General features: G+C 73.4%; 49 protein-coding genes, 1 tRNA gene and 1 pseudogene (2 of these 51 cut by a window edge). 29 read left to right on the top strand and 22 right to left on the bottom strand.

Features of this window, described 5'->3' with window-relative positions:
* The 5 genes and pseudogenes from GA0070609_RS19960 to GA0070609_RS19980 all read left to right on the top strand — a co-directional run.
* Positions 1-746: the 3' portion of a low temperature requirement protein A gene (locus GA0070609_RS19960; protein ID WP_088995189.1), read on the top strand. Its footprint begins 463 nt before the window's first position; the window shows 746 of its 1,209 coding nt (coding positions 464-1,209); the start codon falls outside the window, past its left edge; it ends in the stop codon at positions 744-746.
* 370 nt (positions 747-1,116) lie between these two features.
* On the top strand, positions 1,117-1,329 hold the full coding sequence (locus tag GA0070609_RS19965) for a hypothetical protein (RefSeq protein ID WP_157748259.1): 213 nt from the start codon (positions 1,117-1,119) through the stop codon (positions 1,327-1,329).
* A 134-nt stretch (positions 1,330-1,463) separates the two neighbouring features.
* Positions 1,464-2,789: a replication initiator gene (locus GA0070609_RS19970; protein ID WP_231928352.1), complete on the top strand. Its 1,326-nt coding sequence runs from the start codon at positions 1,464-1,466 to the stop codon at positions 2,787-2,789.
* Complete coding sequence (locus GA0070609_RS19975) at positions 2,786-2,983, top strand: excisionase family DNA-binding protein (protein ID WP_088995191.1); 198 nt, start codon at positions 2,786-2,788, stop codon at positions 2,981-2,983. The genes GA0070609_RS19970 and GA0070609_RS19975 overlap by 4 nt, the downstream gene beginning before the upstream one ends.
* Positions 2,983-4,203: pseudogene (locus GA0070609_RS19980) on the top strand (tyrosine-type recombinase/integrase). Before GA0070609_RS19975 ends, GA0070609_RS19980 begins: the two are co-directional and overlap by 1 nt.
* 75 nt (positions 4,204-4,278) lie before the next feature.
* Here GA0070609_RS19980 and GA0070609_RS19985 read toward each other — a convergent pair.
* Together GA0070609_RS19985 and GA0070609_RS19990 are read right to left on the bottom strand one after the other, a co-directional pair.
* A tRNA-Val gene (locus GA0070609_RS19985) sits at positions 4,279-4,350 on the bottom strand.
* Between the two features lie 50 nt (positions 4,351-4,400).
* Entirely contained in the window at positions 4,401-4,985 is a 585-nt protein-coding gene (locus GA0070609_RS19990) for a TIGR02611 family protein (RefSeq protein ID WP_408630606.1), read from the bottom strand.
* A gap of 274 nt (positions 4,986-5,259) precedes the next feature.
* On the opposite strand from GA0070609_RS19990, the gene GA0070609_RS19995 reads away from it, so the two are divergent.
* Positions 5,260-5,691: an SsgA family sporulation/cell division regulator gene (locus tag GA0070609_RS19995; protein WP_007457244.1), complete on the top strand. Its 432-nt coding sequence runs from the start codon at positions 5,260-5,262 to the stop codon at positions 5,689-5,691.
* Between the two features lie 103 nt (positions 5,692-5,794).
* Here the strand turns inward: GA0070609_RS19995 and GA0070609_RS20000 are convergent, their stop codons facing one another.
* Entirely contained in the window at positions 5,795-6,571 is a 777-nt protein-coding gene (locus tag GA0070609_RS20000; protein WP_088995192.1) for a RhlG family 3-oxoacyl-ACP reductase, read from the bottom strand.
* 323 nt (positions 6,572-6,894) lie between these two features.
* Here GA0070609_RS20000 and GA0070609_RS20005 point away from each other — a divergent pair, with 323 nt between their 5' ends.
* The 3 genes from GA0070609_RS20005 to GA0070609_RS20015 all read left to right on the top strand — a co-directional run bounded on the left by GA0070609_RS20005 (position 6,895) and on the right by GA0070609_RS20015 (position 9,086).
* Entirely contained in the window at positions 6,895-7,794 is a 900-nt protein-coding gene (locus GA0070609_RS20005; RefSeq protein ID WP_088995193.1) for a helix-turn-helix domain-containing protein, read from the top strand.
* A gap of 89 nt (positions 7,795-7,883) precedes the next feature.
* Positions 7,884-8,402 (top strand): GNAT family N-acetyltransferase, encoded by a 519-nt coding sequence (locus tag GA0070609_RS20010; protein ID WP_088995194.1) that lies wholly within the window; start codon positions 7,884-7,886, stop codon positions 8,400-8,402.
* A gap of 504 nt (positions 8,403-8,906) precedes the next feature.
* Complete coding sequence (locus tag GA0070609_RS20015) at positions 8,907-9,086, top strand: DUF4236 domain-containing protein (protein WP_088995195.1); 180 nt, start codon at positions 8,907-8,909, stop codon at positions 9,084-9,086.
* Positions 9,087-9,186: 100 nt separating this feature from the next.
* Here the strand turns inward: GA0070609_RS20015 and GA0070609_RS20020 are convergent, their stop codons facing one another.
* Both GA0070609_RS20020 and GA0070609_RS20025 read right to left on the bottom strand, forming a co-directional pair.
* Positions 9,187-10,083, bottom strand: coding sequence for a hypothetical protein (locus GA0070609_RS20020; RefSeq protein ID WP_088995196.1), 897 nt, complete (start codon positions 10,081-10,083; stop codon positions 9,187-9,189).
* 105 nt (positions 10,084-10,188) lie between these two features.
* On the bottom strand, positions 10,189-10,710 hold the full coding sequence (locus GA0070609_RS20025) for a VOC family protein (protein ID WP_088995197.1): 522 nt from the start codon (positions 10,708-10,710) through the stop codon (positions 10,189-10,191).
* A gap of 49 nt (positions 10,711-10,759) precedes the next feature.
* Between GA0070609_RS20025 and GA0070609_RS20030 the strand changes: the two genes are divergently transcribed.
* Both GA0070609_RS20030 and GA0070609_RS20035 read left to right on the top strand, forming a co-directional pair.
* Entirely contained in the window at positions 10,760-11,221 is a 462-nt protein-coding gene (locus GA0070609_RS20030; RefSeq protein WP_088997853.1) for a MarR family winged helix-turn-helix transcriptional regulator, read from the top strand.
* A 57-nt stretch (positions 11,222-11,278) separates the two neighbouring features.
* Positions 11,279-12,979: a tetratricopeptide repeat protein gene (locus GA0070609_RS20035; RefSeq protein WP_088995198.1), complete on the top strand. Its 1,701-nt coding sequence runs from the start codon at positions 11,279-11,281 to the stop codon at positions 12,977-12,979.
* 132 nt (positions 12,980-13,111) lie between these two features.
* On the opposite strand, the gene GA0070609_RS20040 is transcribed toward GA0070609_RS20035, so the two are convergent.
* Complete coding sequence (locus GA0070609_RS20040; protein ID WP_088997854.1) at positions 13,112-14,494, bottom strand: ATP-binding protein; 1,383 nt, start codon at positions 14,492-14,494, stop codon at positions 13,112-13,114.
* Between the two features lie 56 nt (positions 14,495-14,550).
* On the bottom strand, positions 14,551-15,207 hold the full coding sequence (locus GA0070609_RS20045) for a response regulator transcription factor (protein ID WP_088995199.1): 657 nt from the start codon (positions 15,205-15,207) through the stop codon (positions 14,551-14,553).
* A 96-nt stretch (positions 15,208-15,303) separates the two neighbouring features.
* Here GA0070609_RS20045 and GA0070609_RS20050 point away from each other — a divergent pair, with 96 nt between their 5' ends.
* Both GA0070609_RS20050 and GA0070609_RS20055 read left to right on the top strand, forming a co-directional pair.
* On the top strand, positions 15,304-16,395 hold the full coding sequence (locus GA0070609_RS20050; RefSeq protein ID WP_088995200.1) for a LolA family protein: 1,092 nt from the start codon (positions 15,304-15,306) through the stop codon (positions 16,393-16,395).
* Between the two features lie 268 nt (positions 16,396-16,663).
* Positions 16,664-18,886: a HelD family protein gene (locus GA0070609_RS20055; RefSeq protein WP_172899535.1), complete on the top strand. Its 2,223-nt coding sequence runs from the start codon at positions 16,664-16,666 to the stop codon at positions 18,884-18,886.
* 77 nt (positions 18,887-18,963) lie between these two features.
* Here GA0070609_RS20055 and GA0070609_RS20060 read toward each other — a convergent pair whose 3' ends face one another.
* Positions 18,964-19,371 carry a hypothetical protein gene (locus tag GA0070609_RS20060; RefSeq protein WP_088995202.1) on the bottom strand — a complete coding sequence of 136 codons (408 nt, stop codon included), beginning with the start codon at positions 19,369-19,371 and terminating at the stop codon, positions 18,964-18,966.
* Positions 19,372-19,545: 174 nt separating this feature from the next.
* On the opposite strand from GA0070609_RS20060, the gene GA0070609_RS33670 reads away from it, so the two are divergent.
* Both GA0070609_RS33670 and GA0070609_RS20070 read left to right on the top strand, forming a co-directional pair.
* Positions 19,546-21,588: a glycerophosphodiester phosphodiesterase family protein gene (locus GA0070609_RS33670; RefSeq protein WP_088995203.1), complete on the top strand. Its 2,043-nt coding sequence runs from the start codon at positions 19,546-19,548 to the stop codon at positions 21,586-21,588.
* Between the two features lie 281 nt (positions 21,589-21,869).
* Positions 21,870-22,157, top strand: coding sequence for a hypothetical protein (locus tag GA0070609_RS20070; RefSeq protein ID WP_172899536.1), 288 nt, complete (start codon positions 21,870-21,872; stop codon positions 22,155-22,157).
* Positions 22,158-22,264: 107 nt separating this feature from the next.
* Here GA0070609_RS20070 and GA0070609_RS20075 read toward each other — a convergent pair whose 3' ends face one another.
* The 3 genes from GA0070609_RS20075 to GA0070609_RS20085 all read right to left on the bottom strand — a co-directional run bounded on the left by GA0070609_RS20075 (position 22,265) and on the right by GA0070609_RS20085 (position 26,133).
* The gene (locus GA0070609_RS20075) at positions 22,265-23,215 is read right to left on the bottom strand and encodes a sporulation protein (protein WP_088995205.1); all 951 of its coding nucleotides are present in this window, start codon (positions 23,213-23,215) and stop codon (positions 22,265-22,267) included.
* 100 nt (positions 23,216-23,315) lie between these two features.
* Positions 23,316-24,092 (bottom strand): DeoR/GlpR family DNA-binding transcription regulator, encoded by a 777-nt coding sequence (locus tag GA0070609_RS20080; RefSeq protein ID WP_088997855.1) that lies wholly within the window; start codon positions 24,090-24,092, stop codon positions 23,316-23,318.
* Between the two features lie 37 nt (positions 24,093-24,129).
* Positions 24,130-26,133, bottom strand: coding sequence for a beta-galactosidase (locus GA0070609_RS20085; RefSeq protein WP_088995206.1), 2,004 nt, complete (start codon positions 26,131-26,133; stop codon positions 24,130-24,132).
* A gap of 280 nt (positions 26,134-26,413) precedes the next feature.
* Between GA0070609_RS20085 and GA0070609_RS20090 the strand changes: the two genes are divergently transcribed.
* The 6 genes from GA0070609_RS20090 to GA0070609_RS20115 all read left to right on the top strand — a co-directional run bounded on the left by GA0070609_RS20090 (position 26,414) and on the right by GA0070609_RS20115 (position 33,563).
* Positions 26,414-27,742 carry an ABC transporter substrate-binding protein gene (locus GA0070609_RS20090; protein WP_088995207.1) on the top strand — a complete coding sequence of 443 codons (1,329 nt, stop codon included), beginning with the start codon at positions 26,414-26,416 and terminating at the stop codon, positions 27,740-27,742.
* Positions 27,743-27,764: 22 nt separating this feature from the next.
* Positions 27,765-28,721 (top strand): carbohydrate ABC transporter permease, encoded by a 957-nt coding sequence (locus tag GA0070609_RS20095; protein WP_088995208.1) that lies wholly within the window; start codon positions 27,765-27,767, stop codon positions 28,719-28,721.
* On the top strand, positions 28,718-29,632 hold the full coding sequence (locus GA0070609_RS20100) for a carbohydrate ABC transporter permease (RefSeq protein WP_088995209.1): 915 nt from the start codon (positions 28,718-28,720) through the stop codon (positions 29,630-29,632). Before GA0070609_RS20095 ends, GA0070609_RS20100 begins: the two co-directional genes overlap by 4 nt.
* A complete protein-coding gene (locus GA0070609_RS20105; RefSeq protein ID WP_088995210.1) occupies positions 29,629-31,764 on the top strand; it encodes an alpha-galactosidase in 2,136 nt (711 codons plus the stop codon). Before GA0070609_RS20100 ends, GA0070609_RS20105 begins: the two co-directional genes overlap by 4 nt.
* A gap of 134 nt (positions 31,765-31,898) precedes the next feature.
* Positions 31,899-32,291: a YciI family protein gene (locus tag GA0070609_RS20110; protein WP_231928898.1), complete on the top strand. Its 393-nt coding sequence runs from the start codon at positions 31,899-31,901 to the stop codon at positions 32,289-32,291.
* Positions 32,292-32,294: 3 nt separating this feature from the next.
* Positions 32,295-33,563, top strand: a complete 1,269-nt coding sequence (locus GA0070609_RS20115) for an RNA polymerase sigma factor (protein ID WP_088995212.1) — start codon at positions 32,295-32,297, stop codon at positions 33,561-33,563.
* A gap of 75 nt (positions 33,564-33,638) precedes the next feature.
* Here GA0070609_RS20115 and GA0070609_RS20120 read toward each other — a convergent pair whose 3' ends face one another.
* Positions 33,639-35,111: a cellulase family glycosylhydrolase gene (locus GA0070609_RS20120; protein WP_088995213.1), complete on the bottom strand. Its 1,473-nt coding sequence runs from the start codon at positions 35,109-35,111 to the stop codon at positions 33,639-33,641.
* A 246-nt stretch (positions 35,112-35,357) separates the two neighbouring features.
* On the opposite strand from GA0070609_RS20120, the gene GA0070609_RS20125 reads away from it, so the two are divergent.
* The gene (locus GA0070609_RS20125; protein WP_088995214.1) at positions 35,358-36,320 is read left to right on the top strand and encodes a TIGR03557 family F420-dependent LLM class oxidoreductase; all 963 of its coding nucleotides are present in this window, start codon (positions 35,358-35,360) and stop codon (positions 36,318-36,320) included.
* Between the two features lie 145 nt (positions 36,321-36,465).
* A complete protein-coding gene (locus GA0070609_RS20130; protein ID WP_231928354.1) occupies positions 36,466-37,344 on the top strand; it encodes an alpha/beta fold hydrolase in 879 nt (292 codons plus the stop codon).
* Between the two features lie 240 nt (positions 37,345-37,584).
* Here the strand turns inward: GA0070609_RS20130 and GA0070609_RS20135 are convergent, their stop codons facing one another.
* The 8 genes from GA0070609_RS20135 to GA0070609_RS20170 all read right to left on the bottom strand — a co-directional run bounded on the left by GA0070609_RS20135 (position 37,585) and on the right by GA0070609_RS20170 (position 44,162).
* Positions 37,585-38,499, bottom strand: a complete 915-nt coding sequence (locus GA0070609_RS20135; protein WP_157748260.1) for a hypothetical protein — start codon at positions 38,497-38,499, stop codon at positions 37,585-37,587.
* A 91-nt stretch (positions 38,500-38,590) separates the two neighbouring features.
* The gene (locus tag GA0070609_RS20140; RefSeq protein ID WP_088995216.1) at positions 38,591-38,782 is read right to left on the bottom strand and encodes a SigE family RNA polymerase sigma factor; all 192 of its coding nucleotides are present in this window, start codon (positions 38,780-38,782) and stop codon (positions 38,591-38,593) included.
* A 96-nt stretch (positions 38,783-38,878) separates the two neighbouring features.
* Positions 38,879-39,673 (bottom strand): endonuclease/exonuclease/phosphatase family protein, encoded by a 795-nt coding sequence (locus GA0070609_RS20145; protein ID WP_088995217.1) that lies wholly within the window; start codon positions 39,671-39,673, stop codon positions 38,879-38,881.
* A 7-nt stretch (positions 39,674-39,680) separates the two neighbouring features.
* Positions 39,681-41,171 (bottom strand): phosphatase PAP2 family protein, encoded by a 1,491-nt coding sequence (locus GA0070609_RS20150; RefSeq protein ID WP_088995218.1) that lies wholly within the window; start codon positions 41,169-41,171, stop codon positions 39,681-39,683.
* Between the two features lie 77 nt (positions 41,172-41,248).
* A complete protein-coding gene (locus GA0070609_RS20155; protein ID WP_088995219.1) occupies positions 41,249-42,250 on the bottom strand; it encodes a YihY/virulence factor BrkB family protein in 1,002 nt (333 codons plus the stop codon).
* Positions 42,243-43,247: a diacylglycerol/lipid kinase family protein gene (locus GA0070609_RS20160; RefSeq protein WP_088997857.1), complete on the bottom strand. Its 1,005-nt coding sequence runs from the start codon at positions 43,245-43,247 to the stop codon at positions 42,243-42,245. The genes GA0070609_RS20155 and GA0070609_RS20160 overlap by 8 nt, the downstream gene beginning before the upstream one ends.
* Before the next feature lie 103 nt (positions 43,248-43,350).
* Positions 43,351-43,926 carry a Clp protease N-terminal domain-containing protein gene (locus tag GA0070609_RS20165; RefSeq protein ID WP_088995220.1) on the bottom strand — a complete coding sequence of 192 codons (576 nt, stop codon included), beginning with the start codon at positions 43,924-43,926 and terminating at the stop codon, positions 43,351-43,353.
* Positions 43,926-44,162 carry an HTH domain-containing protein gene (locus GA0070609_RS20170; protein ID WP_088995221.1) on the bottom strand — a complete coding sequence of 79 codons (237 nt, stop codon included), beginning with the start codon at positions 44,160-44,162 and terminating at the stop codon, positions 43,926-43,928. Before GA0070609_RS20170 ends, GA0070609_RS20165 begins: the two co-directional genes overlap by 1 nt.
* A 113-nt stretch (positions 44,163-44,275) precedes the next feature.
* Between GA0070609_RS20170 and GA0070609_RS20175 the strand changes: the two genes are divergently transcribed.
* Positions 44,276-45,064 (top strand): PP2C family protein-serine/threonine phosphatase, encoded by a 789-nt coding sequence (locus GA0070609_RS20175; RefSeq protein WP_197700173.1) that lies wholly within the window; start codon positions 44,276-44,278, stop codon positions 45,062-45,064.
* 169 nt (positions 45,065-45,233) lie between these two features.
* Here the strand turns inward: GA0070609_RS20175 and GA0070609_RS20180 are convergent, their stop codons facing one another.
* Positions 45,234-45,830 (bottom strand): hypothetical protein, encoded by a 597-nt coding sequence (locus tag GA0070609_RS20180; RefSeq protein ID WP_088995222.1) that lies wholly within the window; start codon positions 45,828-45,830, stop codon positions 45,234-45,236.
* 1,498 nt (positions 45,831-47,328) lie between these two features.
* Between GA0070609_RS20180 and GA0070609_RS20185 the strand changes: the two genes are divergently transcribed.
* The 3 genes from GA0070609_RS20185 (at position 47,329) to GA0070609_RS20195 (ending at position 51,613) form a co-directional block, all read left to right on the top strand.
* Entirely contained in the window at positions 47,329-48,159 is an 831-nt protein-coding gene (locus GA0070609_RS20185) for a universal stress protein (RefSeq protein ID WP_088995223.1), read from the top strand.
* A 126-nt stretch (positions 48,160-48,285) separates the two neighbouring features.
* Positions 48,286-50,688 carry a phosphoketolase family protein gene (locus GA0070609_RS20190; RefSeq protein WP_088995224.1) on the top strand — a complete coding sequence of 801 codons (2,403 nt, stop codon included), beginning with the start codon at positions 48,286-48,288 and terminating at the stop codon, positions 50,686-50,688.
* A gap of 58 nt (positions 50,689-50,746) precedes the next feature.
* Complete coding sequence (locus tag GA0070609_RS20195) at positions 50,747-51,613, top strand: universal stress protein (RefSeq protein ID WP_088997859.1); 867 nt, start codon at positions 50,747-50,749, stop codon at positions 51,611-51,613.
* Between the two features lie 62 nt (positions 51,614-51,675).
* Here the strand turns inward: GA0070609_RS20195 and GA0070609_RS20200 are convergent, their stop codons facing one another.
* Complete coding sequence (locus tag GA0070609_RS20200) at positions 51,676-54,015, bottom strand: heavy metal translocating P-type ATPase (RefSeq protein ID WP_088995225.1); 2,340 nt, start codon at positions 54,013-54,015, stop codon at positions 51,676-51,678.
* Between the two features lie 297 nt (positions 54,016-54,312).
* On the opposite strand from GA0070609_RS20200, the gene GA0070609_RS20205 reads away from it, so the two are divergent.
* Both GA0070609_RS20205 and GA0070609_RS20210 read left to right on the top strand, forming a co-directional pair.
* Positions 54,313-55,323 carry an Acg family FMN-binding oxidoreductase gene (locus GA0070609_RS20205; protein WP_088995226.1) on the top strand — a complete coding sequence of 337 codons (1,011 nt, stop codon included), beginning with the start codon at positions 54,313-54,315 and terminating at the stop codon, positions 55,321-55,323.
* Positions 55,324-55,364: 41 nt separating this feature from the next.
* Positions 55,365-56,863, top strand: partial view of a sensor histidine kinase gene (locus GA0070609_RS20210; RefSeq protein WP_088995227.1) — the 5' portion only. Its footprint extends 238 nt past the window's final position; the window shows 1,499 of its 1,737 coding nt (coding positions 1-1,499); the start codon lies at positions 55,365-55,367; its stop codon lies off the right edge, out of view.

The following is a 56,863-nucleotide window of genomic DNA, read 5'->3' on the forward strand; positions in this document are numbered from 1 at the left end:
CCGGCGCCTTCACCCAGAGCGGAGCGCGACTAGCCTGGTGGAGCCTTGCCGTCGCCCTGGACTACCTCGCGGGCGTCCTCGACTACCCCACGCCGCGACTCGGCCGGGCAAGGTTCCGAGCTGATCCGATCCAAGAAGACCATCTCACCGAGCGCTACCGGCAGCTCCTCATCATCGCGTTGGGCGAGACGATCCTGATCTCCGGTATCCAGATCAGCCCGCACGGTCTCGAGCGGGATCGAGTCGCGGCGCTGCTGGTGTCGTTCGCCATCACGGTTTTGCTGTGGCAGATCTACTTCTACCGGGCGGGTGAGTTGCTGGCCATCGCAATCGCATCGGCACCGTCTCCGGCATACGTCGGCAGACTCGCCTCATACGCGCACCTCGCCATGATCACCGGCGTCGGCCTCACCGCCGTCGGCGACGAACTGATCATCTCGCACCCGCTCGGCCACACCGAGCGACCCTGGGTCCTGGTCATCCTCGGCGGTCCTGCGGTGTTCCTGATCGGGCGGGCCCTGCTCGACTACGTAACCTTCAGCCACGTCTCCTGGTCCCGACCGATCGGACTCCTAACCCTTGCCGCAGTGGCCCCGGTGACGATCCTGCTCCCCCCGATCCTGGTCGCCGTCACGGCCACCGCCGTACTCACCGGAGTCGCCATCTCCAACGTGATCTCATGGCGACTGTTCCCCCGAGTACCCAAGCCAGCAGCACCCGGCCAAATGTCCTCCTACCGACCATGAACTGCACGGACTGAAACCGCCCGGACATCTCGCTTACAAGCTCTGTGCGCCGCGTCCGCACGCGTCCGGGAACGGCCGCACGCTCGGAGCCTCGTCCATGCCAGCGCTCGTCAGCGTGCCGCCGTCCGGCGGCGTTGCTGTCAGCGTTGCTGTCGACAGCCGTTCCGCCCGCGACTCAGGCCGACCCCGCTGGGGAGGGAGCGGACACAAGTTGTTGGTTGCTGCCAACCGGCGCCGGCGCGCATCGATGAGCAGGTGCCGGCCGTCGAGCGGCGCTGCTCGTGTCACGGCCCTTACCCAACGGGCCGGTCGATGCGACCCCGTGTGAGCACCGGGCGCTCCGTCGATGTCCTCGCTACGATCCGAACTCTTGACCAAACGGATCGGAGAGTCTGTGTCCCCCTCACGCCGGCGCCGGCAGCAGGCCGTCTATGTGCCCATGTGGTATGCCAACTTCATCGGCCTGGCTGGGCTCGCGTTCGTCATCTACCTGTGCGCTAACCAGGGGGTTGGGTCCGCCCTGTTTTGTCTCTTCGTTGTTGTCTTCGTGTTCGTGGGCCTGCTCATCCACGTCAAGCACTGATCTTCAAGCACCGCCGGCAGGGCTCAGGCCTCCGCCACACGGTTTAGGAAGGGAGTAGCGCTCAGCGTGCGGACCCCCTCACACCAGGGCATTCGGGCGATCGCTCCGCAGCGGTGGGCTAGATCATTCCGCGCATGTTCCGGATCTTGCAGATCAGGCCGTCCCCGACCTGGCTCTACCAAGGTGACGCCTACCAGGTAGTGCGCTGCGGCCTGACTGGCGGCAAGGGCGTCCCTGCCTCGGTCGGCCGCCACCCGGTCGTCTTCGCCACCTTCACCGCCCCGTCCTTCGGCGCGGTCCACCACCGGCACGTCCCGCGCCACACCTGCCGCAGCCGGCAGCGCTGCGACTGCCGCCCCGCGCCCTGCCGCGCCCGCAGCAACGCTGGCATCTGCCCGCACGGGCGGCCCGCGGCGTGCTTTGCCCGCCACGACACCGACGATCCGCGGCTCGGGCAGCCGTTGTGCCTCGACTGCTACGACCACGCCCACCAGGTCGTCTGGAACTACTTCTCCGGCGAGCTGTGGCGGCGCACCAAACAGGCCGCCGACCGCCGCCTCGCCGCCGTCTGCCGCAAGCGCGGCATCCCCTTCGTCCAGGTCGTCACCGCCTCGGGCAACGTCCGCTGGGTGCTGCCCGTGCGGGTGTCGCACGGCAAGGTCGCCGAGATGCAGCGCCGGGCCGCCGTGCACTTCCACGTCCTGCTGCGCCTCGACGGCGTCGACCCGGACAACCCGGACGATCTCGTGCCGCCACCGGCCGGCATCACCCTCGACGACCTGGAAGACGCGATCCACGCCGCCGCCCGCCAGATCACCGTCACCACACCGCCGCACGCTGATCAGCCGCAGGGCTGGCTGGTCGCCTGGGGCGAGCAGGTCGACGTGCGCCGCATCAACAGCGCTGGCGGTGAGCTGACCGACGGCAAGGTCGCCGCCTACCTGGCCAAGTACGCCACCAAGGCGACCGAAGCCACCGGCTACTGCTCCACCCGACTCACCGCCGCCACCATCGACGACTTCGCCGACCCAGAGGGCGATCACATCGCCCGCCTCATCGACGCCTGCTGGCGACTCGGCCGCCCCACCCTCGACGTCACGACCAGCGGCGCCGCAACCGCCGACGACCGTCAAGACAGGCTTGACGCAAAATCCAACGCCTACGCCGGACTCCGCCGCTGGGCGCACATGCTCGGCTTCGGCGGCCACTTCCTCACCAAACCCCGCCGCTACTCCGTCACCTTCGGCAAGCTCCGCGACACCCGCGCCACCCACCGCCGTACCGAGGACGACCAGGCCGACACGATTACCGTCGGCACCCTCACCTACATCGGGGCCGGCTGGCCAACCGACGGCGACGCCCTGCTCGCCAACACCGCCGCCCGGCAGCGACGCGAGAGCAGACGCATCGGCCGGGAAGAACTCGCCCACGAAGCGTGGCTCACCGGAGCCGCCGCATGAGCCACGACCTCCGCCCTCGCTGGTACTCCCCCGCCGAGGTCGCCGTCCTGCTCGGCTTCGGCATCTCCAAGGTCAAGATGAAGATCGCCACCGGCGAACTGCGCTCCATCAAGGACGGCAAGTACCGCCGCATCCTCCCCGAATGGGTCGACGACTACATCCGCGAACAGGTCGAACGCCAGGAGGCCGCCTGATGCCCGGACGCGCACGAGCCAACGGCGAAGGCTCGATCTTCCCGTACCGTAACGGCTTCGCCGCCTACGTCTGGGTCACCAAACCCGACGGCCGACGCACCCGCAAGTACGTCTACGGAAAGACCCGTGAGGCCGTCCACGACAAGTGGATCAAGCTGCACCAGCAGGCGAAGCAGGGACCGGTAGCGACGAGCGTCCCGACGGTCGGCAGCTTCCTCACCTACTGGCTGGCCGAGATCATCCAGCCGAACCGGGCACCCCTGACCTACGCCACCTACGAGACGTTCGTCCGCCGCTACATCGCCCCCGGCCTCGGGGCGAAGCGGCTCGACCGACTCCAGTCGCGCGATGTGCAGACCTGGATCAACCAGGTAACCCGCACCTGCCAGTGCTGCTCCCAGGGCAAGACGCCGCCCGACCGAAGGACAAGCGGCGCTGCTGCGCGGTCGGTCGCTGCTGCCAGGCCGTCCCGTCCACCCGGACGGTCAGCGACATCCGGGCCGCCCTGCGGGCCGCCCTCACCCACGCCCAGGCCGAAGACCTCATCGCCAAGAACCCCGCCGTGCCGGTCACCCTGGCCACCGTCCGCCGGCGGCGGGGGCAAGTCCTGGTCGAGCGATGAAGCCCGCAAGTTCCTCGAATCCGCCCGCCACGACGAGGACCCGCTCTACGCCGCCTACGCCCTCGTCCTCGTCACCGGCCTACGCAAGGGCGAGGCCCTGGGACTCACCTGGGAGGACGTCGACCTCGACGCCGGAGAGCTGACCATCGCCCGCCAACTGCAACGCGTACGCGGACAGCTCCTGCACCGCGACACCAAAACCCAGGCGTCCGACGCCACCCTCCCCCTGCCCGACATCTGCCTGACCGTCCTCAAGCTACGAAGCGAACAGCGCGACGAGGCACGAGCAGCCGCCGGCAAGGCATGGCACGAGAACGGCCTCGTATTCACCACCCGCTATGGCACACCCATCGAGCCGCGCAACTTCCAACGCTCCTGGCAGACCCGATGCGACAAGGCGGGAGTCAAGCCGATCACCGTCCACGACGCCCGCCGCACCTGCGCCACCCTCCTGGCCGACCTCGACGTCCACCCGAGAGTCGCCATGCAGGTGCTCCGGCACGCCCGGTTCTCCGTAACGATGGAGATCTACACCCAGGTCTCGTCCAAGGCGACGAGAGAAGCACTCAAGCGGCTCGGCGATTCCCTCGACAGATGACCGTTGCTGTACTTCGCTGCTGTACGGGCAGCAAAAAGGCCATCCCCGATGAATGGGAATGGCCTTTGACCTGCGTGGGCGATACTGGGATCGAACCAGTGACCTCTTCGGTGTGAACGAAGCGCTCTCCCGCTGAGCTAATCGCCCTCAGCGCGGATGACTGTACCTGATCGGCTGCCGTCCCCGCGAATCCGGGGTCAGTGCGTCGCGAGGTAGTGCAGCGTCCGGGCGACCACGTCGATGCCGAGGCTGTACTTGAGCGACAGCCAGACCACCGTGCCGACGAAGACCAGGCCGACGGAGCCGAGCACGAACCGTACGCCGAGTGACTGCCGCTTCACCCACTGCGTCCAGCCGTGGACGTGCCGGCGGGTGAAGCCGAGCAGCCGGCGGGCCCAGTGGAACTCCACGGCCCAGATGCCCAGCCCGGCGATCACCAACAGCCAGCCCGGCCCGGGCAGCGGGATGAGGGCGACGCCGATGGTCACCACGAGGGCGCCGGCGATGGCGATGAAGATCTTGAGGGCGACCCGTCCGGTGGGGTTGGCGCGGATCAGGTCCAGGGTCATGCTGACCCGCTCCCGCCAGCGCGGCCGGGGCCGCCGGTCGGCCACGGCGGTGCCGCCGGTGCGCTCGGACGCCCCGCGCCCGGCCTCCGGCCGACCGTGCCGGTCGTGCTGTTCCATCGGCACCCCGTACCCCCGCTGTTCGGCTGCTCGGACCGCGACGTTCGGCGGCCGCGACGCGGCCATCGGATCCACTGAGGATCGTTTCGTGACCATTTCCACCCCCAGTGTCGCGCGGAACCGTCACCCCTTCCGACGACTGGACGTTACCGGAGTAAGTCGACGACTGAACCACCCGATGCCGGGCGGGATCACGCACTGGGCAGAACCGGAAATCCTACATGAATTTTCACATTCTGACGGCTCTTCCGACCCCCTTCCCACCACTGGGTGAAGTCAGCGTATGGCGGAGCGTAGCCAGGAGTAGCACCTGAGTATGGGAAAAAGCGGGACACGCGCGTTCCGCAGCGGTGCCGGGGGGAGAACGTCCATGAGTGTCATCCGACCGACGACCGTAGAGGTCGAGACGTCGCTAAGGCTCGTCGCGCCTGACGCCACCGCCTTGCCGGTGCGTGCCAGCCTGCGCTACGACCCTGCTGACCCGTATGCGGTCCATGTCCTGTTCCACGCCGAATCGGCCGGCGGCGAGGCGGTGAGCTGGTCCTTCGCCCGCGAACTGCTGGTCACCGGCCTCGACGAGCCAGCCGGCATCGGCGACGTGCGGGTCTGGCCCTGGGCCACCCCGCGCGGCGACTTCGTCGCGCTGGCGCTGTCGTCGCCCGACGGCAACGCCCTGTTCGAGGTGCCGCGCAGCGTCCTGGTGCGCTTCCTGCGGCGGACCTACGTCGTCGTCCCGCGCGGCCGCGAGGCCGAGCACCTGGACGTCGACACTGCGGTGAACCGGCTGCTCGCCGGTCGCTGAAAAACCGGAACAACCGGCCAGACGGGGCCGCGCGGATCTGCCGAGTCCGCGCGGCTCCGGCCCACCCGGCCGTACGCGGGCAGCCTCCCGCCGCGGGCCGGGCTCAGCCGTGGGTGGTGATGCCCCCGTCCACCGGGATCACCGCGCCGGTCAGGTAGGCCCCCGCCCGCGACGACAGGTAGATCGCGGTGCCCGCCATGTCCTCCGGCCGGCCGATGCGGCCCAGCGGCACCTGCGACTCGATGGCGGTCCGGGACTCCGGGTCGTCCAGCGCGAACGCCATCATCTTGCTCTCGAACGGCCCCGGTGCGATCGCGTTCACGGTGATCTGCTCGCCGGCCAGCTGGTGGGCCAGGCTGCGGGTGAGCATGTGCACGGCAGCCTTGGTGGCGGAGTACGCGTACACCTCCATCCAGGGCACCCGGATGCCGTCGATCGAGCCGATGTTGATCACCCGGGCCGGGTCGTCGGCGCTGGCGGAGGCCCGCAGCGCGGGCAGCAGCGCGGTGGTGAGCCGGAAGACGGCCTTCACGTTGACCGCCCAGAGCTTGTCGAACGCGCTCTCCGGGTACGCCTCCAGCGGCGCGCCCCAGGTCGCGCCGGCGTTGTTGACCAGCACGTCGAGCCGGTCGACCCGCTCCCGGACGGCCGCCGCGAGCCCCTCGGCGCCGGCGTCGTGGCTCAGGTCGGCGGGGATCGCCTCGCAGCGCCCCTCGGCCGACAACTCCTTGGCGACCCGCTCGCACACGTCGGCCTTGCGGGACGAGATGATCACGCGCGCGCCGGCCCGGACGAAGCCCTGGGCGATCATCAGACCGATCCCCCGCGAGCCACCGGTGACCAGGACCGTCTTGCCGTCGACCGAGAACAGATCCGTCATGCCCACCCCATCGCCCGTCACCGCTACCGATCGGTAACCTAACCCTCCCCCTCACCCCGGACAACCCCCGCCCTGTGCCATGATCCGCGCTTTCTCGGAAAGAGTGCCCGTCCGCGCGCGAATGGCCGCTCTTTCCGAGCACGGCGTCGTCGTGTCTGTCGTCGATCTCGGGTGCCGGGGTGAGGTCCGGTATGCGTGCGTCGCAAGCTGACGGTGGCGGGGGTGCGGCGCCCGGGCCGGGAGGGCGGGCAGCCGGCCGAGCAGGGCCGGACGCCACGCCGTCGAGGTGCGGCAACCGGCGACGCGGGCTACCGTCGCAGGCGATGGTCCCTTCCGGTCAGCTCTCCCCGGCGTCGTACCCCACCGGTGCGCCCTGCCCCGCCGAGATCGACACCCTCACCCTGGGTGACCTCGCACCGGGTCCCGGTTGGCGGCGGCCGGTGCTGTTGGAGCGGGAACTGCTCGTCCTGACCACAGGCGGACACGGCACCGCCGAGGTGGACTTCCGGGCACTGCCCTGCCGGCCCGGCACGCTGCTGCGGGTGCATGCCGGGCAGGTGCTGCGCTGCACCGGCGCGCACCTCGACGCCACCGTGGTGCGCTGGCGGGCCGATGCGCTGCGCGGGCTGGACGTCGACCCGGACGCGATTCCGACCTGGCTGCAACTGGCCGGCGAGGACGAGGACGCGGTGATCACCGAGGTCAGCCAGCTCTCGGTGGACTGCCAGCGGCACCACGGGGTGCCGGCCGCCCGCGCCCTGCTCCGCCACCAACTCGCCGTGCTGCTGATCCGGCTGGCGCTGCTGCCGACCGACCGGCCGGCGCCGCGCGCCGAGACCGCCACCTTCCACCGGCTCTGTCGGGAGATCGAGCGCGGCTACCAGCACACCCGCCGGGTTGAGGACTACGCCGACCGGTTGGGCTGCTCGGTCCGGACGCTCACCCGGGCCTGCCTGGCGGTCACCGGGCGCAGTGCCAAGCAGGTGGTCGACGAGCGGGTCGCCCTGCAGGCCAGCCGGCTGCTGGCGGCCACCGACGAGCCGATCGCCCGGATCGGCCGCCGGCTCGGCTTCTCCGAGCCGACCAACTTCGGCCGGTTCTTCACCCGCGAGGTCGGGGTGAGCCCGGGCTCGTTCCGGGCCGCCCGCGAGCAGCCCGTACCGGGGCCGGTCATCCGGCCCCGCCGGCCGGCCGACCCGCTTACCGGCGCCGGCCCCGCCTGACGGCGGGCGGGAGATATCGGTGGTCGCCGCACCGACCCGGCGCGTACGTTGACCGCCGCCCCGCTCGACCTCCCAGGGAGACCCCGCTGATGCCCACCCCGACCCTGCACACCGACCGGCTGCTGCTGGAGCCCTACCAGCCGGACGACGCCGAGGACTTCGTCACCCTGTTCACCGACCCGGAGGTCGGGCGGTTCATGGGCGACGGACCACTCACCGCCGAGGAGGCCGGCGCGCTGTTCGGCCGGGTCTTCAGCAAGGTGTACGCGGCGGACCTGTTCGACGTCTGGGCGGTGCGCCGCGACGGCCGGTACGTCGGGCACGCCGAGATCAAGCGGACCGACCAGGTGGCCGGGCACGAGATCATCTACGCGCTGGCCAAGCCGGCGTGGGGCGGCGGCCTCGGCACCGAGCTGGCCCGGGCCCTGGTCCGGTACGGCTTCGACACCCTCGACCTGCCCCGGGTGTACGCGACGGTCGCCGACGCCAACCACGCCTCGCTGGCGCTGCTGAGCAAGCTGGGCTTCGCGCACGAGCGGGACATCCTCGAGGACGACGCCAGCGTCACCCGGGTCCTCGTCGTCGACCGGCCCGGCCCGGCGAGCTGAGCCGCGCGGCACCCGCGAACCGGACCTGATCGTCGGTTCGACCTGTCGCTGGCCGCAGCGTCATCCACTCGTCGCGCCTACACCGCGCGTGACGACCGCGATCGCCGCGGCCGTGCAACCCATCCCGCCACAGCCCCGCCGGCACCACAACGGATCCGCCGCCGCGGCACCGCGGGCCGTTTCCATGTCCGCCCGGCCCGCAACCAGCGCCCAACCCCTCTCCGCCTGGCTTGGTGAGGCGGCGTCCGCCGCGCCGAAAGCGTGCGCCTACCGCGCGTTCGGGTGCATTTGTTGTCGCTGGGACGACAACAAGTGCACCCGGTCCGGTCGCGGCGGGCGTGGTGATGACCGTGTCGGCCGGGCCGCCGTGCTGGCGGGGGTTGCCGAGCAGCTTCGCCATCGACGTCACCGTCCAGGGCGGACGGCACCGGGTTTCGTGAATCGCGCTCCCGGGAAGAGTTCGGTTTGGACACGGCAGGGAATGGTGACGAAGGGAGCCCCGCGATGGGTCTGATGTTCCGCAAGCGCAAGAAGTACGGGCCGATCATCCTGAATTTCACCGAGAACGGGTTCTCGTCCTGGAGCATCAAGATCGGTCGCTGGTCCTGGAACTCCCGGGCCAAGGCGCACCGGGTCGACCTGCCCGGTCCGCTCTCCTGGAAGCAGGACAAGTCCCGGACCTGACCGTCCGAACGTCGCGCGGGGTGCCGGTGACTCACCGGCACCCCGCTCGGCGTCCAGGCCCGTTACCCAGGACGTCCGCAGACCGGCAGCGGGACGGCGGTCAGGTCGGCGGTTCGACGGCGGTGATGACGACGTCGCCGCCGAGCCGACCGTGTTCCGGCTCGCGGCTGACCGCCCCGGAGTGCAGCAGCCCGGTCAGCGCCCGGACGGCGTCCGCCGAGCGGTAGACGGTCGAGGTGAGCGCGTGCCGGCGTAGCTCGGTGACCGTACGGGGGCCGGCGCGGTGCAGCTCGGCCAGCAGTTCCCGGCGCAGCGGCCCGGGCTCGGGGTCCAGGGCGATGTCCAGCAGCCGCCCGGCCGGGTCGGCCGGGTCGCGGTACCGGACGCCGGCGTACTCGTCGACTGCCCAGAGCGCCTCCTTGAACGCCTCCAGGCTCTTGTCCGACCCGGTGGCGAAGGCGAGCCGCCGCGCCGGTGAGCCGTCGGTGGGCACCAGGTCGACCTCGGTCACCAGCGGGAAGCCGACGACGCCCAGCGCGTCCCGGGTCGGCGCGTCGGCACCGGTCAACAACAGCAGCTCGGCCGGGCGTCCGGTGGCGGCGGCGGCCAGCACGGCCGGGTCCGGCGCGGTCGGGTCGTCCACGAACGACAGGGCGGGTGCGCCGGCCGCTCCGGCCGCCTTGAGCGCGACCGGCAGCCGGGCCGGCCGGCCGGGCACCACGTGCACGGCCACCTCGGCCGGCAGGTCCGCCTCGACGGGGCCGAGCCGGGCCGGCAGGTCCTCGCTCCCCTCGGCCAGCACCAGCACGGTCAGCCGGCGACCGCGCAGCCGGTCGGCGTACTCGGCGACCACCCGCAGCGCGGCCTCGGCCCCGCTCGCGTCGTCCCCCGTGTACGCGCAGGCGACGGTGGCCCGGCGGGCGCGGTGCAGCGCCCCGGGCAACCAGTGCTCCAGGTGTCGGACGAGCAGCTCGCGCAGCACGGCGTCGGTCGGCATGCTGCCGTTCTACCGCACCGCGGCGCCCGGCGGGCGGCCCGGCCCGTCCGGGCGCCGGACGGACACCCGCCGCAGGCTCCGCGGGACCCACCCCGACCCGCAGGTTCAGGCGGGGATGGAGATGCCCACTCCGCCGCGGGTCTGGCCGCCGTAGCGCTGCCGCTCGGCGTCCAGGTCGAGCCGGCCGATCCGCTTCCGGGCGGCCAGCGCGGCGTCGTCGAGCCGGTCGGCCGGCACCAGCCAGACGATCTCGAACTCCAGGCCGTCCGGGTCCTGGCCGTAGAGGCTCTTGGTGGTGCCGTGGTCGGAGCTGCCGACCAGGGCGCCCGCGGCGGCGAGCCGCTGCGCGGTGGCGGCCAGCTCGTCCAGCGTGTCCACCTCCCAGGCCAGGTGGTAGAGGCCGACGGTGGCGCGGCCCGCGGTGGAGCGGCCGGCGCCGGCGCCGATCTCGAACAGGCCGAGGTCGTGGTCGTTGGTGGAGTCGGGCGCCTGCAGGAAGGTGGCGCCCCGGAAGCCGTCCGGAGTCATCGCCACCGGGCGGAAGCCCAGCACGTCCCGGTAGAAGGCGACGCTGCGGGCGAGGTCACTGACGTAGAGGACGGCGTGGTTGAGGCGGTGGATTCCCATGCCTCGACGCTAGCTCGATTTAGTTGAACCTTCAACTATTAGCGCTATGATGGGCGTCATGACCCGCTGGCTGGACCCGGACGAGCAGCGCACCTGGCGGGCGTTCCTGACCGCCTCCCGGGCGCTGATGGAGACGCTCGATCGCGAGCTGCAACGCGACGCCGGGATGCCGCACGCGTACTACGAGATCCTGGTCCGGCTCTCCGAGGCGCCGGAGCGGCGGCTGCGGATGAGCCTGCTGGCCGAGGCGAGCGGCGCGTCGCGCAGCCGGCTCTCGCACGCGGTGTCCCGGATGGAGGCGGCCGGGTGGGTGCGCCGCGAGGAGTGCCCCACCGACCGGCGCGGGCAGGTCGCGCTCCTCACCGAGGCGGGGTTCGCCACCCTCGCCGCCGCCGCGCCCGGGCACGTCGAGGGGGTACGCCGGCACCTGTTCGACGCGTTGAGCCCGGCTCAGGTCGACCAGCTGCGCCGGATCAGCGAGACGCTGGCCGACCACCTGACCGGTTCCTGACCGAACCGCTCCGGCGCGGGACTTGTACTTACCGTCGTCGGTTGAGCACGATGGGGCGTGCCCTCCGGCTTCGGTGAACTGACTGACCAGGCGCACCACCTGGTGTCCGCCGGCGACCTCGCCGGCGCCCAGCGGCTGCTCGCCGACGCGCTGACCGAGGCCGACCCGCGACCGGCCAACGCCACGCCCGAGCTGGCCGAGGCGGCCAGCCTGCAGGCCCGCGTGCTGGTCGCCCTCGGCGAACCGCACTCGGCCCGGGGCTGGGCCGCCTTCGCGTACGCGGCCACCACCCGGCTGCACGGCCGCTCCGACCAGCGCACCGTGGCCGCCGCGGCCACTCTGGCGGCGGTGCTGCACCGGGTCGGCAGCTGGTCCCGCGCGGCCCGGCTCTACCAGGAGGTCATCATCGAGCTGACCGCCCTGGACGGCCCGGAGTCGCTGCGGGTGCTCGCCGCGCACGCCGACCTGGCCACCGTGGAGTACGCCCGCGGCCAGTGCCAGGTGGCCCGGGACCGGCTCCAGGACGCCTGGGAGCTGCACCGCGAGGTGTACGGCGACGGGCACCCCAGCGGCATCAAGATGCTCGCCCGGCTCGGCGCGATGCAGCGCGACTGCGGGCAGTTCGCCGAGGCGCACGACAACCTGGCGTTGGCCCGCGAGCTCTGCCGCCAGCACCTGCCCGCCGACGACCCGCTGGCCGCGCAGGTTGCCACGCTGGCCCGGGCGGCGGCGAACCCGGATCACGTCTGCGCCGAGACCGCGCCGGTGACCCGGGACGGCCCGGTCGTGCCGGCCGCGCGCACCCCGCCGCCCGGCGACGGGCCGGCCGAGCCGCCGCAGGACTGGCCCCCGCCCGGCGAGGACCCGGCGCAGGGCTGGCCCCCGTCGGGTGAGCACCCGGCGCCGGACTGGCACCCCCCGGAGGGCTGGCACCCGTCGACCGGCCAGCACCCGCCCGAGGGTTACCACCCCTCGGGCGGCTACCACCCCGCCGGCTGGCAGCCGGGCGAGGAATCCGCGCCGGCGGAGGCCGCCGACCCACCGGTGCCGACGCCCCGGCAGCCGGTGGACGGCTCGACCGCCACCGCGGAGCAGGGCTGGTGGCCCCCGGAGCATGGCTCCGACGACGGGTCGGACAGCGCGGTGCCCCCGTCGGTGGTGACCCTGGCCGACGGCCCGGTCGACGAGGCGGACGGGGTGCGCCGGGTGCCCCGGTACGACGAACCGCCGCACCAGCCGTCGCCGCTGCTGCCCGTGCCGGTGCACCGGCCGCCGGGCCGGCGTACCAACCGGCTGCTGCTGCTCGTCGTCGCGGGCGTCGCCGTGGTGCTGCTCGGCACCGCGGCGGTCATCGCCGGGGTGTCCCGGGTGGACGGCGGCGCCGACCCGACCGCCCCGGCCGCCAGCGGCGGGCCGGTCACCTCCACCGCGCCGAGCACCCCCGCGCCGGCCACGTCCTCGCCGACCGGCGTCGCGGCGGCCTCACCCGGCACTCCGCCCGGCGCGGTGGCCCTGCGGGACAACCGGGACAACGTCGCGCTGAGCTGGACCTACCCGGCCGGCGGCGAGGGTCCGGTAGTGATCTCCGGTGGCCGGGCGGGCCAGGCCCAGACCGCCTTCGCCGACCTGCCCGCCGGCACCACCAGCTTCGTCGTCTACGGCCTGAACCGCAGCACCGACTACTGCTTCACGGTCGCCGTGGTCTGGTCCGCCGACACCGTCGCCCGCGCCGAGCAGGTCTGCACCCGCCGCCGCTGACCACCCGGCCCGCCCCGACGGCGGCGAGCGGAGCCGTCGAGCCGGCGCGGGCTGGCTCAACCGGCTCGTCGGTCCGGGTCGACGTCGCCCGCGCAGCCCGCGGGCGGCGTCGACAGTGCCGCCGGGGCCGGCTCAGGCCGGCTCGTCGGGCAGGGCGGGCAGCCGCAGCCGCACGCACAGGCCCGGCCCGGGCTCGGCGTCGGCCAGCTCGACCGAACCGGCGGCCCGGCGAACCAGTTCGCGGACGATGGCCAGCCCCAGGCCGGTGCCGCCGGCGTCCCGGGCCCGCGCGTCGTCGAGCCGGGTGAACCGGTCGAAGACCCGTGCCCGGTCCGCGACCGGGATGCCCGGCCCGTCGTCGGTCACCGTCACCAGGTGGTACGCGCCGGGCCCGGCACCCGCCCGCCGCGACGCCGGGGCGGGCCCGTCGCCGCCCGGCGCGGGTACGGCGGCCAGCACCACCTCGCCGCGGGCGTGCCGGACGGCGTTGTCCACCAGGTTGGCCAGGATCCGGTGCAGCTCGTCCGGATCACCGACCGTCCAGACCGGCGACTCCGGGATGAGCACCCGCACCGGCGGCGACGGGTACCGGGCGGCCACCGCGGCCAGCAGCCCGCCCAGCTCTACCGGACCGGTGGCCCGGGCCGGCGGGGCCTCGTCCAGCCGGGCCAGCAGCAGCAGGTCGTCGACCAGCCGGCTGAGCCGCTCGGTGTCGGCGAGCAGGTTCGCCGACACCGCCGTCCAGTCGGTCCGCTCGGCCAGCCGCTGCGCCACCTCCACTTCGGTGCGGATGTTGGTCAACGGGCTGCGCAGCTCGTGTGCGGCGTCCGCGACGAAGGCGCGCTGCCGGTTCCGGGCCGACTCCAGCCGGCCGAGCATGCCGTTGAGGGTGACCGCCAGCCGGTGGATCTCGTCCCGGGACGCGGGCACCGGCAGCCGGCCACCGCCGTCGCGTCCGGTGATCTCCTCGGCCCCGCGGCGCAGTGCCTCCACCGGCCGCAGGGTCGCCCCGACCACCCGCCAGGCCACCACCGCGAGCAGCCCCACCAGCAGCGGGAACGCGACCAGCAGGATGGTGCGTACCGCATGCGTGCTGTGCCGCACGTCGGCCATCGAGCGGGCGACCAGCACGGTACGGGGTTCGGCCCCGGTGCCGGCCGGCACGGCCACCACCCGAACCGGCCCGGGCAACCCGACCCGCTCCCCCGGCACCGTCAGGCGCTGCCGGGCGTCCCGGTCGATCTGCTCCGGCCGCAGCATCGGCACCAGCCGGTCGGCGTCGATCGAGGCGGCCCGGACCCGACCCTCGTGGTCGACCACCTGCACCCTCATCTGGCCGGCGGCCACCGGCAGCGGGTCGGGCAGCGCGTCCTCCGCGGCGAGCAGCGCGACCGCGTCGGCGGTGCGGAACGCCTCGTTGTCGACAGTGCGTTGCAACACGAAGTGCAGCACGCCGAGCAGAACCAGCCCGCCGACCGCCAACCCGACGGAGAGGCCGAGCACACCGATCACCATGAGCCGGCCGCGCAGCCCGAACGCCGCCCGCAGCCGGCTCCACGGTCCGGCCCCGGTCACGTCGCCAGCCGGTAGCCGGCCCCGCGGACGGTCTCCAACCGCTCCCGGCCGATCTTGCGCCGCAGGTAGCCGACGTAGACCTCGACGACGTTCGGCGCGGTCTCCATCCCGGCGTCCCAGACGTGGTCGAGCAGTTCGGTCTTGGAGACCACCTCGCCGGGACGGCGCATCAGGTAGTTCAGCAGGGCGAACTCCCGGGCGGTGAGTTCCACCTCGGCGTCGGCCCGGGTCACCCGCCGCCGGGCCGGGTCGAGGGTGAGGTCACCCACCGCGAGCACCGTCGGGCGTTCCGGGGCGCCGCGGCGCAGCAGCGCCCGCAGCCGGGCCAGCAGCACCACGTACGAGAACGGCTTGGTGAGGTAGTCGTCGGCGCCGCAGTCCAGCCCGTCGGCCTGGTCGTACTCGCCGTCCTTGGCGGAGAGCATGAGCACCGGCAGCCAGTGCTCCTCGGCGCGCAGCCGACGGACCACCTCGTAGCCGGAGAGGCCGGGCAGCATGACGTCGAGGATCATGGCGTCGTAGCCGCCGTGCCGGGCCGCGTCCAGCCCGGCCGGGCCGGTCGCCGCCACGTCCACCGCGAACCCCTCGGCCTGCAACCCTCGTTGCAGGGCGGCCGCCAGCCGCGACTCGTCCTCCACCACCAGCAACCGCACGGCTCAAGCGTGCCACCCCCGGACGAGGGGCCAAAGCGCCGTCCTCAGCGCCCTCTCAGCCTCGATTGGGCAGGATGTGTCCAGGAGGTGCCATCCATGTCCGTCCTGAAGAGCCGTCCCGTCCTGCGCTGGCTGGTCCCGGTGACCGCCGCCGCCACCGTCATCGGCGGCGGTGCCGCGCTCGGCACGTTCGCCGCCCAGGCCGAGCCGAGCCTGCCGCCGCGCACGGCCGCCGAACTCCTGGTCGATCTGCAGACCTCCCGGCTGGAGGGGCTCTCCGGCACGGTCGTGCAGCGCGCCGACCTGGGCCTGCCGCCGCTGGCCGGGCTGGCCGGCGGGGAGCTGGGCAGCCTGCTGACCGGCACGCACACGCTGCGGGTCTGGCACTCCGGCCCGGACCGGCAGCGGATCGCGCTGCTGGACACCCTCGGCGAGAAGGACATCATCCGCAACGGCCGGGACGTCTGGACCTGGGACAGCCGGACCAACACCGCCACCCACCGCACGCTGCCGATCGAGGGCGGCGAGCCGGCCGCGCCGGAACTGCCGGCCACCCCGCAGCAGGCGGCCGACCAGGCCCTCGCCGCGATCGACCCGAGCACCGAGGTGAGCGTCGGCCGCTCCGCCACGGTGGCCGGGCGGGACGCGTACGAGCTGGTGCTCGCCCCGCGCGACGCCGCCTCGCTGGTGCACCAGGTGCGGATCGCCATCGACGCCCGCGAGCACGTGCCGCTGCGCTTCGAGGTCTTCGCCGACGGCAGCGACCAGCCGGCCTTCGAGATGGCGTTCACCCAGGTGGACTACGCCCGGCCGGCCGCCGACCAGTTCGCGTTCAACCCGCCGCCCGGGGTGAAGATCACCGAGGAGTCGGTGGAGCGGCCGGCGGGCGCGCACCGGGCCGAACGCCCGGCCGGCGAGCGGCCGCAGGCGCGTACGGTCGGCGAGGGCTGGACCACGGTGGTGGTCGCGCGGCTCGGCGGCGCGGCCAGCGGCGGCGCCGGCAAGCCGGCCGAGGCCCCGCCGGCCGAGGTCGCCGGGGTGCTGGACGCGCTGCCGAAGGTCAGCGGCGACTGGGGCAGCGGGCGGCTGTTGACCGGGAAGCTGTTCAGCGCGCTGCTCACCGACGACGGCCGGCTGCTCGCCGGCGCGGTCACCCCGGAGCGGCTCTACGAGGTGGCGAAGGGCTGAACGCGGCGACGGTCGGGAGGTACGCGCAGGCGGCCTTCCGACCGGCGTGTTCGGGGGGTGCGGCCGGCGGGTGACGCCGGCCCGCAACGCTTGGTGCGGCGGATCGGCGCGCGGTATCTTTCTCAGTTCAGGCAACAAAAAAGAACGGCCGAATAGCCGTTCCGGGAAAGATACTAACCAATTGGGAGACGGCTTGTCAAGGCACTCCGGCGATTCCGGTGAATTGCAGCCCGACGACGAGATCGGTCGCGAGCAGGAGTACGTCTCGATGCTCTACCGCCGGCTGGACGGGCTGCGTGAGCAGGCGTCCCGGCGACTGACCGAGGAACTGCGCAACACCGGCGGCACGTTGCAGGCCCGTTCCCAGCGCGACAGCGCGGTGCGGATGTACGCCGAACAGGTCGAGCAGTTCTCCGCCGTGGAGAACGGCCTCTGCTTCGGCCGGCTCGACACCGACGACGGCGGGCGACACTACATCGGCCGGATCGGCATCTTCGACACCAGCGGCGACTACGACCCGCTGCTGATCGACTGGCGGGCGCCGGCCGCCCGCGCCTTCTACCTCGCCACCGCCGCCAACCCGCAGGGCGTACGCCGGCGCCGGCACCTGCGCACCCGGGAGCGCAAGGTGACCGCGCTCAACGACGAGGTGCTCGACCTGGCCACCGCCTCCCCCACCGCGCACGAGGAGCTGACCGGGGAGGCGTCGCTGCTCGCCGCGCTGAACGCCGGGCGGACCGGGCGGATGCGCGACATCGTGGAGACCATCCAGGCCGAGCAGGACGCGGTCATCCGGGCCGACCTGCCGGGCGTGCTGGTGGTGCAGGGCGGGCCGGGCACCGGCAAGACGGCTGTCGCGCTGCACCGGGCCGCGTACCTGCTCTACACCCACCGCCGGGAACTCGCCACCCGCGGCGTGCTGCTGGTCGGCCCGAACGCGACCTTCCTGCGCTACATCTCCCAGGTGCTGCCGGCGCTGGCCGAGACCGGTGTGCTGCTGCGCACCCAGGGCGACCTCTTTCCCGGGGTGAGCGCCCGGCGCACCGAAAGCGCCGAGGCGGCCGCGCTCAAGGGGCGGCTGGTGATGACCGAGGTGCTCGCCGCCGCGGTGCGCGACCGGCAGTGGGTGCCCGCCGAGCCGCTGGAGGTCGAGCTGCCGCAGCGGGAGATCCTCCGGCTCGACCCGGCGACCGTCAGCGCCGCCCGGGACCGGGCCCGCCGCTCCGGCCGCCCGCACAACCTGGCCCGCGCGCTGTTCGACATCGAGATCGTGCACGCGCTCTCCGCGCAGGTCGCCGACCGGATCGGCGCCGACCCGCTGGGCGGGGAGAACCTGCTCGACGAGGCCGACATCGCGGAGATCCGCCGCGAGCTGCGCGAGGAGCCCGAGGTGCGGGCCGTGCTGGACGAGCTCTGGCCGGTGCTCACCCCGCAGCGCCTGCTCGCCGACCTGTACGCCTCGGCCGAGCGGATCGCCGCCGCCGCGCCGATGCTCACCGCCGCCGAGCGGGCCCTGCTGCACCGGGAGCCGGGCGGCTGGACGCCGGCCGACGTGCCGCTGCTGGACGAGGCGGCCGAGCTGCTCGGCGAGGACGAGCGGGCCGCGACGGCCCGCCGGGAGCGGATCCGGGCGCTGCAACGCGAGTACGCCGAGGGCGTGCTGGAGATCGCCCGGGGTTCCCGGTCGATCGACGTGGAGGACGAGGCCGAGGGCGGTGAGATCCTCGGCGTGACCGACCTGCTGGACGCCGACCGGCTGCTGGAGCGGCAGGAGGAGGTCGACCGGCTGACCACCGCCCAGCGGGCCGCGGCCGACCGGAACTGGGCGTTCGGCCACGTGATCGTGGACGAGGCGCAGGAGTTGTCACCGATGGCCTGGCGGCTGCTGATGCGCCGCTGCCCGAGCCGGTCGATGACGATCGTCGGGGACGTGGCGCAGACCGGCGCGTTGGCTGGCACGCCGTCCTGGGCCGACGCGCTGGAGCCGTACGTGGCGCAGCGCTGGCGGCTGGAGGAGCTGACGGTCAGCTACCGCACCCCGGCCGAGATCATGGCGGTCGCCGCCGAGGTGCTGGCCGAGATCGACCCGGCGCTGCGCCCACCCCGCTCGGTACGCCAGAGTGGCTTTCCGCCGCGGGAGGTCGCGGTACCGGTGGCGCGGCTGGCGGCGGAGCTGGTCGACGCGGTGACCCGGGAGGCGGCCGGGTTGACCGACGGCCGGCTCGGGGTGATCGTGCCGGCCGGTCGGGTGGTTGAGCTCGGCGCCGCGGTCACCGCCGCGCTGCCCGAGGCGGCCGTCGGCGAGCACCCGGAGCTGGAGAGCCGGGTGGTGGTGCTGACCGTCGCCCAGGCCAAGGGCCTCGAGTTCGACTCGGTCGTGGTGGTCGACCCCGACCAGATCTTCGCCGAGTCCCCCCGCGGCCGCAGCGACCTCTACGTCGCCCTCACCCGCGCCACCCAACGCCTGACCACCCTCCACCCCACCCCCTGACCCGGATGTGTTGATCATGAGGTTGGCGGCGATGTGGATCTCTTCCACTGCCGCCAACCTCATGATCAACGGGGTCGTTACTCGGTGGTGGAGTTGCCGGGGCCGGTGGCGATGGTGGACTGGTCGCTCGTGGAGCCGCCGGTGGGGGTGCTGAGGCCGCCGGTGGTGGCGTCGCCGGTGGTGGTCGGGGCGACCTTGCCCGGGTGGCGCTCCGGCTGGCGGGCCAGCCGCCGCACGCTCGCCGGGCCGGCGGTGCCGCCGGTCGTGGTGACCGCCCCCTGACCCCGGGTCGGACCGCCGTCGCGCAGCACGGTGGGGTCGACCGCCACGTGCGCCGGGTCGTCCGGGTCCTCCTCCTGCCGCACCCGCTCCACGTCCGTGCGGGGCACGGTCACCTCGTCCAGGGCGCCCTCGCCGTACACACCGCCGGCGATCCGGTTCTCCGCCTGTCGGGCGGCGTCCTGTCGCATGTCGTCCTCACGCACGATCCATCACCTCGCAGAAAGGGTCGGTCTCTGTGCGTGCCCGACGACCGGGCGGCCAAACCCCCACCGCCGGTTCACCGGGGTGTCGTCCACCGCTCGCCTGCCGGCCGCCCCGGCTGCCCATGCTGATCCGCGGACCGGCGGGACATCCCCGCCGGAGGGAGAGAGGACAGCGTGCGCACAGCACGCCGTACCGCCGTCGCGGCCCTGGCGGCGGCGACCGTGGCGACCGGTCTCGCGGTGCCCGCGGAGGCGAAACCGCGACCGGACCGGACATTCGACGTGCAGGCCCACCGCGGCGGCCTGGGGTTGCGGGTGGAGAACACCCTGGCGTCCTTCGGCAACGCGCTCCAGCTCGGGGTGAGCACCCTGGAACTGGACGTGCAGATCACCGAGGACGGGCAGGCCGTGGTCACCCACGACCGGAAGGTCAGCGGCGCCAAGTGCGTGGACACCGCCCCGGTGACGCCGGGTGACCCGGAGTTCCCGTACGTCGGGAAGTACGTCAACACGCTCACCCTGGCCCAGGTGCGGACCCTGGACTGCGGGTCACGGACGCTCGCGGACAAGCCCGGCCAGCTCGCCGTCCCGGGTGCCCGGATGCCGCTGCTGCGCGAGGTCTTCGCGCTGGTCAAGCGGTACCGGGCGGACGACGTGACGCTCAACGTGGAGACCAAGGTGGAGGCCGGCGCACCGACCGAGACCGCCCCGCGGGAGCAGTTCGTGCAGGTCACCGCGGCCGAGATCCGGCACGCGGGGCTGCTGAAGCAGGTGACCGTGCAGAGCTTCGACTGGGGCGCGCTGATGCGGATGCGTCAGGTCGAACCGCGGCTGCCGCTGGTCGCGCTGACCAACTACGACTTCCTGCAGACCGGCCAGCCGGGCGCCTCGCCGTGGCTGGGCGGGCTCGACATCGACGACTTCGGCGGCGACCCGATCCGGGCCGTACGCAGCTTCGGCGCCGACGCCTTCTCGCCGGTGCACGGTTTCCCACAGAACGGCACCGTCACCGACCCGGGCTACCGCCCGTACGTCACCCGGGAGCTGGTGGCGCGGGCCCACCGCCACGGCCTCAAGGTGATCCCGTGGACGGTGAACGACGTGCCGACGATGGCGAAGCTGATCGACGACGGCGTGGACGGCATCATCACCGACTACCCGGACCGGCTGCGCGGCCTGCTCGCGCAGCGCGGCCACCGACTGCCGGCGGCGTACGCCTCGCCGTTCGACGTGCAGGCGCACCGGGGCGGCCGGGCCACCCGCCCGGAGAACACCCTGCCCGCCTTCGCGCACGCGCTGGAGAACCGGGCCATCTCCACTCTGGAGCTGGACACCGGGGTGACCGAGGACGGCACGCTGGTGGTGCTGCACGACCGGACGGTCAACGGCTCGCACTGCGTCGACACCGTCCCGGCCCGCCCCGGCGACCCGGAGTTCCCGTACGTGGGCAGGCCGGTGCACGAGCTGACCCTGGCGCAGCTCAAGACGATCGACTGCGGCTCACGGACACTGCCGGAGCTGCCCGCGCAGGTGCCCGTCCCGGGCGCCCGGATTCCCACCCTGGACGAGGTCTTCGCGCTGGTGCGGCGAAGCGGCCGGGACGACGTCCGGCTGAACATCGAAACCAAGATCAGCCCCCTGGTGGCCGACACCGAGCCGTACCGCAGCTTCACCCGCAAGCTGGTCACCGCGATCGAACGGGCCCGGTTCACCGACCGCGCGACCATCCAGTCCTTCGACTGGCGCACCATCCGATACGCGAACAAGCTGAACAAGCGGATCGGCACCGTCGCGCTGGTCTGGCAGTACGGCCCGGCCGAGTGCGCCAGCCTCGCCGACGAGTGCTCGCTGCAGGCGGTCTACGGCGACCGGTCGGTACGCAGCCCGTGGACCGGTGGGCTGGACTGGTGGCAGCACCGGGACCTGGGCCGGCTGACCCGGGCCGCGGGCGCCGGCACGGTGTCGGCGAACTGGCAGGTGCACGACCCGGCGCAGGGCACGGTGGCGGACGCCGACTGGTACCTGCGGGAGAACCCGGCATACTTCCACGGACCGGACGTGACGACCCTGCGGGAGCGGTACGGCCTGAAGGTGGTGCCATACACCGTCAACGACGCCCGGGTGATGCAGCGGGTGATCGACCTCGGTATGGACGGCATCATCACCGACGACCCGGACCTGCTGGTCGACGTGGCCATCCGCAACGGCCTGCGCTGAGGTGCCCCGCCGGTGGCACCGGGCTCCCGGTGTCACCGGCGGATCCCGGATTTCCGCCGGTGGCCCGGTGTTACTGCCTCGGGGGGTCGGGTAGTCGGGAGGTGCCCCCGCCATGAACGCGAACCGTGCCGTGGCCGAAACGCGGTAGCGGGGCGAGGGAGTGCAGGTACCGACTCATCGCATCCGAGGAGGACAAGATGAGCACGCAGGCTGCATCCACCAGGCCGATAAACCGGCCCGCGCAGGACGTGCAGAACCGCGCGATGCAGGAAACCCGGCCGATGCCGGTGATGGGTGACGGTCACCGGGAGCAGATGCCGTCTCCGGGTACGGAGACCAAGCACTCGTTCCTGACCACCGAGTTCTGGATCTACGCCGCCGCGACCGCGGTCCTGGTGATCGCCGCGTTCTGGCGGGGTCCGGAGACCAACGGGTTGAACCTCAACAACCCGAACCAGGTCTGGTGGTACCTGTCCATCCTGACCGGTGCGTACCTGATCAGCCGGGGTCTGGCGAAGGCCGGCTCGGCACGCCGTTCCGGCGAGGAGCGCAAGACCCGCGGGCGTTGACCCGCACCGCGTGACGGCCGGTGGCCCCCGGGACCCCGATCCCGGAGGCCACCGGCCTCTTCGTACCCGCCGTCCGATGTGCTCGCGTCACCGCAGGCGGGAGCGGGTCACTCCTCGAACCCGCCGAAGTCCGCACCGAAGTCGCCCTCGAAGGCGTCCTCGATCATCTCGCCGGCGATCATGCCGCCGGCCACGCCGAGCGCCGCGCCGGCGACCATGCCGCCCATGCCGTGGCCCCGACCGCGGGCGTGCGGCACGCCGAAGCCCTGGGCGCGCAGGCTGCCGTAGCGGGAGGTGGTCTCCCGCAGCCAGCCGTCCACCACCTGCGCCCAGTCGACCCGGTCGGCGTCCGTGTGCGGGACCCGGTAGCGGCCGAAGGCGTCGTGCCCGGCGCTGAGGAAGCCGCCGCGCTTGTCGCACTCCAGGATCACGTCCACGCCGTCGCGACTGGTGACGAAGGTCAGCTCCACCTCGGTGACGGTCTGCGCGTACTGCGGCGCGGCGAAGAACTCGATCTCCTGGTAGAAGGGGAGCGTCTGCTGCACCCCGTGGATCCGGCCGCGCTCCAGGTCGGCGTGCTTGAACCGGAACCCGAGCCGCTGGAACGCCTCCAGGATCCGCTCGTGCACCGGCAGCGGGTGGACGTTGACCTGGTCGAGGTCGCTCTTGTCGACCGCCCGGGCCACCGCCAGCTCGGTGCGCAGCCCCATGGTCATGCCGCGCAGCCGCTGGCCGTAGACGTCGGTGATCGGGGTCTCCCACGGCACCGGCAGCTGGAACGGGATGGCGAGCTGCTGCTTCGGGGCCAGCTGGAGCGGCCCGCTGACCACCATCCGGTGGAACTCCATGATGCCGGCGTACTCGGTGTCGCCGCCCTCGATCTCGACCCGGGTGACCAGCCCGAGCACGACCTGCTCGATGTTCGCCTGCGCGTCCCCGCCGAGCAGGTTGACCTGGCCCTCCAGGGTCAGGCCCGGGCGGGTGTTCGGGTTCGTCAGGACGGTGTCCACGCTGGGACCGCCCACGCCGAGCGCGCTCAACATCTTCTTGAAGACCATGCGAACTCCCGTGCCACCGGTCCCGCTCCACCCTGGAACGGGACGCTCACCCGGCACCCTAACCGCCGCCGCTGTGAGCTGCCTGGGAGGCGCGACGGGCTCACTCCACGTCGACCACGATCAGCTCACCGACCTGCTCACCGATCGCGGCCCGCGCCTCGGGCGGCAGCCCGCCGTCGGTGATCAGCACGTCCGCGTCCTCCAGCGGGGCGATGGTGGCGATGCCGATGGTCTCCCACTTGGTGTGGTCGGCCAGCACCACCAGCCGCCGGGAGGCGTTGATCAGGCAACGGTTGATCCCCGCCTCCAGCAGGTTGGGGGTGGTGAAGCCGGTACGCGGGCTCATCCCGTGCACGCCGAGGAAGAGCAGGTCGACGTTGAGGGCGCCGATCGCCGCCTCGGCCACCGGCCCGGTCAGCGCGTCCGACGGGGTGCGGATGCCGCCGGTCAGCACCACCGTCTGGTCGGCCCGGGGGTTCTGGTAGAGCGCGTCGGCGACCGGGATCGAGTTGGTCACCACGGTCAGCCCGCGTACGTCGGCGAGCAGGGTGGCCAGCGCGGCCGTGGTGGTGCCGGCGGAGAGCGCGATCGCCATGCCGGGCTCGACCAGCGCGGCGGCCCGCTCGGCGATGGCCCGCTTCTCGGCCTGCTGGCGGATCGACTTGGCGGCGAAGCCGGGCTCCTCGGCCGAACCGGGGCCGGCCAGCGTCGCCCCGCCGTGCACCTTGTCGACCAGACCCCGCTCGGCGAGCACCTCCAGGTCGCGCCGGATGGTCATGTCCGAGACTCCGAACCGGCTCACCAGGTGACTGACCCGTACCCCGCCGCGCTGGCGGATCAGCTCCAGGATGGCGGTCTGCCGCTGCTGGGCCAGCATCTGGGTAACCTCCTTCGCGGCCGTCACTGTCCGGGTCTCACGCCGGCCCGGCGGCCCGGTCCTCGCGGACCACGGCCACCTCCCCAGCCGGTACGACCAGCTCACCGGCGCACCGCCCACCGGTCAACAGCTCGGTGCCGGTGGCGTCGAGCCGAGCGGGCGCGTCGGTGTGGTTGACCACGAAGAGCCAACTGCGGTCGCCGTCGCGGCGGCGCACCACCTCAACGCCGGGCGGCGCCGCCGCCGCCGGGCGTACGCCGGCCTCGGCCAGCAGCCGGGCCACCAGGCGGTCGGTGGCCGGCTGGTCCAGCCGGGTGCCGAGGTACCAGGCGGCGCCGGCGGCGACCGGGTGCCGGGTCAGCGCCGGCACCCCCGGCAGTGGCCCGTCGGCGTACGCGGCGAGCACCTGCGCTCCCTCGGCGTGCAGCCACTCGGTCCACACGTCGGCGGTCGAGCCGTCGTCGAGGCTGACCCGCTCCCCCTCCCGCAGCGGGAAGAACTCCTCGGTGCGGACCCCGAGCAGGTCCCGGAACGCGCCGGGGTAGCCGCCGAGCCGGATGTGGTCGTGCTCGTCGACGATGCCGCTGAAGTAGGTGACCAGGGCGGTGCCGCCGGCGGCGACGAAGGCGCGCAGCGCCGCGGCGTGCGCGTCGCTGACCAGGTAGAGCGTGGGCACCAGCACCAGCCGGTAGCCGGACAGGTCGGCCGACGGGTGGACGATGTCGGCCGTGACGCCGGCCCGCCAGAGCGAGTCGTAGAGCGCCCGGAGCCGGTCGCCGTAGGTGACGTCGACGCTGGGGTGGGAGTCCAGTTCGGCACCCCACCACGCCTCGTAGTCGAACAGGATGGCCACCTCGGCGTCCACCCGGCTGCCGCGTACCTCGGCCAGGTTGGCCAGGTCGGCGCCGAGCCGGCACACCTCGCGGAACACCTTGGTCTCCGGCCCGGCGTGCGGCACCAGCGCGGAGTGGAACTTCTCCGCGCCGGCCCGGGACGCCCGCCACTGGAAGAACAGCACGCCGTCGGCGCCGCGGGCGACGTGCGCCAGGCTGTTGCGGCGCAGCTGCCCCGGCGTCTTGGCGACGTTGCGCGGCTGCCAGTTGACCGCGCTGGTGGAGTGCTCCATGAGCAGCCACGGCGCGCCGCCGGCGACCCCGCGGGTGTGGTCGGCCGCCAGCGCCAGCCCGACGTGCGCGTCCGGGTCGGCGGCGGTGAGGTAGTGGTCGTTGGCGACCAGGTCCACGTCGGACGACCAGGAGTGGTAGTCGAGGTACTTGATGCCGGTGCCGATCATGAAGTTGGTGGTGACCGGTTGCCGCACCAGCCGGCCCAGCACCTCGCGTTCGGCCCGCAGTTGGGCGCGCTGCTCGTCCGAGGAGAAGCGCAGGAAGTCCAGCTGCTGGGTGGGGTTGGCGAAGGTGGGCGCGAGCCGTGGCGGGTTCACCTCCGCCCAGTCGCCGTAACGCTGGCTCCAGAAGGTGGTGCCCCAGGCGTCGTTGAGCCGGTCCAGGTCACCGTGGCGCTCGCGCAGCCAACGACGGAACGCCTCCGCGCTGACCTCGCAGTAGCAGTGCACGTTGTGGCAGCCCAGCTCGTTGGAGACGTGCCACATCACCACCGCCGAGTGCTCGGCGTAGCGGGTGGCGACCGCCTCGACCAGCGCGAGCGAGCGCTCGCGGAACACCGGCGAGCTGGGGCAGTACGCCTGCCGGCCACCCGGCCAGAGCACCGCGCCGTCGGCCCGCCGGGGCAGCGTCTCGGGGTGCCGGTGGGCCAGCCAGGGCGGCGGGCTGGCGGTCGCGGTGGCCAGGTCCACCTGGATGCCGCCGCGGTGCAACACGTCCAGCGCCCGGTCCAGCCAGCCGAACTCGAACCGGCCCGGCTCCGGTTCGAGCAGCGCCCAGGAGAAGATGCCGACCGAGACGAGGTTGACCCCGGCGCGGCGCATCAGCTCGACGTCCTCGGCCCAGGTCTGCTCGGGCCACTGCTCGGGGTTGTAGTCGGCACCGAAGTAGATGTGATCGCCCTGCCATCGCCGCATGGCAGCAGAGCGTGCCCCGACGACGTTGGCAAGTCAACAGTTTCCAACATCGACCAGGTTTCCAACGTTTACCTCGTAACGGCCTTGTCACGACTGGGTTATCGGTGCCTGACCTACCCCTTGACAGCGACGGATCGGCGAGTAGCTTGAGGCGCCACTGGCAGTTCGTGTTCGCCAATGTGGATTCACGGTGGATCCGGATGTGGGATCACGACCGGCCGGCCCCGCCACCACTGACGGCCCTCGGGCGCAGCGCACCTTCTCATCCGCAGGAGGCACCATGTCCCGTCCCCGATCCCACGCCGAGTACCTGGCCCGTCTCGTACCGCCCTCCGTCGCCGGCCTGAACCGGCGGTCCCTGCTGGCCGGCGCGGCCGGCGCCGGCGCGCTGCTCGGCACCGGCCTGCTCGCCGGCTGCGGTGGTTCCGACTCCGGTGGGTCGGGCGGCAAGACGGTCACCCTGGGCTCCAACCAGTCCGACCCGAAGCCGAAGGACGTCATCGCCAAGGTCATGGACGGGTTCCAGACCTCCTCCGGCCTTCAGGTCTCGATCAACACCGTCGACCACAACACGTTCCAGGAGAACATCAACAACTACCTCCAGGGCAAGCCGGACGACGTGTTCACCTGGTTCGCCGGCTACCGGATGCGCTTCTTCGCCGCCCGCGGGCTGGCCGGCGACCTCAGCGACGTGTGGGGCAAGCTCTCCGGCTACTCCGACGCGTTCAAGAAGGCGTCGACCGGCGACGACGGCAAGCAGTACTTCGTACCGGCGTCGTACTACCCGTGGGCGATGTTCTACCGCAAGTCGGTCTGGCAGCAGTACGGCTACCAGGTGCCCAAGACGCTCGACGACCTGACCAACCTCGCCGGGCAGATGAAGAAGGACGGCCTGATCCCGATCGCCTTCGCCGACAAGGACGGCTGGCCGGCGATGGGCACCTTCGACATCCTCAACCTGCGGATCAACGGCTACCAGTTCCACGTGGACCTGATGGCCGGCAAGGAGGCGTGGACCTCGGACAAGGTGAAGAAGGTCTTCGACACCTGGGCGGGCCTGCTGCCGCTGCACCAGCCGGACAGCCTCGGACGCACCTGGCAGGAGGCGGCCCAGTCGTTGCAGCAGAAGAAGTCCGGCATGTACCTCCTCGGGCTCTTCGTGGGCCAGCAGTTCAACAACGACGAGCAGGACGACCTGGACTTCTTCACCTTCCCCGAGATCGACCCGGCGATCGGCGCCAAGGCCCTGGACGCGCCGATCGACGGCTACATGATGGCCCGCCGCCCGAAGGCGGAGGACAACGCCAAGAAGCTGCTGGAGTACCTCGGCTCGAAGGCGGCCGCGGACATCACCGTGAAGAACGACCCGAGCACCCTGGTCGCCAACGGCCAGGCCGACACCAGCGGCTACACCGCACTGCAGAAGAAGGCCGCCGAGCTGGTCGGCTCGGCCACCGAGATCGCCCAGTTCCTGGACCGGGACACCCGCCCGGACTTCGCCTCGACGGTGATCATCCCGGCCTTCCAGCAGTTCATCAAGGACCCGAAGGACATCAGCGGCCTGCTGACCAGCATCGAGAACCAGAAGAAGTCGATCTTCACCGACTGACGGCGAGAGGGGGAGGACAACCGTGTCCGACCTGCCCCTGATCCAAGCGGATCGCGCCGTGCCGTCGCCGGCCGCGGCCACCCCCACGGGTGGCCGTGGCCGCCGGCTACGGCTCCTGTCCCGCACCGACCGCGTGGTGATCGCGCTGATGGTGCTCGTACCGCTGCTGCTCGTCGTCGGCCTGGTCTGGCTGCCGGCGCTGGCCACGGTGGCGCTCTCCGGCACCGACTGGGACGGCATCGGCCCGTTGAGCGAGATCGAGTGGGTCGGCGGCCGCAACTACGCCGACGTCGTCCAGATCTACCCGCCGTTCGTGCCGGCCGTGCAGAACAACCTGCTCTGGCTGGCCGCGCTGTTCGTGGTGGCTACCCCGCTCGGGATGTTCCTGGCCGTGCTGCTCGACAAGGAGCTGCGCGGCAGCCGGTTCTACCAGACCGCGCTCTACCTGCCGGTGGTGCTCTCGCTGGCGCTGATCGGCTTCGTCTGGCAGTTGCTCTACTCCCGCGACCAGGGCCTGATCAACGGGGTGTTCGGCACCGACGTCGACTGGTACGGCGACCCGGACGTCAACATCTGGGCCGTGCTGGTCGCCTCCGCCTGGCGGCACGTCGGCTACATCATGCTGCTCTACCTGGCCGGGCTGAAGGGCGTCGACCCGTCGCTGCGCGAGGCCGCGGCGGTGGACGGCGCCTCCGAGGCCAGCACCTTCTTCCGGGTGGTGTTCCCGGTGCTCCGCCCGATCAACATCATCGTGCTGGTGGTGACGGTGATCGAGTCGCTGCGCGCGTTCGACCTGGTCTGGGTGGTCAACAAGGGCCGCAACGGGTTGGAACTGCTCTCCGCGCTGGTCACCCAGAACGTGGTCGGCGAGGCCAGCCGGATCGGCTTCGGCTCGGCGCTGGCCACCATCATGCTCGTCGTCTCGCTGGTCTTCATCACCATCTACCTGGCCACCGTGATGCGGGAGGGGCGCCGATGAGCACCGCGACGACGCCCCGCGCGGCCGACCTGGCCGCCGCCCCGCGCCGGCAGCGTCGGCCGTTGCGCCCGCAACGGGTGGTGCTGCACGCCTTCCTCATCGCGGTGGCGCTCGGCTGGCTCTTCCCGATCCTCTGGGCCGTGCTGACCTCGCTGCGCTCCTACGAGTACACCGCCGCGAACGGGTACGTCTCGTTCGGCGGCTGGACCCTCGACAACTACGTCACCGCCTGGCGGACCGCCGAGTTCGGCCAGCACTTCCTCAACTCCGTCTACATCACGGTGCCGGCGGTGCTGCTGACCCTCTTCCTCGCCTCCTGCGTGGCGTTCGTCATCGCCCGGTTCAGCTGGAAGGTCAACATCGTCCTGCTCGGCCTGTTCACCGCGGCGAACCTGCTGCCCCAGCAGGCCCTGCTGATCCCGCTGTTCCGGCTCTTCACCCAGGTACCGCTGCCGGCGTTCATGAGCGACTCGGAACTGCTGTACGACAGCTACTGGGGGCTGATCCTGGTCAACGTCGCCTTCCAGTGCGGCTTCTGCGTCTTCGTGCTCAGCAACTACATGAAGGCGCTGCCGCGCGACCTGTACGAGGCGGCGATGGTCGACGGGGCCAGCGTCTGGCGGCAGTACTGGCAGGTCACCATGCCGCTGTGCCGGCCCGCCCTGGCGGCGCTGGCCACCCTGGAGGTGACCTGGATCTACAACGAGTTCTTCTGGGCCACCGTGCTGATGCGCACCGGGGACAAGTTCCCGGTGACCAGCTCGCTGAACAACCTGCGCGGCGAGTTCTTCACCGACAACAACCTGGTCTCGGCCGGCTCGGTGCTGGTCGCGATCCCCACCCTGGTCATCTTCTTCCTGTTGCAGAAGCAGTTCGTCCGGGGGCTGACGCTGGGAGCTTCCAAGGGATGACGATCGTCCACCTGCACCGCGGCGGGACGCACCTGGTGCTCGACGCGCGCGGCCCCGGCCTGCCGCGCGTCGTGCACTGGGGCGGCGACCTCGGCCCGCTCGACGCCGACGGGCTGCGGCAACTCGCCGAGGCGAGCATCGCGCCCGTGGTGCCGAGCAGCTTCGACACGCCCACCGTGCTGTCCCTGCTGCCCGAGGCGAGCGCCGGTTGGAGCGGCCGCCCCGCGCTGGCCGGGCACCGGGAGCGAGCCGCCTGGTCCACCGCGTTCCGGCTGGACGACCTCGACGTCGCCGACAGCGGCACGGGATCCGCCCGGGTCACCGTCCGGGCGGTCGACGCGGACGCGGCGCTGTCGCTGACCGTCGAGATCGAGCTGGACCCGACCGGGCTGCTGCTGCTGCGCCACCGGCTGCGCAACACCGGCGCCACCGCGTATGAACTGCGCGAGCTGACCCCGGTGCTGCCGGTGCCGCCGGTCGCCACCGAACTGCTCGACCTGACCGGCCGGTGGTGCCGGGAACGCGCGCCGCAGCGGCACCCGTGGCCGATGGGCGCCTGGGTCCGGGAGGGCCGACACGGCCGCACCGGGCACGACGCCACCCTGCTGCTGGTCGCCGGCACGGCCGGGTTCGGGTTCGGCCACGGCGAGGTGTGGGCGGTGCACACCGCGTGGAGCGGCGACCACGTCACCTTCGCCGAGCGGCGGCCCACCGGCGAGTCCACGCTCGGCGGCGGCGAGCTGCTCGCCCCCGGCGAGGTGCTGCTCGCCCCCGGGGCGGAGTACGCCACCCCACTGCTCTACGCGGCCTGGTCCGACGCCGGCCTGGACGGGCTGAGCGACGTGCTGCACACCCACCTGCGCGCCCGGCCGGGACACCCGCGCGGCCCCCGCCCGGTCACCCTGAACGTCTGGGAGGCGGTCTACTTCGACCACGCCCTGGACCGGCTGCGCGCGCTGGCCGACCACGCCGCCGAGATCGGCGTGGAACGGTTCGTGCTCGACGACGGCTGGTTCCGCGGCCGGCGCGACGACACCGCCGGGCTCGGCGACTGGTACGTCGACGACGGCGTCTGGCCGGCCGGGCTGCACCCGCTGATCGAGCACGTCACCGCCCGCGGTCTGCGGTTCGGGCTCTGGGTCGAGCCGGAGATGGTCAACCCCGACTCCGACCTGTTCCGCGCCCACCCCGACTGGGTGCTCGCGGTGCCCGGCCGGCTGCCCCCGCCGTGGCGCAACCAGCAGGTGCTCGACCTGGCCAACCCGGCGGCGTACACATACCTGCTGGACCGGCTGGACGCGCTGCTCACCGAGCATCCCGGCATCGGCTACCTCAAGTGGGACCACAACCGGGACCTCACCGACGCCGGCCACCACGGCCGGCCCGGCGTGCACGAGCAGACCCTGGCGGTGTACCGGCTCCTCGACGAGCTGCGCCGCCGCCACCCGGCGGTGGAGATCGAGAGCTGCGCCTCCGGCGGCGCCCGGGTCGACCTGGAGATCCTCGCCCGCACCGACCGGGTCTGGGCCAGCGACTGCAACGACGCCCTGGAGCGGCTGGCCATCCAGCGCTGGACCGGGCTGCTGCTCCCACCCGAGCTGGTCGGCAGCCACATCGGACCGGAGCGCTCGCACACCACCCACCGGGTGCACGACCTCGGCTTCCGGGCCGCCACCGCACTCTTCGGCCACTACGGCATCGAGTGGGACATCGGCTCCATCGAGCCCGCCGAGCGGGTCGAACTGGCCGCCTGGGTGGCGCTGCACAAGCGGCTCCGCCCGCTGCTGCACGCCGGGCGGGTGGTCCGGGTGGACCACCCCGACCCGGCCGTCTGGGCGCACGGCGTGGTCGCCCACGACCGCTCCCGGGCGGTGTACGCGGTCACCCGGCTGGCCACCTCGGTCGCCCAGGTGCCCGGCCCGGTCCGGCTGCCGGGCCTCGACCGGCGGCGCCGCTACACCGTCCGGCCGGCGGGGGACGGACCCGGACCGGCGACCCTGGACCGGGTGCCGCCGCCGTGGCTGGCCACGGGCACGACGCTGACCGGCGCGGCGCTGGGCACTGCCGGGTTGCAACTGCCCGCGCTGCACCCGGAGCAGGCGCTGCTGCTGGAGGTCACCGCGCTGGACTGAGGCTCTCCCGGCCCGGCCGGAGATCCGCCGGAAATTTCTCCGCCGGGGATGTCGAGAACGGGTGCGCCTGCTTCTACCTCAGGGTGAGAGCACCGATGATGGTGCGCAGACGTGAGGAGCCAGACGTGAAGTACATGTTGCTGATGCAGTTCAGCTCGGCGGGCACCGACTTCCCCTCGATCGAGACGTGGACGCCCGAGGAGATCCAGGCGCACATCGGCTTCATGGGGGACGTCAACGCGAAGCTGGTCGCCGACGGGGAGTGGGTCCAGGGCGAGGGGCTCGCCGGGCCGGCGCAGGCGAAGATCGTCCGGGCCGGCGCGGACGGGGCGCCGGTGGTCACCGAGGGCCCGTTCGCCGAGACCAAGGAGTTCCTCGCCGGCTGGTGGATCGTCGACACCGACAGCCCGGAGCGGGCCGTCGAGATCGCCGCGCACATCTCCACCGCGCCCGGCCCGGGTGGCCGTCCGCTGAACATGCCGATCGAGGTCCACCCGGTGATGTCCGCGCCACCGCAGGAGATGTGACGCCTGTCCGCACCTGACCGACCCGTCGAGGACCTGCTGCGCGAGCTGGCGCCGCAGGTCCTCGGCGTGCTCGCGCGCCGGTTCGGTGACTTCGCCACCGCCGAGGACGCGGTGCAGGAGGCGCTGCTGGCGGCGGCGACCCAGTGGCCCGGCGACGGGCTGCCGGACAACCCGCGCGGCTGGCTCATCCAGGTCGCGTACCGCCGGATGGTCGAACTGGTCCGCGGCGAGGCGGCCCGGCGGCGCCGGGAGGATCTGGTCGCCCGGCGCGAACCGGACGACCGGCAGGTCGTGCCGGCGGCCGACGAGCAGCTGACGGCCGACCGCGACGACACCCTGGTGCTGCTCTTCCTCTGCTGCCACCCGGCGCTCTCGCCGGCCTCGCAGATCGCGCTGACCCTGCGCGCGGTGGGCGGGCTCAGCACCGCCGAGATCGCCCGCGCCTTCCTCGTGCCCGAGGCCACCATGGCCCAGCGGATCAGCCGGGCCAAGCAGCGCATCCGCAGCTCCGGCCTGCCGTTCCGGATGCCCGACGAACGGGACCGCGAGCGGCGGCTGGCCGCGGTGCTGCACGTGCTCTACCTGATCTTCACCGAGGGGCACACCGCCAGCCTCGGCCCGGAGCTGCGCCGGGTGGACCTGGCCGAGGAGGCCATCCGGCTGACCCGGGCGATGCACGCGCTGCTGCCCGACGACAGCGAGGTCACCGGCCTGCTGGCGCTGATGCTGCTCACCGACGCCCGCAGCGCGGCCCGGACCGGGCCGACCGGCGAGCTGATCTCGCTGGCCGAGCAGGACCGGAGCCGCTGGGACGCGGCGCTGATCGCCGAGGGCGTCGCGCTGGTCACCCGGGCGCTGCCGCGCGGGCCGGTCGGGCCGTACCAGCTCCAGGCGGCCATCGCGGCACTGCACGACGAGGCGCCCACCGCCGGGCAGACCGATTGGCCGCAGATCCTCGCTTTGTACCAGGTGCTGGAACGGCACTCCGCCAGCCCGGTGGTGGCGCTGAACCGGGCCGTGGCCACCGCCATGGTGCACGGCCCGGCCGCCGGACTGGACGCCCTCGCCGCCCTGGCCGACGACCCGCGGCTGGCCGGGCACCACCGGCTACACGCGGCCCGCGCCCACCTGTACGAGATGGCCGGCGACCGCGATCGCGCGGTACACCACTACCGGCTTGCCGCCGGGCTGACCACCAGCCTGCCCGAGCAGCGCTACCTCACCGTACGGGCCGCCCGGCTCGCCACCGCCGAGGGCGTCGCCCTGTCCTGACCTGCGCTTCGCCGAGTGCCGGACCGGCGGGGTGGCCGGGCCCGCGCGAAGGCCCGGCCACGTGCTGTTCGCCGGTCAGCTGGCGGCGCAGCTCACCGCCGGCACGGCGTTGGCACCGTTCCAGCTGGCGATGAAGCCGAAGCTGGTGCTCGCGCCGGCGCCGAGCCGGCCGTTCCAGTCCACGTGGCGCGCGGTGACCGCCGACCCGCTGCTGGTCAGCCTGGTGTTCCAGGACTGGTTGACCGCCTGGCCGTTGGCGAGCGTCCAGGTCGCCGTCCAGCCGGTGATGGCGGCCGACCCGGCGGTCACCTTCACCTCGCCCTGGAAGCCGCCCGGCCACTGGTTGACCACCGTGTAGCTGGCCGTACACCCGCCCGGCGGCGGGGTGGTGGGCGGCGGGGTGGTGGGCGGCGGGGTGGTGGGCGGCGGGGTGGTGGGCGGCGGGGTGGTGGGCGGCGGGGTGGTGGGCGGCGGGGTGGTGGGCGGCGGGGTGGTCGGGGGCGGGGTGGTCGGGGGCGGGGTGGTCGGGGGCGGCGTGGTCGGCGGGGGCGTGGTCGGCGGGGTGCCGAAGACGGTCGCCTCCCGGGCGGTCTGCCGGATGCCGTTGGCGCCGTTGAAGATGCGCTGGCCCCAGCCGGTCAGGCTGGCCGGGTTGAAGTTGGTGGCCATGTCGAGGTACTCGACGCCGCCGCCGTTGCCGCTCCACGACCAGCCGAGCCAGCCGATCCCGTTCGCCTGGGTGTAGGAGAAGATCGATTCCTCGTCCGGGTCGCCGTCGGAGTGGTTGTGGCCGAACTCGCCGACCACGATGGGCAGCCCGGCGCTGCGGAACCGGCCGAGGTAGTCGCTGATCTCGGCGGCGGTGTCGAAGACGCCGTACATGTGGACGGAGAAGACGGTGTTGCGGTCCGGGTCGGCGGCGAACACCGACGTGGCGTTGTCGCGCATGGTGAACGCCCAGTCCTGGCCCCAGTTCGGGGCGTCCACCATGATCGTGTGGTCGAAGCCGGCGGCGCGCAGCCGTTTGATCGCGTTGCTGGTGTCGGTGGTCCAGGCCGCGTACCCCTGGTTGCCGTACGGCTCGTTGCCGATGTTGACGATGAGGTACTCCTCCTCGCCGGTGAGCACGTCGGCGAGGCTGATCCAGTAGTCGACGGCCTGGTCCAGGCTGGCCGCGCCGCTCTGCTCGCCGTAGCCGGTGGTGTCGTGCACCTCCAGCACGCAGATCAGCCGGTTGGCCTTGCACAGCGAGATCACGTTGGCGACGTCGGCGTTGGTGTTGCGGGTCCAGCGCTGGCCGCTGGCCAGCACCACCCGGACGCTGTTCGCGCCGAGGGCCTTGACGTCGGCGAACGAGCTGGTCTGCTGCGGGTACCAGGTGTGCGCGTGGTTGACGCCGCGCATGACGAACTCGGCGCCGTTGGCGTCGTAGAGCTTGCCGTTGGCGACGGTGAAGCCGGCGGCGGCCTGCGCCGGTTGGCCGAACGCCAACACGGCGGCCAGGAGGGCGAGCAGGGCCGCGCCGGCGGCGGTGAGTCGTGTCTTCATGGCCTTCCTCAACGGGAGGACCCCCACTGCCCGGTGGGGAGGGAACTGACAGGGAGAGGCGACCGCAGCCCGACGGCCGCCGCCCGGATCCCGGCGCAGGGATCAGCGTAGGCCGATGGGTTCGGGAACGCAATGAACCGGTTAAGGTCCGGCTCTCGGACGCCACCGACGAACCGGACGGGAGGGTTGACCGACGCCCGCCCGGGTATCCGGGGATGATCCGCCCGGGTCGGAAGGAGAGGCGTCATGGTCAGCGTCGGCTACACCCTGATGTGCGAGCAGGCCGGTCCCAAGCAGTTGGTCGACCACGCGGTACGGGCCGAGGCGGCCGGCTTCGACCAGCTCGTCGTCTCCGACCACTACTACCCCTGGCTGGACTCCCAGGGGCACTCCCCGTACGCCTGGTCGGTGCTCGGCGCGGTCGCGCACGCCACCAACCGGGCGGCGCTGATGTCCTTCGTCACCTGCCCGATCCGCCGCTACCACCCGGCGGTGGTGGCGCAGAAGGCGAGCACCGTCGGAGTGCTCTCGGACGGCCGGTTCACCCTCGGCCTGGGCGCCGGGGAGAACCTCAACGAGCACGTGGTGGGCGGCTGGCCGCACGTGCAGCAGCGGCACGAGATGTTCGAGGAGGCGCTGCAGATCATCCGGCCGCTGCTGAACGGGGAGACACTGACCTTCTCCGGCAACCACTACGACGTGCCGGACGCGTACGTCTGGGACCGCCCCGACACCCCGGTGCCGATGGCGATCGCCGCCTCCGGCCGGCAGTCGGCCACCCTCGCCGCCGAGTACGGCAACGGCGTCATCGCCACCGAACCGGACCCGCACATCATCGAGTTGTTCGAGGACGCCGGCGGCGCCGGCCAGCCCCGGTACGGGCAGGTGGCCATCTGCTACGGCCCCGACGAGGCCGAGTGCCGCAAGATCGTGCACGACCAGTTCCGCTGGTTCGGGCTCGGCTGGAAGGTCAACGCCGAGCTGCCCGGCCCGGAGGGGTTCGCCGCGGCCACCCAGTTCGTCCGCGAGGAGGATGTCGCCGAGGGCATCTCCTGCGGGCCGGACGTGGACCGGCACGTCGAGGCGTTCAAGAAGTTCGTCGACGCCGGCTTCACCCACGTGGCGATCGTGCAGGTGGGCGCCGACAGCCAGCCGATGTTCCTGGACTGGGCGCAGGAGCAGCTGCTCCCGCGACTGCGCGAACTGTGAGCCGGAGGCGGCCCGGCCCGGGGGGCGCCGCGCGAGCCGCGCGGCGCCAGCCGTGAGGCCGGGACGACGGCCGGCGGCGAAGCCGGCCGGAACCGCGACCAGCCCGCGCCGCCAGCACGGGTGGCCCGACCTGGTGGAACGGGCGGTGGGCGCACCCCGACCAGGGGCGCCCGGCCGGGCGACGCAACCGTCGACCCCGGCCATCCCACCGGGGCGTTTCGGCCCGGCGGACCTCCGCCTGGCGTTCGCCGCACCGCGCCCGGCGGCCGGACTGACCAGCGAATGGCGGCTGGTCGCCGGGCTGCGGACGCACACCCGCCGCGGCGGCGACCCGGGCAGCGACGCACCGCCCGTGGTGCTGGTGCACGGGCTGGCCGTCTCGCACCGCTACCTCACCCCGCTGGCGCTGGCGCTGGCCACCAGCCATCCGGTGTACGTGCCGGACCTGCCCGGCTTCGGGCTCTCCGCCCGCCCCGGCACGGCCTACGACGTACCCGGGCACGCGGCGCACCTGGCCGCCTGGCTGGCCGCGTACCGGCTGCCGCCGGTCTGCCTGGTCGGGCACTCGTTCGGTGCGGAGGTCGCCGCCGCGGTCGCCGCCCGCCACCCGGACGCCGTCCGCGCGGTGGTGCTGGCCGGGCCGACCACCGACCCGACCGCCCGCTCCCGGCGGGGGCAGATCGGCCGGTTCCTCGTGGACACCGTCCTGGAGGCGCCGTTGCAGGCGCCGATCCTGCTCCGCGACGTGTGGGACGCCCGTCCCTGGCGGGTCTCCGCCACGCTGACCCACTCGGTGCGCAACACGGTGGAGGCGGACCTGGTCCGGATCGCCGCCCCGACCCTGGTGGTCACCGGCGCCCGGGACCCGGTGGTGCCGCCGGCCTGGCGGACCCAACTGGCCCGGCTCGTGCCGGACGCTCGGGAGGTGGTGGTGCCCGGCGCCGCGCACAACGTCGCCACCACCGCACCGGCGCAGGTCGCCGCCGCGATCCGCCGTTTCCTCGATCCGTCCACGAAAGGGTGACCCGATGCGCTTCGGAAACGTGGAGATCCGCCCGCTCGGCGGCGGTGTCGGCTGCCTGCTGATGATCCTCTTCTCGCTGGTCGCCTCGATCGTCCTGACCGTCCTGCTCAACCTCGTCTTCTGAACCGCGCGGCCCGCGGAGCGCGGCCCGCGGAGCGATCTTGGTAGTAGTGGCCCTTGTGGGGCCGTTTCCTACCAAGATCCGCTTTGCTTGACGCGCGCCGGCAGTGTGCGGGGCGGTCAGCGGCGGAGGCCGAGGGCGACCAGCACCTCGCGGGTGGTGATACGGATCGGGTGCAGGACGGCGTGCCGGAGCCAGCGGGCGGTTGGGGTGACGGTGGCCCGCCAGGCGGCGGCGATAGCCCGCCCCACCGGCACCACGGCGTGCCGCCACAGCCAGCCCGCCCCGCGCACGAACGGCCGCAGCGTGACGACGTACCCCCACCAGAGCAGCCGGCCGGCCGCCCACCACGCCCAGCGGAGCACGCCGAGCAGCACCCGGGCCACGGCCGCCGCCGCGCGGAGCAGCACCCGGACGACGGCCGCCGCCCCGCGCCGCAGCCACCGGCCGGCGGCGGTCAGCCCGGCCAGCAACAGCCGGCCGAGCGGCGCGAGCCGGCGGGCCAGCCACGCCGCCGGCAGCCACACCAGGTGGTACGCCAACCAGGCCAGCGGCGCCCAGACCACCGTGCGCGCCAGCCAGCCGAGCCCGCGCCCCAGCCACACCAGCGGAACCCAGACCAGGTTGCGGGCAAGCCAGGCCAGTCCCCGCCCCAGCCACACCAGCGGCACCCAGACGAGGTTGCGGAACAGCCAGACCAGCGGCTGCCAGATCAGCGTCCGGGCGGCCCAGGCGAGGCCGCGCCCGAGCCAGACCAGCGGCAGCCAGAGCGCGTGGTGCAGCAGCCACCGCAGCGGGCGCAGCAGCCAGCGGTCGACGAACCGGCCGATCGGTGCGAGCAGCCACCGGTGCAGCGCGGCTCCGATGGCCGCGACCAGTTCCCAGGCGAGCCGGACCGGCAGCACCACGACGAGGGCGATCCCACGGGCGACGGCGGCCACCAGCGGCGCGGGAGCATCGGACGGGACCGGCGGTCGGGGCGGCGCCAGGGCATCGGATGGTGCCTGCGGCCGGGGCGGCGCGGGGTCGATCACCGGGTCACCGTAGCCAGCCGGGGCAACGGCCGCCGCCCCGGTTGGCCACGGTCAGACACCGCGGTCCGGCCGCCGCGAGCCAACCCAGCTGCTACACCGGCTGCCACGTCGCCATGGCGTCGGGGCCGTCGAACTGTCGTACGGCGGCGGCGAGCGCGAAGGCCCCATCCCCCACGTCGTCGGCCCGGTCGCCGTCGCCGGTCAGCAGGTACGCGGTGCGCCGCAACTTCGGGGTGGCCCCGGTGACGAACTCGACGTACTCCTGCTGCTGTGTCGCCTGCATCGGCCACTCCCCGCTCCGGTCCGCGCGACTTCACCCGTACCGATGACTGCCGGAGCGGAAAGGGTTGCACGCCCGCGCGGCCGGTCTTGCCGCCGCTCAGGCCGGGGTCAAGTCCAGCTCGGCGACGACCGGGTAGTGGTCGGAGGCGTACTCCGTCGCACCACCGCGGATCACCCGGCAGCTACGCACCCGGGCGGCGAGTGCGGGCGTACCGAGCAGGTAGTCCAGCCGCATCCCGGCGAACTCGCCGCCGCCGTGCCGGGTGGGCACGGTCAGCCCCTCGTCCGGCGTCCCGACCGGGTACAGGTCGACCAGGCCGGCCTCGAGCAGCCGGGCCACCGCCCGGCTGTCCACCGTCCGCCCGTCCCGGCGTAGGTGCCGGCGACGGTACGGCGGGGCCAGCCTGCTGATCCGGTCGGTGTGATCGGTGACCGGGTCGAGGGTGTTCAGGTCGCCGGCCAGCAGCGCCAACTCCCCCGGCGCCCGGCGCAGCGCGGTCGCCACCCAGCCCGCCTCGACCAGCCGACGGGTGCCCGAGTACGGATCCAGGTGGGTGCTCAGCACGGTGAGCGGGCCGGCCCCGGTGGCCAGCACCACCCGCTGGGCGGCGTGGTGGAACGGCCGGCGCAGCGGGCCGGCGCCCACCACCCGCCATGGTGGGCGGACCAGCACCGCGACGGGCTGCCCGAAGCAGGAGCGGGCCAGGTGGCCGCGCATCCCGAGCCGGGCGGCGAGCCCGGCCAGCGCGCCGGCGTCGAAGCCGCGCAGCTCCTGGAGCGCGAGGACGTCGGGCCGCTGCCCGGTGAGCACGGTGAGCAGCCGGTCCTGCCGGTCGGGGCCGCCCCGGTCCCGGCCGCCGGTGCGGATGTTCCAGGTCAGCACCCGCAGCACGGGCCGCTCACTCCACCCGGGCGGCCTTGGCCAGCTCGTCGTCGAGGCTGCGGACGTCCTCGGACTCGATGCTCGGCCGGTTGCCCTCGCGCAGGTCCTCGTTGGGTCGGACGACCCAGTACAGCAGCCCGATCCAGAGTGTGGTGAGCAGGATCGCGCCCATGAAGTCGGTCGGGTGGTGCATGCCCCGGTACATCCGGGAGACCGCCACGCCGACCGGCATGACCACCGCCAGCGCCACGAAGATCCACCGCCACCAGCGGTCGGTACGCGGGAAGACGATCAGGGTGATCGCGATCCAGACGCAGAGCGTGGCCGCGATGTGCCCGGACGGGAAGGACGAGGTGGGCATCGGCCCGTCCAGGTTCCCCACCGGCGGGCGCGGCCGGTCCACCGCGGCGGCCGCGGCGAGGAAGAGGCTCAGCTCGCCGAACATGGTCAGCGCCACGAAGAGCACCGGCCGCCAGCGCCGCCACACGGCCAGCACCAGCGGGCAGAAGACCAGCGAGATGAGCAGGATGGCGTGGGTGTCGCCGGCCTTGCTCCACCACCAGCTGACGTCGTCCCGGGCCCGGGTGCGGTGCTCGGCGAACCACTGCGGCACGTCGGTGTCGAGGGTGGCGAAGAAGGTCCCGCCGGCGTGGTAGCTGACGAACATGCCGAAGCCGTAGAGCGCGCCGAGCACCAGCACCCAGCCGACGATCAGCTCGAACACGGCGGCCCGCGGGTGCGGAAGCAGATGTGCCTCGTCGGGGGCGGGCGCCACGTCGTGCGCGGCCTCGGGCTCCAACCCCTCGGTGATCGGTGGCACCGGCCGGCCGCGCTCCAGCCGCCACAGCCGGAAGGCGTACGCGGTGACGCCGAGCCAGGCGGCGCCGAGCAGCCAGGCACCGAGCACGTCGGAGACGAAGTGCACGCCGAGCGCGATCCGGGTCAGCCCGATGAGCACCACCACGGCGGCGACCAGGGCGATCGCGGGCTTGCGCCAGCGGCGCGACATGGCCGGCAGGAAGACCAGCAGCAGCGCCCCGTAGGCCACCATCGAGCCGAGCGCGTGCCCGCTCGGGAAGCTGTCCCCGGCGTAGCTGCCGATCGGCACCTCCACCTCGGGGCGCAGCCGGTCGACCAGCGTCTTCAGCGCCGGGTCGAGGATGAGTGCGCCGAGGCCGGTGACGATCAGGAAGACCGCGAGCCGGCCCTGCCGGCGGATCAGCAGGCCGATCACGGCGACCGACACCAGCCAGATGATGACCGCCCGGCCACCGAGGTCGGTGAGCGCGTTGAGCACGGTGACCAGCGGCCCGTGCGGGGCGACCAGGTCGTTGAGCCAGGCGGCCACGCCGTGGTCGACGTCGTACAGCGGGGTCCACCGCACCCGGACCAGGACCAGCAGGATCCCGAAGCCGACCCCGGCCCCGAGCACCAGCGCCAGGCCGGCGAGGGTGCGTTCGGTGAAGTGACCCAGGGGTCGTCGCAACGCCTCTCGGACCGTGGTCACGGCAGCCTCCCTTTCGCCTTCGGCGTGCCGCTTGTACCCGATCGACGATTCCCGTACACCGGCCCGGCGGGGCACCGCTAGAGCGAGGTCATCTCGCCGGTGTCGAAGACCTCGTCCCGCTCGGCCTCGGGCTCCCACAGGTCGGGCTGGGCCGGTTCCTGCACGCCGATGCGTACCGCCTCCAGCTGGGCGGCGAAGGCCAGCCCGCCGAAGAGCGCCATCCCGGTGAGGTTGGCCCAGAGCAGCAGGGCCATCATCCCGGTGAGCGCGCCGTAGGTCTGGCCGAACCCGTCGCTGAACGCCACGTAGGCGGCGAGCAACAGGCTGGCCAGCCACCACAGCGCGGTGGCGATGGCGGCGCCGAAGATCAGCCAGGACAGCCCCGGCTGCTTGCGCCGGGGGGCGTGCCGGAACAGAACGGCCACGGCCAGCACGGTCAGTCCGAGGCTGAGCGGCCAGCGGATCACGTCCCAGAGGCCGTGGACGGCCTCGCCCCACTCGTAGTGCCGCTGCACGGAGTCGCCCATCGGGCCGCCGCCGACCAGGATCAGGAAGCCGGTGAGCGCCGGCACGCCGGCGGCCAGCGCGAGGACCGCGGCGCGCAGGTACTTCCAGAGCGCCGGGCGGTCCCGCTCCACGCCGTAGATCCGGTTGGCGCCCCGCTCGATCTGGGCCATGGTGCTGGTGAGGGCCACCAGCCCGGTCAGCAGACCGAGGCTGAGCGCCAGCTCACCGGCGCGTTCGGTGCTCTCCCGCTCGCCGAGCAGTTCGGCCACCATCGGCTCGCTGGCGCCGGGGGTGAGCGCCAGGACGGTGTCCGCGACGACCTCCCCGCCCTCCTCCACGCCGAGTTCGCTGATCAGCCCGGTCAACGCGATCATGAACGGCACCACGGCGAGGCAGAGTTGCAGCGCGAAGGCGCGCGAGTGGCTGAACCCGTCGCCGTAGCGGAACCGGATGAAGGCGTCCCGCAGCAGGTGCCAGCCGCCCTCCCGGCGCAGGGTGTGCCAGGCGTCGTCGGCGGAGAGTTCCTCGTCGGCCATCAGCCGGGTTTCCGGCACCATCCGGGTGCTACTCACGGCGGGCCTCCTCGATCAACTGCTCGCCCCGCTCGGCCGCGGCGTCGACGTCCACCGTCAGGTCGCGCGCCCGCTCCGGCTGCGGTACGCACAGCCAGAGCGCCCGGCGGCGGATCTCGGCCTTCAGCGTGCGGCCGGGCGCGATCAGGTCGCCGTCGAGTTCCCGGGGCTGGGCCCGGTTGCTGGTGATCTCCACCCGCCGGCAGCGGAAGACCTCCATCCGCGGCACCCGGTCCTGGCGGCGCAGCACGGCCCAGCCGAGCGCGAGCCAGTGTCGCAGGGTACGCGGGGTGAGCACCGCGACGTCGAGGTAGCCGTCGTCCGGCTCGGCCTCGGTCAGCAGGGTCAGCCCGCCCTGGAGCCGGCCGACGTTGGCGACCAGCACCGACCGGGCCCGCCGGCGCAGCGGCTGCTGGTCGTCGAGGCGGATGGAGACCCGCATCGGCCGGTCCCGCAGGTGCCGGACGGCCCCGACCACGTACGCCGGCCAGCCGATCCGCGCCTTGGTCGTCTCGCTGGTCGCGGCGAGCATCTGGGCGTCGAAGCCCATCCCCGCCATCACGGTGAAGTAGTGGTCCTCGACGGCGCCGACGTCGAGCAGCCGCCGTCCGCGCTCGACGGCGACCTCGATGCCGGCGGCGAGGTCGGTGGAGAGGCCGAGGTTGGCGGCGAGCAGGTTGCCGGTGCCCTGGGGCAGCACCGCCAGCGCGACGTCGGTGCCGACCAGCCCGCGGACGCAGGACATCACGGTGCCATCGCCACCGCAGGCGAAGACCACTTCGACGCCGGCCTCGACGGCCTGCTCGGTCTGGCCCCGGCCCGGGTCCTCGACGGTGGTCTCGTACCACAGCGGCTCCGGCCAGCCGGCGGCGGCGAGCGCGTCGGTGACGGTGCCGCGCAGCTCGTCGAGGTCGGCCACCTTGACCGGGTTGACCACCACGGCGGAGCGCGGCCCGCCGGCGCCCGCCGCCGGTCGGCTCTCCTGTCCAGCATCCACGGCGCCAGTGTGCAGCACCTCGGAGCGTTCAGCGAGCCCACGCGGACCGCCCGTTGACAGTGCCACAGACAGGTTTGGAAACGCGGCCCGGCTGCCCGCCGGTTCAGGCAGCGGTGCGCAGCGCGACCTCCACCCGGCGGCGCAGGTCGTCGAGGTCGAGCCCGGCCTCGGTGAGCACCAGCGCGGCCAGCCCGCGCCCCTCCCGCAGCAGCCCGAGCAGGATGTGCTCGGTGCCGATGTGGTTGTGCCGCAGCCGGACCGCCTCGCGCAGGGACAGCTCCAGCACCTTCTTGGACCGGGGCGAGAACGGGCCGCCCGCGTACCGCCGGCGCCACCAGCGGCGCGGCGCCGGCGGCGCCTCGCGGAGCGCGTCCGGACCGAACGACTCCTCGATCCGGGCCACGATGGCGGCCAGGTCGATGCCGATCTCCCGCAGCGCCGCGGCGTCGGCTTCGGCGAGGCCGGTGCCGCCGTGTGCGACGTGCCGGCGGATCCGCTCCCGCAGGTCGTCGCCGCGGACGCCGGCCTCGGCGAGCACCCGCGCGGCGAGGCTGTCGCCGTCGGCGAGCAGCGCGAGGAGCAGGTGCTCGGTGCCGACCGGCCGCTGCCCCTCGCTCCGGGCCTCCTCGCGGGCCTGCCGCACCACCGTGCGGGCGCGGTCGGTGAACCGCTCGAACATCACGCCTCCCAGGATTGTCCGACCGCCGGTCGACCGGCGTGCTTCTTGTGGACCGCCTGCCGGCTGACCTCGAGCGCGTCGGCGATCTCCTGCCAGGACCAGCCCTGTCGACGGGCGTTGTCCACCTGGACCACCTCGAGCCGCTCGAGCAGCCGGCGCAGCGCGCGGACGGCGCGCAGGCCGACCCGGGGGTCGGTGCTGCCCGCGGCCGCCGCGAGTTCCGTCGCCTGACTCATGCCGTCAACTTACGTTGACATGGCGGGGATGTCAACCCTCGTTGACACCCAAGGTTGGTCGCCCGGTGCTACGGTCCGCCCCGTGTCACACCCGCCGTGTCCCCCTCGCGCCGGTGAGCGCCGTGGCCGGTGACTCCGTCGGTCCCCTCCGGACGCACCGCTGGTCGGCCGGCGGGCTCACCCTGGACTGCGCCGGAGGCAGCGTCATCGGCAACCGCTACCGCGCGAACTACGACGTGCTGCACGTCGACCCGGCGCTGTCGTTCGCGGCGGTGGCCGACGGGATGGGCGACGGCGAGGGCAGCCGGCGGGCCGGCGCCGCCGCGATCGGCACGCTGGTCGAACAGGTCCGGGCCGCGTGGCCGGCCGCCGGCCCCGGCCCGTTGCGCGCCGCGGTTGCCCAGGCGCAGGCAGCCGTACGCGCCGCCGGCGCCGGCCGGCCCGAGCTGACCGGCTGTACGCTCACCGCCCTGCTGGTGGAGCCGGACGGCGGCCAGGGCTGGCTGGCCCAGCTCGGCGACTCGCGCGCCTACCGGCTCAGCGATGGTCTGCTGGAACTGATCACCGTGGACCACACGGTGGCCTGGCTCGGCGTCGTGCACGGCTGGTACCCGGCCGACTCCCCCGCCGCCGCCCGGGCCCGCTACCAGCTCACCCGGTACGCCGGCCACCCCGACGGACCCGAGGCGGACCTGCTCGCCGTCACGCCGCGCCCCGGTGACACCTGGCTGCTCTGCACCGACGGGGTCAGCGACCAGGTCGACTACCACCGGCTGCGGGAACTGCTGTCGACCCACCAACCGGCCGACGCCGTCCGCGCGCTGCTGGACGCCACGCTGGCCGCCGGCGGCGACGACAACGCCACGGCCGCCGTCATCCGCGTCCACGCCTCAGCCCGCTGACCCGATCGACAGCCAGCCCACCCGGCCCAGGTCCGGATACGCCGCAGGGCCGGCACCCGGGGTGGGTGCCGGCCCTGCGGTCGGTGGATGTGCTGCTGGCCGACACCCGGTGTGGGTGTCGGCCAGCAGTCCCCCTATGCGGAAAGTCAGTGCTGCGTGTTGGGTTGGGTCAGTTGTTCCAGTGCTCGGCGACGAGGTCGGCGGCCTGCTGCTCCCACTGGGCGTAGTGGAACGGGTAGGCCGACACCTGCACCGTCTGCGCGGCCTTGGTCAGCGGCATGTCCTGCCAGCCGTCGACCTGCTTGAGGCCCTTCAGGAACGCCGTGGTCGAGTACTCGGGGTCGGTGATCTGCTCCACCGTGCCCCAACCGCTCGACGGGCGCTGCTGGAACAGACCCTGCGAGTCATGGTCATTCCGGTCACCCAGGTGACCCAGGTTCTCCAGCTTCGACTCCTGCAGCGCGGTCGCGATCGCCACCACCGCGGCCCGCTCGTCCATGTCGGACTTCTTCGTCGCCGCGATGATCGCCTTCACGTTCTCCACCTGCTCACCGTCGAGCTCGATGCGCGACTGCTCACCCTGCACACCATGCGGAATCAGCTTCGCCTTGTCGACACCCGGCTTGTCAGCCTGCACGGTCACGGCGACCGGCTTCACCGACTCGACCGGCGCGGCCTCGGCGTTCGTGCCGGGGCCAGCGAAGATGCCACCGGCGAAAGCCAGACCAGCAATACCCAGAACGCTCTTACGCATGATCGTGTTCATCACAAAGCTCCTTCGGGGATGACGCCACCAGCCCGGGGGGACGGGCCGTCGGGGCGCAAGCACCATCAGGCGCTCAGAAGACTTGGGGAAAGAACTGCTCGGCACTCTCGCCGGGCGGGGGATGCCCTGGTGCCAGATGCCCGGCAGACCAGCTGGGCGGGGGTGCCCTGCGCGGTGCCGGACTGTGTGTAACGACCGCCAGCCCACCATCATTCCGGGGCCAGAACCCTCACCCGGCTCTTGCCGGGCGGGGTGTTGCTGCGATCGCCGGGGGATGTAACGACCGCCAGCACCCCATCATTCCGCGGCCACGACCCTCACCCGGCTCTTGCCGGCGGGACCGTTGCTGCGATCGCCGGGAGATGTAACGACCGGCCACCCGCCACCATTCCACCGGGCCCACGGGCCTCGCGGCCGGCCGGGCCGGCGGCGTGCCCTTGCTCGATCGTCCGCATGATGTAACGCCCCCGACCCGGCCCCGATTCCACCACCCGGATGCCGCCGATCACACCCACAAACCCGACAAACACCCCACTCACCGGTCGAACCACCAGCCCGGCCGACGGGCCGGACGGCGTGATCGACACCATGTCGCCGATATGGGGCCATCCCGCACGGGTCGACACCGCCACATCGGCGAAACGACGACAGGGCCCACACGCCCACGGCGGGCCCGCACGCTCAAGGCCCCGGATGCGCGGAAAGTCCGGATGCCACGTGGACGTGGGGTTGCCTCACCACCGGGAAGACGCAGCCAGGCAGACCCTGGCGAGGCTGGGTCAAGCACCGGGAAGAAGCAGCCCGGCGGATCCGAGCCGGGGTGGGTCATTGAGGAACGAGCGTGATACCTCAGGGGCATATTGATGACTCACAGGTATCAACCTCCCGGACAACATGCCCAGCCCCGACGACACACCCGACCCGACCAGCCGCCGCCAGCCGCGCCGGACGGGTCGAGCGAACCGGCGCCAGCGCCAGCGCCACGAACGGACCCGGACCACGACAACGGTGGGGCCACCGTGACCGCACGAGCGGAGCCGGACCACGACAACGTCGGCCCACCGTGACCGCACCGCCGGCCCAGACGTGCATCCAGTCGCCGTCGGCGGCCGACGGAGTTGGACCACGGCGAGGTGTGGCCCGCCGTGACCGGCGCAGGGATCAAGCCTGACCGCCCGGAGCCGGTCACGGCGGGCCACACCCCAACCGCAACCACCCACCCACCGCAAGCGAACCCCTGACGCAGGGATCAAGCGCCCGTCACGGCGGACCACACCCAACCGCAACCACCCACCCACCGCAAGCGAACCCCGACGCAAACATCAAGCTCCGATCGCTGAAGGCCCGTCACCGGCGGGCCACACCATTGGCGCGAGCGAACCCCCGGGCATCGGAGCCGGCCCAGAGCCGGCGATACCGCCCCGAGCCCGTACGGTCGGGACTAACCTCGGATGGGAGCCAGTCGTGCCGGGCGCGACGCCTGCGGAGGTGATGCCGGATGGCCGCAGCCGCCGACGCAGCGGTGCTGGTCGGCGTCGGCTCGGAACGCAACTACCCGGCGGTTCAGCTGGCCGCGCAGGAGGCCGCCGCGCACGAGCGGCAACTGCATCTGCTGCACGCATTCAACTGGACCGCCGCGTTCGAGGCGCCGTCGGTGGCCGAGCCCCGCGCCCGCGCCGAGGAGCTGCTCGCCGAGGCCCGCCGGATCGCCGCCGAGGTCGCGCCGGATCTGCCGGTGCAGGAGGAGATCGCGGAGGGGCCGGCGGTGGGCGTGCTGGCCCGCCGCTCGGACTCGGCGTTCCTGCTGGTGGTGGGCGACGGTGGCATGGCGGCCTGCGCCGACTGCGTACCGGCCGACGCGCCGGCCGTGCAGTTGGCCGCGCGGGCCAGCTGCCCCGTGCTGGTGGCCCGCCGGGAGCCGCCACCACAGGGGCCGGTGCTGGTCGGCGTGGACGGCACCGCCAGCTCGCGGGCCGCCCTGGAGTGGGCGTTCGACTGCGCCGCGCGGCGGGGAGCCCGCCTGCTGGCGGTACGGGTGGTCGAGCCGGACGAGACCACCGAGGACACGACCGACCAGCTGGAAGCGATGGTGGCCCGGTACGCGCACCGCCACCCCGACGTGCCGGTCGAGTGCCACGCGATCCGCGGCGACCCGGGCACCGTCCTGGTCGACCAGTCGCGCTCGGCCCAGCTGGCCATCGTCGCGGCTCGGGGCGACGAGCCGGCCCGGGGCATGCTCGGCGCGGTGAGCCAGTCGATGCTCTACCACTCACCGGCGCCGGTGATCGTGATCCGGGGGCTGACCGGAATTCCGATGGACGGGGCGTAGCGCCCGGCCGGCGCGGGACCAACGGCCCTGAGCCGTACCGGCACGGTCGGCGAAGCTGGGATCGGCCCGGATGGATCCGCGCCGTGAAGATGCAGGATTCCCCTACCCGCGAGAGGCTCAGGCAGTATGGACACCGCTCTCGACCTGCACGGCCCCCTGACCGAAGACGAGCTGCGCCGGCTGGACGCCTACTGGCGGGCGGCGAACTACCTCACCGTGGGGCAGATCTACCTGCTGGACAATCCGCTGCTGCGCGAACCGTTGACGCCGGAGCACGTCAAGCCGCGGCTGCTGGGCCACTGGGGCACGTCGCCGGGGTTGAACCTGCTCTACGCCCATTTGAACCGGGTGATCGTCAACCGTGACCTGTCGGCCATGTTCATCACCGGGCCCGGTCACGGCGGGCCGGCGATCGTGGCGAACACCTGGCTGGAGGGCACCTGGAGCGAGAAGTACCACGGCACCGGCCGCGACGAGGCGGGCATGGCGCGGCTGTTCCGCCAGTTCTCCTTCCCCGGCGGCATCCCCAGCCACGTGGCCGCGGAGGTGCCGGGTTCGATCCACGAGGGCGGCGAGCTGGGGTACGCGCTGAGTCACGCCTACGGCGCCGCGTTCGACCACCCGGACCTGCTGGTGGCCTGCGTGATCGGCGACGGCGAGGCGGAGACCGGCCCGCTGGCCGGCAGTTGGCTCTCCAACGTCTTCCTCAACCCGGCCCGCGACGGCGCGGTGCTGCCCATCCTGCATCTGAACGGCTACAAGATCGCCAATCCCACGGTGCTGGACCGGATCCCCGCCGACGACCTGCTGGAGATGATGCGCGGCTTCGGGTACGAGCCGTACGTGGTGGCCGGTGACGAGCCGGCGCGGGTGCACCAGGCGCTCGCCGCCACCCTGGACCGGGCGCTGGACGAGATCGCCGCGATCCAGCGCGCCGCCCGCTCCGGCGGCACCGTCGAGCGCCCCCGCTGGCCGATGATCATCCTGCGTACGCCGAAGGGCTGGACCGGCCCGCGGGACGTGGACGGCAAGCAGGTGGAGGGCACCTACCGCTCGCACCAGGTGCCGCTGTCCGAGGTGCGCAAGAACCCGGACCACCTGGCCGGGCTGGAGCGCTGGCTGCGCAGCTACCGGCCGGAGGAGCTCTTCGACGCCACCGGCGCCCCGGTCGCCGAGCTGGCCGACCTGCCGCCGAAGGGCGACCGGCGGATGAGCGCCAACCCGGTCACCAACGGCGGGGTGGTGCTGCGCGAGCTGAACCTGCCGGACTTCCGCGACTACGCCGTGGACGTGCCCCGGCCGGGCGGGACGGTCGCCGGGGCCACCGGCGCGCTGGGGCCGTGGATCCGGGACGTGATCGCCGCCAACCCGGAGACGTTCCGGCTCTTCGGCCCGGACGAGGTCACCTCGAACCGGCTCGGTGCCGCGTTCGAGGTCACCGACCGGGCCTGGGTGGCCGGCACGGCGCCGGGGGACGACCACCTCTCCCCCGACGGCCGGGTGATGGAGGTGCTCTCCGAGCACCTGTGCCAGGGCTGGCTGGAGGGCTACCTGCTGACCGGCCGGCACGGCATCTTCACCAGCTACGAGGCGTTCATCCACATCGTCGACTCGATGGTCAACCAGCACGCCAAGTGGCTGAAGGTGACCCGGGGCATCCCCTGGCGGCAGCCGGTGGCCTCGCTGAACTACCTGCTCTCCAGCCACGTGTGGCGGCAGGACCACAACGGCTTCTCGCACCAGGACCCGGGCTTCATCGACCACGTGATGAACAAGAAGGCCGAGGTGGTGCGGGTCTACCTGCCGCCGGACGGGAACACCCTGCTCTCCACCATGGACCACTGCCTGCGCAGCCGGCACTACATCAACGTGGTGGTTGCCGGCAAGCAGCCCGCCCCGAACTGGCTGTCGATGGACGAGGCGATCCAGCACGCCCGGCGCGGCATCGGCATCTGGGACTGGGCCAGCAACGACCAGGGCAGCGAGCCGGACGTGGTGCTCGCCTGCGCCGGGGACGTGCCGACGCTGGAGACCCTCGCCGCCGCGGACCTGCTGCACCGGCACCTGCCGGAGCTGAAGGTACGGGTGGTCAACGTGGTGGACCTGATGCGGCTCCAGCCACCCTCGGAGCACCCGCACGGCCTGTCCGACAAGGAGTTCGACACGATCTTCACGCAGAGCCGGCCGGTGATCTTCGCGTACCACGGCTACCCGTGGCTGATCCACCGGCTCACCTACCGGCGTACCAACCACGACAACCTGCACGTGCGCGGCTACAAGGAGGAGGGCACCACGACCACGCCGTTCGACATGGTGATGCTCAACGACCTCGACCGGTTCCACCTGGTCATCGACGTCATCGACCGGGTGCCGGGGCTGGCCGCGCGGGCCGCGCACCTGCGTCAGGAGATGGTCGACGCCCGCCAGTCCTGCCGGGACTACACCCGCCGCTACGGCGAGGACGACCCGCGGGTGGCGGAGTGGCGCTGGATCCGGGAGACCGAGCCGAGCCTGCGGGGCGGGCAGTGAGCGCGCGGGCGGTGGTCGCGCACGCTGGCCCGGGCGAGGCGGACGGCGGGTGGACCCGATGAGCGGCGCCGAGATCCTGGTCGGCTACGACGGCTCCACCGAGGCCGCGCGGGCGCTGGAGTGGGCGTTGGACGAGGCCGGCCGCAGCGGCCGCCCGGTCCGGCTGGCGTACGTCTACGAGTGGCTCACCGTGGCCGGCTGGCTCGGCCCCGGCATCGCCCCCGGCGTCTGGCCGGACGAGACGGCCCGGCGGCAGGTCGAGGACCTGGTGCGCAAGGCGACGGCGGACGCCGCCGCGACGAGCCCGGGCGTGACCGTGCACGGCGAGGTGTTCGACGGGCCACCCGCGCTGGTGCTGGAGGAACGGTCGGCGAGTGCCGGCCTGCTGGTGCTCGGCAGCCGCGGGCACGGCGGCTTCACCGGGTTGCTCGCCGGGTCGACCGCGGTGGCCGTCGCCGGCCACGCGCACTGCCCGGTGGTGGTGGTCCGCGGTGAACCCGGCCGGCGGGCCGGGCACATCGCGGTCGGCGTGGACGGCTCGGAGTTCTCGCTGGTGGCGCTCGGTTTCGCGGTCGAGCAGGCGGCGGCCCGGCGGGTGCCGCTGCGCGTGCTGCGGGCCGCGCACCCGCCCGCCGGCCAGCGGTCCCCGTCCGGCCCGGAGGAACGGGAGGCGGTGGCCACCGACCGGGCCGAGTTGGAGGAGGCGCTGGCCCGTTGGCGGCCCGCCTTCCCCGACGTCGAGGTGACCATCGAGGTGGCGTCCGCCGCGCCTGCCGCCCTGCTGGTCGAGGCCAGCCGCAACGCTCAGCTGGTGGTGGTCGGCAGCCGCGGTCGCGGCGGGCTGCGCGGGATGCTGCTCGGTTCGGTCAGCCAGCAGCTCATCCAGCACGCCCACTGCCCGGTCGCGGTGGTCCGCGAGCGCTGACCACCCGGGGGCGGGGACAACACCCCGCCCCCGGCGCCGGTCGCACCGCCGGCGCGGGCGGCTCAGTGACCGGCGTCGGCGGGCGGGGCGAGCGAGAAGTAGTCCTCCTCTTCCTGCGCCAGGTGCAGCCGGAGCACGGCCTCCAGCCCGTAGAGCGTGGCGAGCAGGTCGGTCACCTGGTCGGCCCGGAGCCGACCGTCGTCGGCGCCGGCCAGGTGCGCGCCGATCCGGTCCACCTGCCGCCGGATCTCCACGTGCGCCCGGCTCATCGTGGAGGTCGCCTCCGCGCTGCCCAGCGGACCGGCCAGCGCGGGATAGAGCTGCCGCTCCTCGGCGGCCGCGTGCGGCAGCACCTCGTCGGTGAGCCGGCGGTGCGCGGCGCGCAGCGCGGGCAGGCACTCCGGCGAGTCCGGGCGGGTGGCGACCAGGTCGGCGGTGTCCCGCAGCCCGGCCAGCACGTCCCGCATCGCGGCGTTCTCGCCGGCGAACCGGTCGAGCAGGTCCCGGGTGCCGGGCGCGACCTCGCGGCGGCGCAGTCCGCCGCCGAGGGCGCGCAGCGCGTTGACGATGACCAGCACGTCGATGCCCTCCTGGAGGAACGCGCCGGCGACCGGTGGCAGCCGGCCGGCCGCCGCGACCAGCATGGCGAGCACCGCCAGCCCCATCCCGACGGCGGCGCTCTGCACGGCGATCCGGCGGGCGTACCGGGCGATCTCCACCGCGTCGGCCAGCCGGTCCAGCCGGTCCACGGTCAGCACCGCGTCGGCGACGTCGGCGGAGGCGGTCGCCCCGGTGGCTCCCATCGCCACGCCGACGTGCGCCTCGGCGAGCGCGGGAGCGTCGTTCACCCCGTCGCCGACCATCACGGTGACCGCCCGGCCGGCCTCCGCCCGGACCCGGTCGACCTTCTCCCGGGGGGTGCACCGGGCCAGCACGTCGTCCACGCCGACCAGCTGGGCGACCTGCTCGGCGGTGCCCGGCCGGTCGCCGGTGACCATCACGATCCGGCGCAGGCCGGCCGCGCGCAGCCGGCGTACGGTGCGCCGGGCGTCGGGGCGTACCGGATCCTCCAGCAGCACCGCGCCGAGCGCGCCTGCCTCGTCACCGACCCAGACCACCGAGCTGCCGGCCAGTTCGGCCCGCTGCCGGGCCCGCTCGGCCCAGTCGGGCAGCTCGCCGCCGAACTGGCCGACCCGGACCAGGCGCCCGTCGACCCGGCCGGTGACGCCGCGACCGGGCTCCTCGGTCACCTCGGTCGGCTCTGTCAGCGGCAGGCCACGCGCCCGGGCCTGGCCGACCAGTGCGGTGGCCAGCACGTGCGGCGACAGCTGCTCGACGGAGGCGGCCAGCCGCAGCACCTCGTCCCGGTCGACGCCGGGGCCGGCGACCGTCTCCGCGGCTCGCGGCCGCCCGGCGGTGAGCGTGCCGGTCTTGTCGACGAGCAGGGTGCGGGCCCGGCCGAGCAGTTCGAGCGAACCGCCGTCGCGGACCAGCACGCCGCGCCGCGCGGTCCGGGACAGCCCGGAGACGATCGCGATCGGCGTGGCCAGCAGCAGCGGGCAGGGGGTCGCCACCACCAGCACCGCCACCGCCCGGGCCAGCTCACCGGAGAGCAGCCAGCCCAGGCCGGCCAGCGCGAGGGTGAACGGGACGAAGGCCGCCGCGTACCGGTCGGCGAGGCGGACCATCGGCGCCTTGCGGGCGGTCGCCTCCTCGGCCAGCCGGACGATCCCGGCGTACGTGCTGCCGGCCGCGCTGGTCGTCGCGCGCAGCCCGAAGCCGGCCCCGGCGTTGACCACGCCGCTGGCCACCGCCTCCCCGGCCGCCCGCTGGACCAGCTGGGACTCTCCGGTGACCACCGACTCGTCCAGGGTGGCGGCGGCCTCCAGCACGCCGTCGACACCGACCACGTCGCCGGGGCCGACCAGCAGCCGGTCCCCCGCCGCGATCCGGTCGACCGGCACCACCTCGATCCCGCCGTCCGCGGTGCGCCGCCGGGCGGTGCGCGGGGCACGGGCGAGCAGCGCGCGCAGGTCGCGGGTCGCCCGCCGCTGGGCGTACGCCTCCAGCGACCGGCCGGTGACCAGCATCACCGCGATCACCGCGCCGGCGAGGTACTCGCCGACGCCGAGCGCGCCGGCCAGCGCCAGCACGGCGATCACGTCCACGCCGAACCGTCGGCGCCACAGGTCGCGCAGCACCGACCAGGCCGCCGGCAGCAGGGCGACCAGGGTCAGCGCGGCCCAGATCAGGTTCGCCGCGTCCCGCCGGCCGGCCAGCCAGAACCCGGCCCCGACCAGCACCACGGCGGTCGAGCCGACCAGCGGCGCCCACGTCGCCCAGCGCGCCGCGGCCCGCCGCACCGGATGCTCCGGTACGCACTCCGTCGGCTCGGCCCCCACCCTGCGGATCGTCCCAGTTCCGGCGGCGGACGGCGGGCGGTTCGTCCCGCCGGGTCGCGGCGCCCGCGCCGGGGCGGACCGGGGCCGGACGGGCGGACCGGGCGGACCGGGCGGGGCGTGCGGGCCGGGCGGACCGGGCGGGGCGTGCGGGCCGGGCGGGGCGGGCCCAAGGACCCGGCGACGGCGGGACCTGGGGACCGTGCGGCGGTCCGGCGGATGTCGCAGGATGGGAGCGGCAACCCCGCCCGCGACGCCACCAGCGTGCGGCACGATGGGGAGAGACGAAAGGTCGTGACGATGAGCCACGAGACGCCGGCGAGCGACCGGCCGCTGACCACCGCGCTCGCGGAGGCGGCCGCCATGGCCGGTCACGCCCCGTCGGTGCACAACACCCAACCGTGGCGGTGGCGGGTGCTGCCCGACGCGCTGGAGCTGCACGCGGTCCCCGACCGCCGGCTCACCGCGACCGACCCGGACGGGCGGCTGCTGGCGATCAGCTGCGGCACGGCGCTGCACCACGCCCGGCTGGCGCTGGCCGCCGAGGGCTGGACGGCGATGGTGGAGCGGCTGCCCAACCCGGACGACGCCCAGCTGCTGGCCCGGCTGACCGGCTTCTCCCGCACCGGCGCCGACCCGGACGCGATGCACATGGTGCAGTGCATGCAGGTGCGACACACCGACCGGCGTCCGGTCAGCGACGAGCCGGTGTCCACCGCCGCACTAGGGCAGATCAGCTCGGCGGTCGCCGCCGAGGGTTGCCGGTTGCAGATCCTCGACCAGGACCAGGTGATGGAGCTGGCCGCCGCGGCCGGGCACGCCGCCACGGTGGAGGCGGAGGACCCGCAGCTGCGCGAGGAGCTGGACTACTGGACCAGCCGGGCCGGCACCGGCACCGGGCTGCCCCCGGAGGTGCTGCCCGAGCAGCCGCCGCAGACCACCGTGCCGGGCCGGGACTTCGGCCGCCCCGGCAGCCTGCCGATCGGCCCGGGCCACGACCGGGCGGCGGTGTACGCGCTGCTCTACGGCGACGAGGACGAGCGGGACAGCTGGCTGCACGCCGGCGAGGCGCTCTCCGCGGCGTGGCTGACCGCCACCCGGCAGGGCGTATCGGTGGTGCCGCTGAGCGGGGTGGTGGAGGTGGAGCGCACCCGGCAGACGCTGCGCCGGCTGCTGGCCGGGCTCGGCCACCCGTACATCGTGCTGCGCCTGGGGATCGCGGACCCGGCGCACGCCGGGCCGCCGCACACCCCGCGGCTGCCGGTGGAGCAGGTGGTGGACACCTCGGCGGTACGCGGCGGGCAGGGCTGACGCGCTCGTGCCGGCGGCCGGCCGGTCGTTAAGATCGGCCGATGGCCGCCAACGCACCGAACCCCCGGCCGGAGCTCCCGGCGACGCCCTCGCTCGGGCTGAGCCCGCTGTCCCGGGTCCGCCTCGACGAGCTGCTGCAGGAGATGCTCGACCGGGTCGGCGAGGTGGTCACCAGCCGCGAGCGGCTGCGGGCGCTGCTGGACGCGGTGGTCGGCATCGGCACCGACCTGGATCTGCGCAGCACCCTGCAGCGGATCGTCGAGGCGGCGTGCGAGCTGGCCGGGGCCCGCTACGGCGCGCTCGGCGTGATCGGCGCCGACCGGATGCTGCACGACTTCATCACCTACGGCATCGACGCCGAGCTGCACGCCAAGATCGGTGACCTGCCGCACGGGCGGGGCGTGCTGGGCCTGCTCATCGACGACCCCCGCCCGGTGCGGATGCCGGACATCACCCAGCACCCCAACTCGTACGGCTTCCCGCCGCACCACCCGCCGATGCACAGCTTCCTCGGCGTGCCGGTGCGCATCCGCGACCAGGTCTTCGGCAACCTCTACCTGGCCGAGAAGCAGGACGCCGCCGAGTTCACCGACGACGACGAGGAGATCGTGGTCGCGCTGGCCGCCGCGGCCGGCGTGGCGATCGAGAACGCCCGCCTGTACGCCCTGGCCCACCAGCGGGAACGCTGGCTCGCCGCGACCGCCGAGATCACCTCGGTGCTGCTCGGCGAGGTGCGCCGCACCGACGCGCTGGCGCTGGTGGCCCGCCGGGCCCGCGAGGTGGCCGAGGCCGAGCTGGCGCTGGTGCTGCTCTACGACCCCGACGCCGGCCAGTTCACCGTCGAGGTCGTCGACGGGGCCGGCGACCAGGCCGGGGCGCTGGTCGGCACCGCGCTGCCGGCCGCCGAGACCAGCTTCGCCGCGGCCGTCGCCGAGGGCCGGCACGACGTGGTCGACAACCTCGCGCACGCCGCGCCCTGGCCGGCACTGCTGCACACCGGCCCGGCGGTGGTCTCCCCGCTAGCCACCGCGGACACCCTGCACGGCGTGCTGGTGATCGCGCACCGGTCCGACCACCTGCCGTCCGGCATCGACGACCAGGCGCTCGCCCAGCTCGGCAGCTTCGCCGGGCAGGCGGCGCTGGCCATGGAGCGGGCCCGGGGCCAGGAGGAGCGGGAGCTGCTGGTCGTCCTGGAGGACCGCGAGCGGATCGCCCGCGACCTGCACGACGTGGTCATCCAGCGGCTCTTCGCCACCGGCCTGCAACTGCAGAGCGCCGCCCCGATGGCGGCGAAGCCGGAGATCGCCAAGCGGATCAACGCGGCGGTCGACGACCTGGACGCCACCATCAAGGACATCCGCCGCACCATCTTCGAGCTGCGCACGCCGATGAGCGCGGCGCTGCGCACCGAGATCCGGGAGGCGGTCGAGGTGGCCGCCGAGTCGCTCGGCTACCGGCCCAGCCTGGAGCTGGCCGGCCCGATCGACAGCGCCGTGCCGGACGCGGTCCGCCCGGACCTCACCGCCGTGCTGCGGGAGGC

It is taken from the genome of Micromonospora echinaurantiaca (assembly GCF_900090235.1).
Lineage (GTDB): Bacteria > Actinomycetota > Actinomycetes > Mycobacteriales > Micromonosporaceae > Micromonospora > Micromonospora echinaurantiaca.

Coding starts and splice junctions, on each gene's coding strand:
- GA0070609_RS20075 (WP_088995205.1), bottom strand. CDS start 23,215: ATGGTCTTCAAGAAGATGTTGAGCGCGCTCGGCGTGGGCGGTCCCAGC.
- GA0070609_RS20165 (WP_088995220.1), bottom strand. CDS start 43,926: ATGTTCGAGCGGTTCACCGACCGCGCCCGCACGGTGGTGCGGCAGGCC.
- GA0070609_RS20015 (WP_088995195.1), top strand. CDS start 8,907: ATGGGTCTGATGTTCCGCAAGCGCAAGAAGTACGGGCCGATCATCCTG.
- GA0070609_RS20010 (WP_088995194.1), top strand. CDS start 7,884: ATGCCCACCCCGACCCTGCACACCGACCGGCTGCTGCTGGAGCCCTAC.
- GA0070609_RS20055 (WP_172899535.1), top strand. CDS start 16,664: ATGCTCTACCGCCGGCTGGACGGGCTGCGTGAGCAGGCGTCCCGGCGA.
- GA0070609_RS20185 (WP_088995223.1), top strand. CDS start 47,329: ATGGCCGCAGCCGCCGACGCAGCGGTGCTGGTCGGCGTCGGCTCGGAA.
- GA0070609_RS20070 (WP_172899536.1), top strand. CDS start 21,870: ATGCCGGTGATGGGTGACGGTCACCGGGAGCAGATGCCGTCTCCGGGT.
- GA0070609_RS20140 (WP_088995216.1), bottom strand. CDS start 38,782: ATGCAGGCGACACAGCAGCAGGAGTACGTCGAGTTCGTCACCGGGGCC.
- GA0070609_RS20100 (WP_088995209.1), top strand. CDS start 28,718: ATGAGCACCGCGACGACGCCCCGCGCGGCCGACCTGGCCGCCGCCCCG.
- GA0070609_RS20085 (WP_088995206.1), bottom strand. CDS start 26,133: ATGCGGCGATGGCAGGGCGATCACATCTACTTCGGTGCCGACTACAAC.
- GA0070609_RS20180 (WP_088995222.1), bottom strand. CDS start 45,830: ATGAACACGATCATGCGTAAGAGCGTTCTGGGTATTGCTGGTCTGGCT.
- GA0070609_RS20025 (WP_088995197.1), bottom strand. CDS start 10,710: ATGGGAATCCACCGCCTCAACCACGCCGTCCTCTACGTCAGTGACCTC.
- GA0070609_RS20205 (WP_088995226.1), top strand. CDS start 54,313: ATGAGCCACGAGACGCCGGCGAGCGACCGGCCGCTGACCACCGCGCTC.
- GA0070609_RS20105 (WP_088995210.1), top strand. CDS start 29,629: ATGACGATCGTCCACCTGCACCGCGGCGGGACGCACCTGGTGCTCGAC.
- GA0070609_RS20005 (WP_088995193.1), top strand. CDS start 6,895: ATGGTCCCTTCCGGTCAGCTCTCCCCGGCGTCGTACCCCACCGGTGCG.
- GA0070609_RS20030 (WP_088997853.1), top strand. CDS start 10,760: ATGGGCGTCATGACCCGCTGGCTGGACCCGGACGAGCAGCGCACCTGG.
- GA0070609_RS19995 (WP_007457244.1), top strand. CDS start 5,260: ATGAGTGTCATCCGACCGACGACCGTAGAGGTCGAGACGTCGCTAAGG.
- GA0070609_RS19970 (WP_231928352.1), top strand. CDS start 1,464: ATGTTCCGGATCTTGCAGATCAGGCCGTCCCCGACCTGGCTCTACCAA.
- GA0070609_RS20040 (WP_088997854.1), bottom strand. CDS start 14,494: ATGGTGATCGGTGTGCTCGGCCTCTCCGTCGGGTTGGCGGTCGGCGGG.
- GA0070609_RS20120 (WP_088995213.1), bottom strand. CDS start 35,111: ATGAAGACACGACTCACCGCCGCCGGCGCGGCCCTGCTCGCCCTCCTG.
- GA0070609_RS19975 (WP_088995191.1), top strand. CDS start 2,786: ATGAGCCACGACCTCCGCCCTCGCTGGTACTCCCCCGCCGAGGTCGCC.
- GA0070609_RS20190 (WP_088995224.1), top strand. CDS start 48,286: ATGGACACCGCTCTCGACCTGCACGGCCCCCTGACCGAAGACGAGCTG.
- GA0070609_RS20195 (WP_088997859.1), top strand. CDS start 50,747: ATGAGCGGCGCCGAGATCCTGGTCGGCTACGACGGCTCCACCGAGGCC.
- GA0070609_RS20050 (WP_088995200.1), top strand. CDS start 15,304: ATGTCCGTCCTGAAGAGCCGTCCCGTCCTGCGCTGGCTGGTCCCGGTG.
- GA0070609_RS20020 (WP_088995196.1), bottom strand. CDS start 10,083: ATGCCGACCGACGCCGTGCTGCGCGAGCTGCTCGTCCGACACCTGGAG.
- GA0070609_RS20080 (WP_088997855.1), bottom strand. CDS start 24,092: ATGCTGGCCCAGCAGCGGCAGACCGCCATCCTGGAGCTGATCCGCCAG.
- GA0070609_RS20000 (WP_088995192.1), bottom strand. CDS start 6,571: ATGACGGATCTGTTCTCGGTCGACGGCAAGACGGTCCTGGTCACCGGT.
- GA0070609_RS19990 (WP_408630606.1), bottom strand. CDS start 4,985: ATGGTCACGAAACGATCCTCAGTGGATCCGATGGCCGCGTCGCGGCCG.
- GA0070609_RS20170 (WP_088995221.1), bottom strand. CDS start 44,162: ATGAGTCAGGCGACGGAACTCGCGGCGGCCGCGGGCAGCACCGACCCC.
- GA0070609_RS20090 (WP_088995207.1), top strand. CDS start 26,414: ATGTCCCGTCCCCGATCCCACGCCGAGTACCTGGCCCGTCTCGTACCG.
- GA0070609_RS20110 (WP_231928898.1), top strand. CDS start 31,899: ATGTTGCTGATGCAGTTCAGCTCGGCGGGCACCGACTTCCCCTCGATC.
- GA0070609_RS20125 (WP_088995214.1), top strand. CDS start 35,358: ATGGTCAGCGTCGGCTACACCCTGATGTGCGAGCAGGCCGGTCCCAAG.